This window comes from Mycobacterium sp. AMU20-3851, from assembly GCF_043974665.1.
Classification (GTDB): domain Bacteria; phylum Actinomycetota; class Actinomycetes; order Mycobacteriales; family Mycobacteriaceae; genus Mycobacterium.
The window spans coordinates 2,275,264-2,332,934 of sequence record NZ_CP146371.1 but is presented as its reverse complement, the minus strand read 5'-3'; the positions used below and the strand labels follow the sequence as shown (position 1 = coordinate 2,332,934).

Genomic DNA, 57,671 nt, shown 5'->3' with positions numbered 1-57,671 from the left:
CAGGAACTCCTGGCGCAGACCGACCAGGAACCCCAGCGACGCCGACAGGGCCACCAGGAACTCCGACGCACTGACCGAACCGATGACGGTCCGCGGGGCCGTCTTGCCCTGGGACAGCAGCGTGCTGGTGGTGACCGGCCCCCAGCCGCCGCCACCGGAAGCGTCGATGAACCCGCCGAACAGCCCCAGCGGCGCCAGGAACTTCACGCTGTGGCTGGTGCCCTTGGCCCCGAAGGTCAACGGAGCGCCCAGCGAGAACCGAAGCAGCACATAGGCTCCGATGCCCACCAGGATCGCCGCCATCAGCGGCGCGGCATGCTCGGTGGACAGCGAGGACAACAGGGTGGCGCCCACGAACGCGCCGACCGCCCCCGGCGCGCCGAGCTTGAGTACCAGGACCCAGTCGATGTTCTTGAACTTCCAGTGCGACAGACCCGATGCGAAGGTGGTGCCGACCTCGGCGAGGTGCACCGCCGCGCTGGCCTGGGCGGCACCCACACCGGACAGCACCAGCAAGGTGGTCGCCGTGACCCCGAACGCCATACCCAGGGCGCCGTCGACCAGTTGGGCTCCGATGCCGACGAAGATGAAGATCAGAAGCGAACGCATGGCTGCTCTCAGGGAGGGTGGCCGCCGTCAGGTGGCCGCATTGGACAGGGTGAAGGCGCGTCAGGGACGCGGACAACAACACCACTCGTCGAATGCCATCAGTCGGCGTGACGGCCAGAACTGCTCCAGGGCGTACGCGTCTGACGGTGCCGGGGCAACCCGCACACGATCAGTCATCGAACGTCCTCGCTTCCGAGCGAACAAAACTCCGATCAGCCTACACAGTCAACAATCGGTACAGCCCGATGAGTCCCACCACCACGATCACGGCCCGCAACGCGTTCGGCGACAACCGCCGGCCGTAGTGTGCGCCGAGGAACCCGCCGATCAGCGAGCCCACCGCGATCAGCCCGGCCGCCACCCAACTGATCCGGTCGAACGCCACCGCGGTGTAGGCGACCGCGGCGACGATGTTCACCAGCAGCGACAGCAGGTTCTTGGCGGCGTTCATGCGTTGCATCGACTCGGGCAGCAGCGCACCCATCGCGCCCATCAGCAGGATGCCCTGGGCGGCTGTGAAATAGCCGCCGTAGATGCCGACCGCGAACGTCGCCACCACCAGGGCGAACATCCGGCGCGACGACACGTGTCCGGGTGCCGCGTCGCTCAACTCGGCGCGGCGCTTGGCCCAGGCCTGGATCCGTGGCCCGATCATCACCAGGATCAGCGCGCCGATCAGCAGCACCGGGACGACACGGGTGAAGACCTTCTCCGGCAGGTGCAGCAGCAGCCAGGCCCCGATCCCCGCGCCGACCAGTGACGCCGGGATCTGCCAGCGCAGCCGGTCCCATTGGCCGCGCAGTTCGCGGCGATACCCCCAGGTGCCCGACACGCCGCCGGCCACCAACCCCACAGCGTTCGACATGGTCGCGGTGACGGGCGGGAATCCGAGCGCGACGAGCGTCGGGAAGGTGATCAGGGTGCCCGAGCCGACGACCGCGTTGATGGCACCGGCGCCCACCCCGGCCATCGCGATCAGGAACATGTGGAGGGTAGACACTCCGGCCACCCTACCCAGGCTGGTGCGCCCGCCCTAACCCACCGAGATCGACGAAATGGTGGGTTTCACTCGCACAAAGACGCCCGTTCGTGCGTTTGGGCGGACACGGGTCAGCGCTTCTTCGGAGCCCCGCGCTTCTCCCGGACGCGCACATTGATCCGGATCGGGCTGCCCTCGAAGCCGAACGTCTCGCGCAGCCTGCGTTCCAGGAACCGGCGGTAGCCGGCCTCCAGGAAGCCACTGGTGAACAACACGAAGGTCGGCGGACGCGAGGCCGCCTGGGTGGCGAACAGGATGCGGGGCTGCTTGCCGCCGCGCACCGGCGGCGGGGTCGCGGCCACGATCTCCTTGAAGAACGTGTTCAGTCGGCTGGTCGGGATGCGGGTGTCCCAGGACGCCAGGGAGGTTTCCAGGGCCGGTACCAGCTTCTGCACCGCACGCCCGGTCTTGGCCGAGATGTTGACCCGCGGCGCCCACTGCAGTTGCGCCAACTCGCGGTCGATCTCCTTGTCCAATACGTAGCGCCGGTCCTCGTCGACCAGATCCCACTTGTTGAAGGCCAGCACGAGGGCGCGCCCGGCCTCGATCACCATGCTCAGCACCCGCTGGTCCTGCTCGGTGAGCGGCACCGAACCGTCGATCAGCACAACGACCACCTCGGCGGCGTCGATGGCACTGTGGGTGCGCACCGAGGCGTAGAACTCATGCCCGCTGGCCTGACCGACCTTGCGCCGCAACCCGGCGGTGTCGACGAAACGCCAAGTCTTGCCGCCCAACTCGATCAGCGAGTCCACCGGGTCCACGGTGGTGCCCGCAACGTCGTGCACCACCGAACGTTCGTCGCCGGCCAGCCTGTTGAGCAGTGAACTCTTGCCCACATTCGGTTTACCGACCAGCGCGACGCGCCGCGGCCCGCCCGTGCCGCCGCGGACCTCGGAGGCCTCGGGCAGCTTCTCCATCACCGTGTCCAGCAGGTCGGCGACACCGCGCCCGTGCATGGCGCTGATCGGGTGCGGCTGCCCCAGCCCCAGCGACCACAGCGCCGCCGCGTCGGCCTCGCCGCGCTCGGTGTCGACCTTGTTGGCCGCCAGGAAGACCGGCTTACCGGAACGCTGTAGGCGTTTGGCCGCGGCCTCGTCGGCCGAGGTCGCCCCGACCACCGCATCGACCACCATGATGATCGCGTCGGCGGTCTGCATGGCCACGGTGGCCTGCTCGGCGACCTTCTGCTGCAATCCCTTGGCGTCGGGTTCCCAGCCGCCGGTGTCCTGCACGACGAACCGGCGCCCGAGATAGTTCGCGTCGTAGGAGACCCGGTCCCGGGTGACCCCGGGAATGTCCTGCACGACGGCCTCGCGGCGCCCCAGGATCCGGTTGACCAACGTGGACTTGCCGACGTTGGGCCGCCCGACGACGGCGAGCACCGGAGGCGGAGCGAACTCTTCCTCGATGGCGTCGTCGTCGAAAGAGCCGATCTCCCAGTCACTCTCGTCGGACCAGGTGCCGTCCTCGGTCATCGGCTCACTCCGGCCCGCTGCTGCACCAACTCCTGCAGATGAGCTATCACTTCCGCCTCGTTCATATCGCTGGTGTCCACGATCACCGCATCCTCGGCCGGCCGCAGCGGCGATACTGCCCGGGTGGAGTCGAGATGGTCACGGCGCCTCACGTCGGCGAGCACCGCCTCGTAGGCATCGCCGATGCCGGTGGCGATGTTCTGCACGTTGCGCCGCTGCGCCCGCACCTCGGCCGAAGCGGTGAGGAAGATCTTCACGTCGGCGTCCGGCAGCACCACGGTGCCGATGTCGCGGCCCTCGACCACCACCCCGCCGTCCTCGGCGGACAGGTGACGCTGCAACTCCACCAACCGGGCCCGCACGGCGGGCACCGCGGAAACCGCCGAAACCGCACCGGTGACCTCGTCACCGCGGATCTCCTGCGAGACGTCTTCTCCGGCGAGGAAAGCGCGGTCCTCGTCGGGGTCATAGCCGACCGCCAGGTCGACACCGTCGGCCACCTCGGCCACCCGGTGCTCGTCGGCGAGGTCCACCCCGGCCCGCAACACGGCGAGCGTGACGATCCGGTACATGGCCCCGGTGTTCAGGTAGCGCAGCCCCAGCGCGCGCGCCAAACCGCGTGACACCGTGGACTTTCCGGTACCGGCGGGCCCGTCGAGGGCGATCGTCAACTCAGCACTCACATTCCCACCGCCTGGAACAGCTCGCCGATCTCCTTGCGGGTCAGCACCCGAATGCTGCCCGGCCGCATGTCACCGAGTTCGACCGAACCGATGCTGGTACGCACCAAATCCTGAACCGGGAAGCCCACCGAGGCCAGCAGCCGGCGCACGATGCGCTTGCGACCCTCGTGCAGCGTCACCTTCACCATCGACTTGCCGGGCAGCGTGTCGACCAGCGCGAAATCGTCGACGGCCACCGGACCGTCGTCGAGTTCCACTCCGGCGCGCAGTTTCTTGCCCAACCCGCGCGGCACGGCACCGGCGACGGTGGCCAGATAGGTCTTGGGCACCTGATACGACGGGTGCATCAGCCGGTGCGCGAGTTCACCGTCGTTGGTCAGGATCAACAGACCTTCGGTGTCGGCATCCAGTCGCCCGACGTGGAACAGGTTCTTGTTGCCACGCACCCGGTGCTCCACCAGGTCGCCGACGCACGGCCGGCCCCGGTCGTCGGACATCGTCGAGTGCATACCGCGCTCTTTGTTGATCGCCAGATAGACCAGGGTGTCGTCGAGCAGCACCTTGGCGCCGTCCACCCGGATCTCCGAGTTGTCCGGATCCACCCGGGTGCCCAGCTCGGTGACGATCATGCCGTCCACCTCGACCCGGCCGTCCAGGATCATCCGCTCTGCGACGCGACGGGAGGCAATTCCCGCCTGCGACAGCACTTTCTGTAACCGAACTCCATCCGGCTCGACCATGTCAGTCCTTGTCCACATCGAAACCCGACGGCTTGTCGGGCACAGCGGGCGTACCGGCGAGTTTGGCGAATCGCGGTTCGTCGCTGAGGTTTTCACTCAGGTCATCGATGACGTCGACATCGGGCAGCAGCGGCGCGATGTCGGGCAGGTCTGCCAACGACGACAACCCGAGCCGTTCCAGGAACAGCTCGGTGGTGGCGAAAGTGACGGCGCCACTATCGGAGTCGGTACCGGCCTCGGTGATCAGTCCGCGTGCCAGCAGGGTCCGCATGACTGCGTCGACGTTGACGCCGCGCACCGCGCTCACCCGGGCCCGGGTGACGGGCTGACGGTAGGCCACCACGGCCAGCGTCTCCAGGGCTGCGCGGGTCAGCTTCGAGCGCGCACCGTCGAGCAGCAGTCGCTCCACATACGGCGCGTTGCGCGCGCGGGTGTAGAGCCGCCATCCGCCGCCGGCCTCGCGCAGGTCCATCCCGCTGCCCTGCTCGGTCAGTTCGGCCGCCATCTCCGTCAGGGCGGCCGCCACCCGCTCGGGCGCACTGTCGGAGGCCGAGGCCAGCGCGTCCACCGTAACCGGGGTGTCCACCACCAGCAGCAGGGACTCCAGCACCGAGCGGAACTCGGCATCGTCGAGTTCGGGGTTGTCGAGTTCGTCCTCGACGGCGTCCTCAAGCGTGTCGTCGAGGGCCGCACCGTCCTCGGGAGTCGACTCGACGGCCGAATCCGGTGTCGGGTGTACTCCCGGTTCGGTATCGGTCACATCGTCGGTCATGAGTCTTCTTCCACTGCGGCTGCGAGGTGTTCGTTGGTTGGCCGATCCCCGGTCCACGAAACCTGGAGCACACCAAGCGGTTCTATCTGCTCGAATGCTACCGCCCTGGCCCGGTAGAGCTCCAATAGCGCCAGGAACCGCCCGACGATCTCCATCGACCCCGAACAGTCGGCCACCAGCTCCGAGAACGAGGCCCACTCCCCGATCCCGCGCACCTCCAGCAGGGCCATCAGCCGCTTGGCCTGCTCGGGTACCGAGACCGGCTGGATGTGCAAATGGTCCAGGCGCACCGTGGGCACCGGACGCGGAGTGAACGCCGCGGCGGCGATCTGGGCGAACCGGTCGGCGTCCACACCCAGCATGACCTCGGGTAACAGCTCCTCGAACTGCGGCTCCAGCGACACCGCCCGCGGATAGCTGCGCAGCGCGGCGGCCTCGAGTTCGGCGAACATCTCGGCCACGTGCTTGAAGGCGCGGTACTGCAGCAGCCGCGCGAACAGCAGGTCGCGCACCTCCAGCAGAGCCAGATCGTCCTCGTCGTGCACCTCCCCGGACGGCAACAGCCGGGCGGCTTTGAGGTCGAGCAGTGTGGCGGCAATCACCAGGAAGGCGGTGGTCTCGTCGAGTTCGAGGGTGCGCCCGATCTCCTTGGTGTAGGCGATGAACTCGTCGGTGACCTGATGCAGCGCGACCTCGGTGACATCCATGCGGTGCGCGAAGATCAGCTGCAGCAGCAGGTCGAATGGACCCTCGAAATTGCTCAGCCGGACCTGGAAGCCCTGAGCTGCCTCGGGCGCCTCGCTAGCTGCTTCCTGTGTCACGCGCCGAACCGGTCGATGACCTCACGGGCCAGCGACCGATATGCCAGGGCGCCAGTGGATTTCGGCGCCCAGCTGGTGATCGGCTCGCCGGCCACGCTGGTTTCCGGGAATCGCACGGTGCGGGTGATGACGGTGTCGAACACCAGCTCGCCGAACCGCTCCACCACCCGCGCCATCACCTCGCGGGCGTTGACGGTGCGCGGGTCGTAGCGGGTCACCAGGATGCCGCTGATATCGAGCTTCGGGTTCAGCCGGTCGCGGACCTTGTCGACGGTGTCGGTGAGCAGCGCCAGCCCGCGCAGCGAGAAGTACTCACACTCGGTCGGGATGATCACTCCGTCGGCGCAGGCCAACCCGTTCACGGTGAGCAACCCCAGCGAGGGCTGGCAGTCGATCAGCACGTAGTCGTAGCGGTCCAGCACCGGGTACAGCGCGCGGGCCAGCGACTGCTCGCGGCCCACCTCGTTGACCAGTTGGATTTCCGCAGCCGACAGGTCGATATTGCTGGGCACCAGGTCCAGCCCGGGCACCCGGGTCTTGATGAGCACCTGGTCGATGGACACCCGCGGTTCGATCAGCAGGTTGTGCACCGTGTGCTCGAGTTCGTAGTGCGGCACCCCCAGCCCGGCGGACAGCGCACCCTGCGGGTCCAGGTCGACCAGCAGCACCCGGCGGCCGTACTCGGCCAGGCTGGCACCCAGGTTGATGGTCGAGGTGGTCTTCCCGACACCGCCCTTCTGGTTGCACATCGCGATGACCTTCGCGGGACCGTGCACGCTGCGCGGGCGGGGTTCGGGGATATCGCGCAGGGGTCGGCCGGTGAGACCCAGTTCGACCTCGGGGGTCGCTTCGGGGGTCACCATGCCCAGCTGCAGGGCGTCGTCGCTCATGAGACGCTCACGCGCGACCGCCGCAGGTCGGGGCCCTCATCCATGGCGAACATCGCAGCGAGTCTAACTGTGCAGAGCGCTCCGCGAACGCAGACCCGCTGGCTAATGTCGCAGGTATGAGCCTGACCAGACGGCTGCCGTTCCTGCGCTGGTCGTTCCTGCGACTGGCCTGGGGCGTCCGCAAGATCACCACGACCGGCCAGATCGGTGACGGCCGCGAGGCCGCCGCCGCCGACTTCGTGGAGACCCGAGCCCGCCCCGGCGACATCGATGACGTGATCGCCACCATCGACCGCTTCGCCTACGGGCACGCGTACCTGATCAATGTCGGTGACGAGAAAGGGCTGCTGCTGGATGCGGCCGTGCGCCGTGCGGCCCCCTCGACCGCACTGGAACTGGGCACCTACTGCGGGTACGGCGCGCTGCGCATCGCGCGGGCCGCACCGCAGGCCCGGGTGTTCTCGGTGGAGTTGTCCTCGGCCAACGCCGAGGTGGCCCGCCGGATCTGGGCCCATGCCGGGGTCGCCGACCGGGTCACCTGCGTGGTCGGCACCATCGGCGACGGCGGTACCACGCTGGATACGCTCGGGTTCACCCCCGGGCAGGTGGACCTGCTGTTTCTCGACCACGACAAGAACGCCTACCTCAGCGATCTGCTCGCCATCCTGGACCGCGGGTGGCTGCGCCGCGGTGCGGTGGTCGTCGCCGACAATGTCGGCATCCCCGGGGCGCCGCGATACCGCGCGTACATGAGCGAACACCAGGGCACGCTGTGGCGGACCATCGAACACAAGACGCACGCCGAATATCAGACGTTGCTGCCCGACCTGGTCCTGGAGTCCGACTATCTGGGCGCCTGACGGTCGCCTACCGCGCTAGCGTGCCCGCGGGTGCGCGCCGGCCCATACCTCGCGCAGCGCACTGACCGTCACCAGGGTGTAGATCTGGGTGGTGGTCACCGAGGCGTGGCCCAGCAGTTCCTGCACGACGCGTACGTCCGCGCCGCCCTCGAGCAGATGCGTCGCGAACGAGTGCCGCATGGTGTGCGGGGACACCGCCGAGGCGATACCCGCGGACTCGGCGGCATCCTGCAGCACCTGCCAGGCGCTCTGCCGGGACAACCGGCCGCCGCGGGCGTTGAGGAAGATCGCCGGAGTGCCCTTACCGCGGGCGGCCAGTCCTGGCCGGCCCCGCACCAGATAGTTCTCCAGCGCGCCGACCGCGGGCCGGCCGATCGGCACCAGGCGCTGCTTGCCGCCCTTGCCGCGCAGCAACACCGACCGCGATTCGGTGTCCACGTCGTCGACGTCGAGGCCGACCGCCTCGGAGATTCGCGCGCCGGTGGAATACAGGACCTCCAGCAGCGCCCGGTTCCGCAGGGTCAGCGGCCCGTCGGATTCCCGGTCCCCGCCGGCGGCCTCCAGCAGCGACACCACCTCGTCGAGGGTGAGGCTCTTGGGTAGCCGTCGGGTCGGGGTCGGCGGTTTGACCGCCCGCGACACATCGGTCTCGACGACCCCCTCGGCGGTGAGGAACCGGTGCAGTCCCCGTACGGCGACGAGGGTGCGCGCCGCCGACACCGCCGAGAGCGCGGTCACCCCGTTGTCCGGGTCGCCCTTGCGCAGCGCCACCAGGAAGTCACTGACGTCGGTCTCGGCGACCGCACGCAGATCGGCGATGCCGCGACCGGTCAGGTGGTCGGCGTAGCGGCGCAGGTCTCGCCGGTAGGAACTCAGGGTGTTGGCCGCGACGCCGCGCTCGATGGTGAGGTGGTCCAGATAGCCCTGTATCTGTTCGTCCAGCACACGCATCGCGGTCGTCACGGTTAGCCCTGCCGCGCCGCGAACGCGTGGGGCTTATCGGTCCAGGGGCTGTCCGCAGGCCGCAGCACGGACCGGTCGGTGGCCGCATGGGCCGCCAGAATCCCGGCCACCGCAATGGAATTGACGATCTCGCCGGAGAGCACCCGCCGGACGGCTTCGGCCAAGGGCACCCAGTCCAGCTTCAGGTCGGCTTCCTCGTGTTCGGCCTCGGGGCGGTCGATCTGCGACAGGCCGGTGGCCAGGAACACCCGCACGCTCTCGTCGGCGAAGCCCGGTGAGGTCACCAGGTCGACCAGCACCGACCAGTTCTCGGCGGCCAGTCCGGCCTCCTCGTGCAGTTCCCGCGCCGCGGTCCGGGCCGGGTCCTCCCCACCGACGTCGAGCAGTCCGGCGGGCAACTCCCACAGCCGCCGGGCGACCGGGTGCCGGTACTGGTAGACCATGGCAACCCGGTCGTTCTCGTCGAGTGCCACGACGGCGACCGCCCCGAAATGCTCGACCACCTCGCGGCGCGCCACCGTGTCACCCGGCATGTGCACGTCGTCGACGCGCAACGCGAGAATCTTTCCGGCGTAGATGGTCTCGCTGGACTCGGTACCGAAGTCGTGGTCAGCCACGGTGGGCAGGCTCAGGTGCGGGCTGCCCGGCGTCCTCGGTTTGTTCGATGCCGGTGTGTTCGGCGCCGTTGGGGCGCGCAACGTCCTCCAGCGGAAGTCGCTCGCCGGCCTTGTAGTCCAGTGCGGCACCGACGAAGGCGGCGAACAGCGGATGCGGCCGGGTCGGCCGGCTCTTGAGTTCCGGGTGAGCCTGGGTGCCGACCAGGAACGGGTGCACGTCCGCGCCGTACTCGACGAACTCGACGAGGTGCCCGTCCGGTGAGGTGCCGGAGAATTTCAGTCCGCTCTCCGCGATCCGGTCCCGGTAGGCGTTGTTGACCTCGTAGCGGTGCCGGTGCCGTTCGGATACCTCGGTGGCGCCGTAGGCTTGGGCCACAATGGATCCCGGCTCCAGCGCCGCGGGGTAGGCGCCCAGGCGCATGGTGCCACCGAGGTCGGCCTCTCCGGCGACGGCGTCCAGCTGATCGGCCATGGTCGCGACCACCGGATCCGGGGTGTCCGGGTCGAATTCGGCGGAGCTGGCCTCGGTGAGGCCGACCGAGCGCGCCGCCTCGATGACGATGCACTGCAGGCCCAGGCACAGCCCCAGCAGCGGCACCTTGCGCTTGCGGGCGTACCGGATGGCGCCGAGCTTGCCTTCGATACCGCGGATGCCGAAGCCGCCGGGGATCAGCACGGCGTGCACCTCGTCGAGCGCGGCGGCCGCGCCGGCGTCGGTCTCACAGTCATCGGAGGCGATCCAGCGGAGCTCGACCTTGGAGTGGTGCGCGAAACCGCCGGCACGCAGCGCCTCGGCCACCGACAGGTACGCATCGGACAGGTCGATGTACTTGCCCACCAACGCGATTCGGACGGTTTCCCGCGGCTCGTGGACCCGCTGGAGCAGGTCGTTCCACTGGGTCCAGTCCACGTCGCGGAACGGCAGGTTCAACCGGCGCACCACATAGGCGTCGAGTTCCTCGCGGTGCAGCACCTTGGGGATGTCGTAGATCGAGGGGGCGTCCGGAGTCGAGATGACGCCGTCGATGTCCACGTCGCACATCAGCGCGATCTTGTTCTTCAGCCCTTCGGGCACGTCGCGGTCGCAGCGCAGGATCAGCGCATCGGGGCTGATGCCGATGCTGCGCAGTGCGGCCACCGAGTGCTGGGTGGGCTTGGTCTTGAGCTCACCGGACGGCGCCAAGTAGGGCACCAGCGAGACATGCAGGAAGAAGCAGTTGTCCCGGCCGACTTCGTGGCGGACCTGGCGGGCGGCCTCCAGGAACGGCAGCGATTCGATATCGCCGACGGTGCCGCCGATCTCGGTGATCACCACGTCAGGCCGGTTGCCGGCCGCGTCGGGCTCGGCCATGGCCAGGATGCGGCGCTTGATCTCGTCGGTGATGTGCGGGATGACCTGGACGGTGTCGCCGAGGTACTCGCCGCGGCGCTCCTTGGCGATCACCGTGGAGTACACCTGGCCGGTGGTCACGTTCGCCGACCCGGACAGGTCGCGGTCCAGGAAGCGTTCGTAGTGGCCGACGTCGAGGTCGGTCTCCGCGCCGTCCTCGGTGACGAACACCTCGCCGTGCTGGAACGGGTTCATGGTGCCCGGATCGACATTGAGGTACGGGTCGAGCTTCTGCATCGTCACCTGCAACCCGCGCGCGGTGAGCAGCTGCCCGAGGCTACTGGCCGTCAGGCCTTTACCGAGCGAAGAAGCAACACCACCGCTGACGAAGAGATGCTTGGTCGCGGTCTGCGGGTGCTTGCGTAGTGCGGGCAAGAACAACCTCCGTGGCGATGGGGCGAGTAGGTAATCAAACGATTTTCGACCTACTCAGGGCCTGCCGACCCACGGAAGTTCACCTTAACACCAGCGAGGTCAAGCCGCGCCTGGCGCGCCGGAGACGAGGGGTGTTCTCGGTGGTGCTACTGCGGCACGGTGACCGACGTCGCACCCTGCCCGGTACCGAACCGGCCGGGTTGCCCGCCGCGCAGCAACTCGCCCAACGCCAGCACCGTGGTGATGCGCCCGGACTCCACGTCGACGTTGTCAACGGTGCTGACCGCACCGGACAGCGCCGCGTCGGACCGGATCACCGCGACCGCCGCGGTGCCCGACGCCGAGCCGTCCCGACCGGCGAGCACCGTGCCGCCGTGCGGGGCCAGGCCCGCCGCGAAGCGTGCGACGGTGGCGCCGCGGTTTCCGGCGTCGTCTCCGAGCGTGCCGCCGGTGACGACCACCGCGGTGTCCGCAGCTCCGACCTTCTCGGTGCCGTAGGTGATGAATCCGGTATCGCGCAGGGTGGCCAGCACGGTCTCGCGTTGCTCGTCGGGAACCGCGCGTTCCTTGCCCCGCAACACCGAGATGCCGACCAGGTCGCCCGCCTGGGACCCCTGGTCCACCGAGGTGGTGCTCAACTGCCGCCCCGCCGGGATGATCGGCGAATTCACCACCGAGAGCAGCTTTTCCGCAGAATTGGCGTCGACGAACTGCGGTGTCAGCGCGATGGTGCCGCTGACCGCGGCACCGGACTGTCCGACCAGCCGGGCCACCGCGTCCACGTCGTCATCGGTGGCATCCGGGGTCCGGAACAGCACCACCGCCTTGTCCCGCAGAGTGTCGCGCAGGATGCGGGGCGCCATGGCTGCGTCGAACTCGCCCGCCGCACCCAGTTTTTCGTTGAGCTCGTTCTTGTCGTCGTTGAGCGTGTCGATCTGGCTGCGCAGGTCCGCCTTGTCGCTGCGCAGGCCGGACAGCACGGTGTCGGAGAACAGGCCGGAGCCCAGCACCACGCCGATGGCCAGTGCCAGGAAGACCGCCGCCAGCGAGATGGCGTGCGTGCGCAGTGAGATCACGGTGCTAGGACACCAGACCCTGCGCCCACAGCAGGAAGCGGTTCCAGTACTCGACCACCCATTCCAGAACCGCGGTGTCCGCGCGGGTCACCCACAGCGCGACGATCACCGCGACCAGCATCGCCAGTACCAGCATCGCGATCGCTCCCGCGGAGACCCGGCTGCGGTACAGCGTGGCGACAGCCTTCGCGTCGACCAGCTTCTCCCCGACCTTGAGCCGGGTCAGGAAGGTCGACGGATTGCTCTGCTGACGTGACCGGTCGAAGAACTCCTCGATGGTGGCGCTGTGCCCGGCGGTGACGATCAGCGACGCCCCGTGGTGGTGGCACAGCAGCAGCGCGAGGTCGGCGGCCGACCCGGCGGCCGGGAAGGTCATCGCACCCACGCCCAGATCCTGGATCCGCTCCAGGCCGGGGGCGTGCCCGTCGGCGTCGGCGGGCAGTACCACCTGGGCGCCGCAGCGCAGCGCGTCGGTGCTGATGGTGCTCGGGTCCCCCACGATCAGCGCCGGGCGGTAGCCCGACTTGCGCAGCAGGTCCGCGCCGGCGCCGACGCCGACCAGGACCGGCTGGTACTCCTTGATGAACGGCTTGAGCGCCTTGAGGTCCTCGGCGGCTCCCGGCCCTTCGGCGACCACGACCACGTGCCGGCGATCCATGTCCACATCGATGTCGGGGATGCCCATGCCGTCGATCAGTAGCGGGCTCTCGCTGCGGATGAACTCGATGGTGTTGCCGGCGAACGCCTCCAGGTGTGCGACCAACCCGCTCTTGGCCTCGACCATGAGCTCGTGGATCTCCAGATCGGTCCGCTCGGTGCCCACGGCGATACGCCGGTCGCCGGAGTAGACGCCGCCGTTGTTCAGCCGGACGCGGGCGCCGTCCTTGATCTTCTTGAAGATCTCCGGGCCGGCCTCGTCGATGAGGACGATGCCGTTGGCCACCAGCACCTCGGGCCCGAGGTTGGGGTACCGGCCGGAGATCGACGGCGAGGCGTTCACCACACCGGCGACCTCGGCTTCCACCAACGCATCCGCGGTGATCCGGTCCAGGTCCTGGGCGTCGAGGACGACGATGTCGCCGGGACCGATGCGCCGAAGCAATCGGTCGATGTCGCGGTCAACGCGGGCGGTACCGACTACGCCCGGCTTTGAGCTGGCATTACGCGATAGCAACGCTGACATCTTCATGTGGCGATTCTGGCCGCCAACCCTCAAGGTGAGGTGGAGGCGCGCCGTAACATCAGCCTCACAAGTTTCTTTCTGTCACATCTGCAACAGATGAATGGTCTCGATCCCGCGTCGTCGCCCACTCAAGTCGCGCTTGGACGCCGTCCTCAATCACGCTTGGACGCGTAGTGGCGTGCCGCCTTCGCACGGTTCCCGCAGGTGGCCATCGAATGCCAGCGTCGGGCGCCGTTCTTGGAGGTGTCGTAGAACCAGAGCACGCAGTGCTCGTGCGCGCACTGCTTGATCCGGCCGGGCGCCTCGGCGACCAACCGCAGCAGATCCTCGGCCGCCAGCCAGCCGGGCAACCATTCCGGACGCGCCACCTCGACCTCGTCGTGCGGACCGGCCGGGCCGAGTGAGCGCCGCACCCGCCCCTGCTCGAGCACCGCGTTCAGCTCTTGGGGGTCGCCATCGGCGACCACCCGCAGCACGGCCTCGCGGGCGCGCACCAACGCCAGCCGGGTCTGCTCGTCGGCTTCGCAGCGCCGGTCCAGACCGTTGGTCTTGAGCCAGCGCCGCAGCCCGTCGACATCGACGAGCAGATCCCGCGGACCCTCGGGCGACATCCACCTGGTGTTCAGCAAGTCCAACGCGAGCGGTTCGCCGACATGCGGTCGCGGATCACGCATGACTCGCATCACCCCATCCCGTAACCATCAAAACCACGATAGGCAGTTGACAGCGTCGCGTCTCGTTTCTAACCTTCAATTGTCAATACACCGGTTATATGGAGGCGCACGATGAGCACGACCACCCCGCAGATCACTCCCGGCCACGTCGGCCTGAACGTCACCGACCTGACCCGGTCGGTGGACTTCTACCGTCGGGCACTGGGTTTCGAGCAGCTGGCCATCAGCAGCGAGGGCGACCGCCGCTTCGCCTTCCTCGGTGTCGACGGCGACCTGCGCCTGACCCTCTGGCAGCAGAGCTCCGGCGAGTTCTCCACCGGGACACCCGGCCTGCACCACCTGTCCTTCCAGGTCGAGAGCATCGAACAGGTCCGCACCGTGGAAGCGGCGCTCAAGGACCTGGGCGCGACCTTCGCCCACGACGGTGTCGTGGCACACGGGGAGGGCACGCCGTCGGGCGGCATCTTCTTCACCGACCCGGACGGGATCCGCCTCGAAGTCTTCGCCCCCACCGGCGCCGAGGCCGAGCACGCGCCCGACGGGGAATCCCCCACCTGCGGATTCTTCTGAGCAGCGCCATGACGGTGTATCACCCCGGCGAACTCGCGGTACAGGGCCGGCTGGGCCAGAGCGACATCGCCGCACGCCTGAGCCGGATGGTGCGTAGTGAGATCCCCGACGCCGCAGCCGTTTTCCTGACCGAACAACCGATGGTCGTGCTGGCCGCCGCCGACGAGGCCAACCGCGTGTGGGCCGGTCTGGTCACCGGCTCGCCCGGCTTCGTGCACGTCGTGCCCGGGGGTGAAGAGATCGCCGTGGACGCGTTGCCGGTGACCGGCGATCCGCTGCGCGAAGTACTGACCGGGGCACCGCAGCGGGTCGGCATGATCGCCATCGACCCCGCGACGCGGCGCCGGATGCGGGTCAACGGCCTCGCCACACCGACCGGGTCCGGCCTGCTGATCCGGCCGGATCAGGTCTATTCGAACTGCCCGAAGTACATCTCGCGCAGGCACGTCGAGCGCGTTACGACACCAGCAGGCGAACGCGTTCAGCGGCACGCGACGTCCCTCGACGCACGGACCCAACAGATCATCGCGGCGGCCGACACGTTCTTCATCGGGTCGGCCGATGCCGACGGCAACGCCGACGCTTCACACCGCGGCGGCAATCCGGGCTTCCTGCAGGTACTTTCGCCGACCCGGCTGCACTGGCCCGACTACCGGGGCAACTCGATGTTCATGACGCTGGGCAACATCGCCGCCAACCCGCACGCCGGGCTGCTGATCCCGGATTGGCGCACCGGGGCATCGCTGCAGCTCACCGGGACCGCCGCGATCAGCTGGGAGCGCGGACCGAGCGCGCAGTGCTGGGTCGAGTTCAGCATCGAGAAGACGGTCGAGCTGACGGGCGCCAGCCCGCTGCGCTGGAGCACCGCGGAACTGTCGCCGGCCAACCCGGCCTGAACTCAGGCCTGGGCGCGGTCGCGCTGAGCGGACTCCCACAGCTCCCGGGCATGTGCCCGGCCGCTGTCGGTATCGCCGAGTCCGGCGAGCATCCGGGCCAGCTCGGCCACCCGGTCCTCATCCTGCAGCCGGACCACCCGGCTGGACTTGGGTCCACTCTCCACCACCAGGTGGGTGTCCGCGTAGGCGGCGACCTGCGGCAGGTGCGTGACCACGATGACCTGGTGGGTGCGCGCCAGCCGGGCCAACCGGCGCCCGATCTGTACCGCGGCACGCCCGCCGACCCCGGCGTCGACCTCGTCGAACACCATGGTGGTGCCCTCCGCGGAAGCGGACAGCACCACTTCCAGAGCCAGCATCACCCGGGACAACTCACCGCCGGAGGCGCTCTTGGCCAGCGGCAGCAGGTCGGTGCCGCGGTGTGCGGCAAAGCCGAACTCCACGGCGTCGACCCCGTCGTGACCGGCATGCGCCTTGGTGCCGTCGGCCAGCACGATCGGCGCCGAGTCGTCGGTGCGGGCCGGCAGCGGGGCCACCGAGATCCCGAAGTCAGCACCGGACATCGCCAGGCCGGCCAGCTCGGCGGTGACGGCCTTGGCCAGTCCCTTGGCCGACTTGGCGCGGGCCTTGGTGAGGTCGGCTGCCGCGGAGACCAACGCGGTGTGCAATTCGTCGACCTTCTGTTGCAGCCCAGCCAGCGCCTCCTCGGAGACGTCGAGCTGGGACAGCCGGCTGCGGGCGTCCTTCGCCCAGGCCAGCACCGCGTCGATATCGGCGCCGTACTTGCGGGTCAGGCCGCGCAGTTCGCTCTGGCGGGCCAGTTTGCTTTCCAATGTGCTTGCGTCACTGGGAAGTTCGGACAGGAAATCGCCGAGTTCGCCCGACACGTCGGCGATCACGGCGACCGCTTCGGCCAGCCGCTCCCCCAGCGCCTGCAGGGCACCGTCGTCGGTGCCCTCCAAAGCGGCCTTCGCCGAGGCGACATTGGCGGCGGCCGAGAAGGCGTCGGTGCCGTCATCGTCGGGCGGGCCCGCCAGCGCGGCGCGCGCCCCGGCCGCGGATTCCCGCAGCGCATCGAGTTCGGAGAGCCTGCGGATGTCGGCGACCAGTGCGTCGTCCTCGCCCGGGGCCGGGTCGACGGCGTCGATCTCGTTGAGTCCGAAGGTCAGCCGGTCCGCTTCGAGGGCAAGTTCGCGGGCCCGCTCGGTGCGGTCCACCAGGTCCCGGCGCGCGGCCAGCCAGTCCTCCCGCAGTGCGCGGTACTTGCGCAGCGGGGCCGCGACATCGGCGAACCGGTCGAGCGCAGCGCGCTGCTCGTCCGGGCGCATCAGCCGCAGCTGATCGTTCTGCCCGTGCAACGCCAACAGCTCGTTGGTGAATCCGCTCAACGATTTCGCCGGCACACTGCGGCCACCGAGGTAGGCCCGCGACGGCCCGTCGCGGCTGACCGAGCGAGCCGCGATGACGCTGTCGTCGTCGTCGCGGTCGGCACCGGAGGAATCCAGGATCTCGTCGATGCGTACGGTGACATCGCCGCCCAGCTCGGCCGTGGTGAAACGCCCCTCCACCACGGCGCGATCCGCACCGGTGCGCACCCGGCTGGCGTCGGCGCGGGCGCCGCCCAGCAGGTGCAGCCCGGTTACCACCATCGTCTTGCCGGCACCGGTCTCCCCGGTCAGCACGGTCAGCCCGCGGTCGAACTCGGCCGTCGCCGAACTGATCGCGCCCAGGGACTCGATTCGGATCTCGGAAAGCACTACTGACCACGCCATCCCGTGACGGGCAGCCGGAACTTGCGCACCAGCCGGTCGGTGAACGGCGCACTGTCGAGGCGCACCCACTTCAGCGGGGTACCGCAGCGGGTGACCTCCAGGCGGGCACCGGCCGGTACCACCATCTTGCGGCGGCCGTCGCAGAACGCGACAGCGTCGTTGCCGGATGCCTCGATCTCGATGGCGATGGCGGCGTTAGGGCTGGTCACCATGGGCCGGGCGAACAACGCGTGAGCGTTGTTGGGTACCACCAGGATCGCCTCGAGGTCCGGCCACAGGATCGGTCCGCCCGCGGAGAACGCGTACGCGGTGGACCCGGTGGGTGTCGAGACCAGCACCCCGTCGCAGCCGAACGAGGACACCGGGCGCCCGTCGACCTCCAGAACGACGCCGAGCACACCGAGGCGGGGGCCCTTCTCCAGACTCGCCTCGTTGAGCGCCCAGCCGCGGTCGCTGATCTTGCCGCCCTCGCGCACCGCGATGTCCAGCGTCATCCGTTCCTCGACGACATAGTCGCGGGCGATGACGTGCTCGAGCACATCGTCGAGGGCTTCGGCTTCGGCCTCGGCCAGGAAGCCGATGCGCCCGAGATTGATGCCCAGCACCGGGATCTCGACGTTGCGGGCCAGCTCGGCGGCACGCAGGAACGTACCGTCACCACCGAGTGCGAGCACCAGCTCACAGCCTTCGGCGGCCTGTTCGTCGGCGTCGACGACGTCGAGTTGCACGCCCAGCGCCCGGATCTCGTCCGGGGCGAGGTGCAGCGAGCCACGGTCGACGGCTTCGGCGGTCAGCACCCGCAGGGCGATGCCGTGCCCGCCGAGCACCTTTTCGACCCGCCGGGCGGTTTCGGTGGCCTCCTCACGGCCGGTGTGCACCACCAACAGGATGGAACGTTCCGCGCTGGATTCTTCGGAAGTCATTGCGGCCCTTCGTCGATGGCACGAAAAACGGCGTGTTCGAGTTCTGCGCCGGTCAGCGGCGTCTCGGTTTCGGCACGGAAGCGCAGGAAGAATTCGACGTTGCCGGACGGTCCCGGCAGCGGGCTGGCCGTGACGCCGACGGTGTGCCAGCGCAATTCGGCGGCCCGGTGCGCGACGGCGAGGACCGCCTCGGCACGCAGGGCCGGATCCGACACCACCCCACCCGGACCGACCCGGTCCTTCCCGACCTCGAATTGCGGCTTCACCATCGGCACGATATCGGCACCCGGTGACGCGCAGGCAGTCAGCGCCGGCAACACGGTGGCCAACGAGATGAACGAGAGATCGGCGACCACCAGGTCGACCGGGCCGCCGATGGCTTCCGGTGTCAAAGTGCGCACATTGGTACGTTCCAGCACGTGCACCCGCTCGTCGGAACGCAGCGACCAGGCCAGCTGCCCGTAGCCGACGTCGGCTGCGACGACCTCGGCGGCGCCCCGGTCGAGCAGGACCTCGGTGAAGCCGCCGGTCGAGGCGCCGGCGTCGAGGCAGCGCCGACCCTCGACGGGCACCCCGAACGCGTCGAGGGCACCGATGAGTTTGTGCGCGCCGCGCGACACCCAGGTGCGTTCGTCCGCGGCGACCGTCAGTTTGGCGTCCACCGATACCGCGGTAGCCGGTTTGGCGGCCGGCATGCCGTCGATGCGCACCCGCCCGGCATTGATCAGTTCGGCGGCCTGTTGGCGTGACCGGGCCAGCCCGCGTCGCACCAGCTCGGCATCCACCCGTGCCCGTCGCGCCATGCGGTCAGCGCTCCCGGGTCGCGTCGCCCCGGCCCTCCACCGATTCCAGGGCGCGGACCAGCAGGTCATGCGCCTGTTCCAGGCGGACTGCGACGGCGTCTATTTCGGCGTCCTCCAACCCACCGGAATCGATGTCCGGCAGGTCGGCCAGCAGCGCCGCGATGTCGGTGCGGATCTGCTCGGGATCGGTACTCATATCGCTGATCACGCTAGCCGATGCGGTCAGGACAGCAGCGACCAGCGTTGTAGAGCGGCGTGTGCCGTGTCGTCACCGGCCCGCACCTGCACAGCGCCCTCGCCCTGCCAGACCGCGTGCGCAACGGCACGCACCACGCTCAGCGGGTCGCCGTCCTCACCGCCGGCGGCGTGCACGGTGACCGTCGAACCGTTGGTGTCCGTCCGCCAGGCCGGGTGGGCGCCGATCCGCAGTGTCTCGGCGTCGGTGTTGAGCGACCGCAGATCTTCGGCCAGGTAGTCCGGCCGACTCCCGGCCGGGGCGTGCACCATGTCCGCGGCATTGTTCACCCCGGTCAGCACCATCAAGCTGGGCAGGCCGGCGGCGTTTGCGCCTTCGATGTCGGTGTCGAGCCGGTCCCCGATCACCAGCGGGGACCGGAAATCGCCGCGGGCCAACGCATCGTTCATCAATGTCGGGGCGGGCTTGCCGGCCACCTGCGGCTCGCTGTCGGTGGCGGTGCGCAGCGCGGCGACCATCGAGCCGTTGCCCGGCAGCAGTCCACGTTCCGACGGCAGGGTGCGGTCGACGTTGGCGGCCACCCACAGGGCTCCGGCGCGGATGGCCAGCGCGGCCTCGGACAGATCCGGCCAGCCGGTCTGCGGCGAGTGGCCCTGCACGACGGCCACCGGGTCGTCATCGAAGGTCCGGACCGGCTTCAAACCGACGGCCTCGATCTCGGCAGCCAACGAATCGGTGCCGACGATCAGGACAGCGGCGCCGGCGGGCAGCTGAGCGGCGAGCAGCCGGGCCGCGCTCTGCGCGCTGGTGACGACGTCCTCGGGTGCAGCCGCGAAGCCGAGCTCCTGGAGATGAGCGGCCACCTCGGGCGCCGAGCGGGACGCGTTGTTGGTGACGTAGAGGGCGCGGGCCTGCACCCCCGCCAGGCTCTGCACCGCACCGGTGGTGGGTTCGTGGCCGCGGAAGACGGTGCCGTCCAGATCCAGGAGCAGGCAGTCATGCTCCTGTGCCAGCGTCCCCATCTCAGGTCAGCTCGGCGACGCGCTCTTCGGCGTCGGTGACACCGTCGACGTCGACGGCGGCGGCGTTGAGGAAGGCCTGCACGGCCTCGTCGGACCGCCCGAGGGCGAGCAGGGTCTCCGCGTAGGCGTAGAACAGCCGGGCGCTGGTCTGCCCGAGCCGGGTGCTGTCCAGGGGTGGGCTGGACAGCACGGCCAGGGCCTGTTCGTGCTGGCCGAGGTCGGAGCGGGCACCGGCGACGACGATGCGCAGCTCGTCGGCATCATCTCCGGTGAGCTGCTGGGCCTCATCACTGCGGGCCAGTTCGACGGCCCGCTCGGGACGTCCGACACCGCGCTCGCAGTCCGCGATGAGCGGGAGCAGCGCGGACTTGCTGCCCATCCGGCGTGCTGCCCGCAGCTCGGCGAGCGCCTGGGCCCAGTCCCCGCAGTAGTAGGCGGCGATACCGACGGCCTCCCGGACCGCGGCGATGCGGCCGGACCGGGCACGTGCGGCGCGGGCATGCTCCAGTGCGGCGGCCGGGTCGTCTTCCAGCAGCTCGCCCGCCGCGACCAGGTGGCGTGCCACCACGTCGGCGGTGGATTTGTCCAAAGTGATCAGTTCACTGCGGATCTCGGGCGAGAGCTGCTTGGCCTCGATCTCCGGGGGAATGCGCGGACCGACGGGACGCTGGTCGTCACCATTGGACTGCGGCTGCTCCCGACGGGCACGGTTGGGCCCGGAAGACCACGGCGGGTTGGGCCTGTCGCCCCCACTACGACGCGGCCCGCCGCCGGCACCGGAACGCCCGGTCCCGCCGGGGCCCGAGCGGTAGCCGCTGTTGCCACCGGTGCGTTGGGCGTCGCCCGCCGCACGGCGCGGACGCCGTTCGCCGCTGCCGCCTTGTCTGTCCTCGGCCACAGTCGCCTTCCTGATCGATCAACCGTCTCGCCAAAAGGATAGCCGGGAGCCGGCGAATCACGACAGTTGCATTGATTGCGACCATTTATTGCCATTGAATTCGAGCACGGAAATGGTCGAAAAATACGTACAAACACAAATGCCGCGGCCCTCCAAACTGGGTTTGGAGGGCCGCGGGCTTAATGTGTGTTCGGCGGTGTCCTACTTTTCCACCCTGTTGGGTAGTATCATCGGCGCTGGTAGGCTTAGCTTCCGGGTTCGGGATGGGACCGGGCGTTTCCCTGCCGCTATGGCCGCCGTAACTTTATTCACCCTTTTCTGGGCGCCCCCACGCGTGTGGTGGGGGAAGTGTGTTTTGGTGGTGGAGTGTGTCAACCGTTGTGGGTTGATACGTGTTTCCGTTTGTGGTGTGGTTGCGGGCGTTGTTTGATTGCGTCTTTTTTTCTTACACGGTGTTTATCTGCTACCCACGGATGGTGGGTGTGTGTAAGTTTTCGGCCGGTTAGTGCCAGTTCCCTAAACCTATTGCTAGGTGTACAGGTCTGGTCTATCGATCCCATGGTCTGTGGGGGGCCTTATCCCTCTAAAAGGGTGAGAAGCCTGGTCTTGGAGAAGGTTTCCCGCTTAGATGCTTTCAGCGGTTATCCTGTCCGAACGTGGCTATCCAGCCGTGCCCCTGGTGGGACAACTGGTGGACCAGAGGTTCGTCCGTCCCGGTCCTCTCGTACTAGGGACAGGTTTCCTCAAGCTTCTGACGCGCGCGGCGGATAGAGACCGAACTGTCTCACGACGTTCTAAACCCAGCTCGCGTGCCGCTTTAATGGGCGAACAGCCCAACCCTTGGGACCTGCTCCAGCCCCAGGATGCGACGAGCCGACATCGAGGTGCCAAACCATCCCGTCGATATGGACTCTTGGGGAAGATCAGCCTGTTATCCCCGGGGTACCTTTTATCCGTTGAGCGACACCCCTTCCACTCAGAGGTGCCGGATCACTAGTCCCGACTTTCGTCCCTGCTCGACATGTACGTCTCGCAGTCAAGCTCCCTTGTGCACTTACACTCAACACCTGATTGCCGTCCAGGTTGAGGGAACCTTTGGGCGCCTCCGTTACATTTTAGGAGGCAACCGCCCCAGTTAAACTACCCACCAGGCACTGTCCCTGAACCGGATATACGGTTCGAAGTTAGAGGCCCAATACGATCAGAGTGGTATTTCAACAATGACTCCACACACACTGGCGTGCATGCTTCACAGTCTCCCACCTATCCTACACAAACCGTATCGAGCACCAATACCAAGTTGTAGTGAAGGTCCCGGGGTCTTTTCGTCCTGCCGCGCGTAACGAGCATCTTTACTCGTAGTGCAATTTCGCCGAGTCTATGGTTGAGACAGTTGAGAAGTCGTTACGCCATTCGTGCAGGTCGGAACTTACCCGACAAGGAATTTCGCTACCTTAGGATGGTTATAGTTACCACCGCCGTTTACTGGGGCTTAAATTCTCCGCTTCACCCCGAAGGATTAACGGGTCCTCTTAACCTTCCAGCACCGGGCAGGCGTCAGTCCGTATACATCGTCTTGCGACTTCGCACGGACCTGTGTTTTTAGTAAACAGTCGCTTCTCACTGGTTTGTGCCACCCCCCACCGCTGCCGGCTGCAAGAGCCATGACAGTAGGAGGTCCCCCTTCTCCCGAAGTTACGGGGGCATTTTGCCGAGTTCCTTAACCATAGTTAACTCGTACGCCTTAGTATTCTCTACCTGACCACCTGTGTTGGTTTGGGGTACGGGCCGTGTGTGAACTCGCTAGAGGCTTTTCTCGGCAGCATAGGATCACCGAATTCGCCTCAATCGGCTATGCATCACCTCTCAGGATATGTGAGATCCGGATTTGCCTAGATCTCTCCCTACAGGCTTACCCCGGTATTACCACTGACCGGTACGGCTACCTTCCTGCGTCACCCCATCGCTTGACTACTACCAGAGAAGGTCCCGCGCAGCCGGCGACTTTCCGCTCCCGAAGGATTGGATAGGCCACCATTTGGGCGGTTAGTACCTCTGATTCATCATGGGCGCGCACACACGGGTACGGGAATATCAACCCGTTGTCCATCGACTACGCCTGTCGGCCTCGCCTTAGGTCCCGACTCACCCTGGGCGGACTGGCCTGCCCCAGGAACCCTTGGTCTTTCGGCGGGCAAGGTTCTCACTTGCCTTATCGCTACTCATGCCTGCATTCTCACTCCCACACCCTCCACAACTGGATCACTCCGCTGCTTCACTGGATGCAGGACGCTCCCCTACCCATCGATTACTCGATGCCGCGGCTTCGGCGGTGTGCTTGAGCCCCGCTACATTATCGGCGCACAATCACTTGACCAGTGAGCTATTACGCACTCTTTCAAGGGTGGCTGCTTCTAAGCCAACCTCCTGGTTGTCTTCGCGACTGCACATCCTTTTCCACTTAGCACACGCTTAGGGGCCTTAGCCGGCGATCTGGGCTGTTTCCCTCTCGACGCACGGAGCTTATCCCCCGCCGTCTCACTGCCACGCTTTCACTTACCGGCATTCGGAGTTTGGCTGACGTCAGTAACCTTGTGAGGCCCATCGGCCATCCAGTAGCTCTACCTCCGGTAAGAAACACGCAACGCTGCACCTAAATGCATTTCGGGGAGAACCAGCTATCACGGAGTTTGATTGGCCTTTCACCCCTACCCACAACTCATCCCCTCAGTCTTCAACCTAAGTGGGTTCGGTCCTCCACAACATCTTACTGCTGCTTCAACCTGGCCATGGGTAGATCACTCCGCTTCGGGTCCAGAACACACCACTACACCAACCCCTCTGGATTGGATACGCCCTATTCAGACTCGCTTTCGCTGCGGCTACCCCACACGGGTTAACCTCGCGACATGTCCCTGACTCGCAGGCTCATTCTTCAAAAGGCACGCCATCACCCCACGCAAGCGAGGGCTCTGACGGATTGTAGGCACACGGTTTCAGGTACTATTTCACTCCCCTCCCGGGGTACTTTTCACCATTCCCTCACGGTACTAATCCGCTATCGGTCATTGGGAAGTATTCAGGCTTACCGGGTGGTCCCGGCAGATTCACAGCAGATTTCACGGGCCCGCTGCTACTCGGGGACAGCCTCACAACAGAGTTCATGTTTTCACGTACCGGGCTCTCACCGTCTACGGCAGGCCATCCCAAGACCACTTCCGCTAACACAAACTTTTCTCACTGTTGCCCCAGTCGGCGGACTGGAGAAGAAACGCCCCACAACCCCGCACACACAACCCCCGCCGGGTATCACATGCATACGGTTTAGCCATCCTCCGCTTTCGCTCGCCACTACTCACGGAATCACTGTTGTTTTCTCTTCCTACGGGTACTGAGATGTTTCACTTCCCCGCGTTCCCTCCCGACGGCTATATATTCACCGGCGGGTAACACGACATCACTCGTGCTGGGTTTCCCCATTCGGACATCCTCGGATCAACGCTCGGTTGGCAGCTCCCCGAGGCTTATCGCAGCCTCCTACGTCCTTCATCGGCTCCCAATGCCAAGGCATCCACCATGCGCCCTTAAACACTTACAACACAGATAAAACCAAATAGAAGAAAAAAATTGCACATCAAACACACACAACAAAAACCCAGGCTCCCGAAGAAACCCAGACTCTTCTTGCGTGCTAGATGCTCGCAACCACTATCCACAAATCAAACACCACACCCCACCACCAAAGATGGAGCAACAACAAGAACTCCCACCCAACGGTGTGAGCCGGCACAAGACCCTCACATAGAGGACCAAGACCGCGGGCCTGTTGTCTCAAAGCCCAATAGTGTGTCTGGCAGTTTCAAAAGTTTGTTGTGCACCGACCGACAGCCCACTACAGGCGCCGGCACTGATCTCCCAACCGTACTGATCCCACACTCGTGGGGACGGGGGAACTTAATTGGTGCTCCTTAGAAAGGAGGTGATCCAGCCGCACCTTCCGGTACGGCTACCTTGTTACGACTTCGTCCCAATCGCCGATCCCACCTTCGACGGCTCCCTCCCACAAGGGGTTAGGCCACCGGCTTCGGGTGTTACCGACTTTCATGACGTGACGGGCGGTGTGTACAAGGCCCGGGAACGTATTCACCGCAGCGTTGCTGATCTGCGATTACTAGCGACTCCGACTTCACGGGGTCGAGTTGCAGACCCCGATCCGAACTGAGACCGGCTTTGAAAGGATTCGCTCCACCTCACGGCATCGCAGCCCTTTGTACCGGCCATTGTAGCATGTGTGAAGCCCTGGACATAAGGGGCATGATGACTTGACGTCATCCCCACCTTCCTCCGAGTTGACCCCGGCAGTCTCCTACGAGTCCCCGGCATAACCCGCTGGCAACATAGGACAAGGGTTGCGCTCGTTGCGGGACTTAACCCAACATCTCACGACACGAGCTGACGACAGCCATGCACCACCTGCACACAGGCCACAAGGGAAACCACATCTCTGCAGTCGTCCTGTGCATGTCAAACCCAGGTAAGGTTCTTCGCGTTGCATCGAATTAATCCACATGCTCCGCCGCTTGTGCGGGCCCCCGTCAATTTCTTTGAGTTTTAGCCTTGCGGCCGTACTCCCCAGGCGGGGTACTTAATGCGTTAGCTACGGCACGGATCCCAAGGAAGGAAACCCACACCTAGTACCCACCGTTTACGGCGTGGACTACCAGGGTATCTAATCCTGTTCGCTCCCCACGCTTTCGCTCCTCAGCGTCAGTTACTGCCCAGAGACCCGCCTTCGCCACCGGTGTTCCTCCTGATATCTGCGCATTCCACCGCTACACCAGGAATTCCAGTCTCCCCTGCAGTACTCAAGTCTGCCCGTATCGCCCGCACGCCCACAGTTAAGCTGTGAGTTTTCACGAACAACGCGACAAACCACCTACGAGCTCTTTACGCCCAGTAATTCCGGACAACGCTCGGACCCTACGTATTACCGCGGCTGCTGGCACGTAGTTGGCCGGTCCTTCTTCTGCACATACCGTCACTTGCGCTTCGTCTGTGCTGAAAGAGGTTTACAACCCGAAGGCCGTCATCCCTCACGCGGCGTCGCTGCATCAGGCTTGCGCCCATTGTGCAATATTCCCCACTGCTGCCTCCCGTAGGAGTCTGGGCCGTATCTCAGTCCCAGTGTGGCCGGTCACCCTCTCAGGCCGGCTACCCGTCGTCGCCTTGGTAGGCCATTACCCCACCAACAAGCTGATAGGCCGCGGGCTCATCCCACACCGCAAAAGCTTTCCACCACACACCATGAAGCGCGTGGTCATATTCGGTATTAGACCCAGTTTCCCAGGCTTATCCCAAAGTGCAGGGCAGATCACCCACGTGTTACTCACCCGTTCGCCACTCGAGTACCCCGAAGGGCCTTTCCGTTCGACTTGCATGTGTTAAGCACGCCGCCAGCGTTCGTCCTGAGCCAGAATCAAACTCTCCAAACAAAAACTCCCGGGACAAACCCAGGCGAATTCGAATCAGAACAATTCGATCTCAACAAAAGACACCAAAAACTGGCATCAAAAAAACAACCATCCCACGTGGCAGGAAGACGGGGAGTCCCCCACCAAGATGGCCAAAAACAACAAACAAAAACCACCAAACACACTATTGAGTTCTCAAACAACACGCCCGATTTTACTGCGCACTGGTTACCCGGCGATTAAGCCGCGTAGGTCCTGCAGGCAGTGAGTTACACCCACCTTAGTGGGTTTCCCTCTCGGATTTGTCTTCGCTCTCCGGCTCTTGTCCGTGTCGCTCTGACTCGCAATAAGTTACGGCAGGGCTAACGGTGAGTCAAATCCGCAGGTCAGCGCAGCGTTACTGCAGGTCAGCACGATGACGTCGGGGCTACTGCGCCGCCCCACGCGCCACTCCGGCAATGTGCCGCTTGCCACGTCGCAACACGAGCCAATGATTGTGGAGAAAGTCCAATTCCTGTGGTACCCACTCGTCGCTTTCGATTCGCACGTTGTTCACGTACGCGCCGCCCTCCCCTACCGTGCGCCGCGCTTCCCCCTTGCTCTTGCACAGCCCGGTGGAGACCAACAGATCCGTGATCGCCGTGGCGCCGCCCGGCGCGAGCTCGGCGACCTGGCCATTACTGGCCTCCTGCAGCGCAGCGGCCAGCGTCGGCTCGTCGAGATCGGCAAGTTCACCCCGGCCGAACAGCGCCTGACTTGCCAGTTCGACGGCATCGGTGGCGGCCTGCCCGTGCACCAACGTGGTGAGTTCCCGGGCCAGGGTGCGCTGGGCGGCGCGCTCGTGCGGACGTGATTCGGTGGCCTCGGCCAGCGCGCCGATCTCCTCGCGCGTCAGGAAGGTGAACCACTTCAGGTACCCGAGGACGTCGGCGTCGGCGGTGTTGAAGAAGTACTGGTACCAGGCATACGGGCTGGTCAGCTCGGGGTCCAGCCAGATGTTGCCGCCGCCGGTGGACTTCCCGAACTTCTTGCCCTCGGAGTCGGTGACCAGCGGCGTCGTCATCGCGTGCACCACCGCACCGCGCTTCTGGCGCACCAGGCGCACGCCGGCCACGATGTTTCCCCACTGGTCGGAACCGCCGACCTGTAACCCGCAGCCGTAGCGTTCGTGTAACTCCACGTAGTCGTTGGCCTGCAGGAGCATGTAGCTGAACTCGGTGTAGGAGATGCCGTCGCCCTCGAGCCGGCGGCGCACCGTGTCACGGTCCAGCATGACGTTGACGGAGAAGTATTTGCCCACGTCACGCAGGAATTCGATGGCGGACAGCTCGCCGGTCCAGTTCAGGTTGTTCTCCACGATGGCGCCGGTCGGAGACCCGTCGAATTCGACGAACCGTTCCAGCTGACCGCGGATCCGTCCGGCCCATTCGGCCACCGTGTCGGTGGTCTGCATGGTGCGCTCACCGCTGTCGCGGGGGTCGCCGATCATCCCGGTGGCCCCGCCGGCCAGCACGATCGGACGATGCCCAGCCTGCTGGAAACGCCGCAGCGTCAACAGCGGGACCAGGTGGCCGGCGTGCAGGCTGGGCGCGGTGGGGTCGAATCCGGAATAGACCGTGAGCGGTCCGTCGGCGAGCGCGTCGGCAAGCGCGTCCCGGTCGGTTGACTGCGCGATCAGGCCGCGCCACTCCAGCTCGTCGAGAATGTCAGTGCTCACGGGTCAATCTTCGCGCACTAGTCGCTGGCACCGGGTGCCGGTGCCCGGGGGCTGCGCCGGTACGCCGATACCTCGGGCCGACCCGGCGTCCAGAACCGCCACTCCCGGTCGGCAGCGGTGCTCACTCCCACCCGCGGCCCGGCGAGTGCGGAGTTCTGCGGACGCAGCTCGAGGCGGATCGGAGAATCCGGGTCGAAGAGGTCAATACCGTTGTCGTCCATGGTGATTCCGAGTGCCGAGCACAGGTTGCCCGGACCACGGGCCAGCGCTCGGCCCATCGGGGTGACACCGCGGCGCATCCTGGCCACCGGCTCACCGTCGTCGATGACGGCCGCCCGCAGCAGCACCGCGGCGGCGACGCCGTCCGGGCCGCACGCGACATTGGCGCACACGTGGATGCCGTGGCTGCGGTAGGTGTACATCCGCCCGGCCGGCCCGAACATCACGGTATTGCGCAGTCGTGGCCCGCGAAAAGAATGCGAGGCCGGGTCCGGCCAGGGCCCGTCGGGCGGGCCTCCGTAGGCCTCGACTTCGACGATCGTGGCACTGACCTCGCGTCCGTGCAGTTGCGCCCCCAGGAGTCGACGGGCCGCGGTCACCGGTTCGATCGCCAGCTGCTCAGCACCCACGGATCCGATTGTGCCTGCTCCCTTGACACCGCCCACAACCCGGCGGATATTCATCACATGATGAGTTCATCGCATGATGAATATCGGCGAGACGCCTCCGAGCCCGCCGTCCAGATCGAGAATCTGCACGTCACCAGGGGCAAACGCACCGCGCTGGCGGACGTCTCCCTGCGCATCGCGCGCGGAGCGATCACCGGGCTGCTCGGCCCGTCCGGCTGCGGCAAGACCACCCTGATGCGCTCGATCGTCGGCACCCAGATCATCTCGTCGGGCACCGTCACCGTGCTGGGGCTGCCCGCCGGCAGCGCAGCGCTGCGCCGCCGGGTCGGCTATGTCACCCAGGAACCGACCATCTACCCGGACCTGCGAGTCATCGACAACGCCCGCTACTTCGCCGCGTTGTACGGCTCCGACAGCCAGGCCGCCGAGGACGCGGTCACCGCTGTGGGACTCGACGATCACCGAACGGCGCTGTGCGCCAACCTGTCCGGCGGGCAGCGAACCCGGGTGTCGCTGGCCTGCGCACTGGTCTCCCATCCCGATCTGCTCGTGCTCGACGAGCCCACCGTCGGGCTGGACCCGGTGCTGCGGGTCGACCTGTGGGAGCAGTTCGACCGGCTGGCCCGCGCCGGAACCACGCTGCTGGTCTCCAGCCATGTCATGGACGAGGCCGACCACTGTGGCGACCTGCTGCTCATGCGGGAAGGCCGGCTGCTCAGCCACACCACCCCGACCCGACTGCGAGAGGAGACCGGATGTCCGTCACTGGAGGAAGCGTTCCTGTCCGTCATCAGGCGCAGCACCGCGGCCTGAGCCGTCCCGGACGGCCGGGCACCTCGGGCTATCTGGCTACCACCGGCCGCATCCTGCGCCAACTGGCGTCCGATCACCGCAGCGTGGCGATGATCCTGGCCGTCCCGACCCTGATCATCACGCTGCTGTACTTCATGTTCGCGGATCTGCCCACCCGCCCCGGCGCACCGTCGCCGTTCGACAATGCCTGCCTGATCATGCTCGGTGTCTTCCCGCTGATCGTGATGTTCCTGATCACCTCCATCACCATGCAGCGGGAGCGGGTGTCCGGAACCCTGGAGCGGATCCTGACCACACCGTTGCGCCGGTTCGATCTGCTGGCCGCCTACGGGACGGCGTTCTCCATCGCCGCCGCCGCCCAGGCCACGCTGGCCTGCATTGTGGCCTTCTGGTTGCTGGGTTTCAGTACCGCCGGCAGCCCGGTGCTGGTGATCCTCATCGCCATCGTCAATGCGGTACTCGGGGTCGGGCTGGGCCTGCTGTGCAGTGCCTTCGCCCGCACGGAGTTCCAGGCCGTGCAGTTCATGCCCGTGGTGATCGCCCCCCAGCTGCTGCTGTGCGGGATCATCGTGCCGCGCGACGCGCTGCCGGACTGGCTGCAGTGGATCAGCAATGCGCTACCGGCCAGCTACGCTCTGGAGGCGTTGCAGCAGGTCGGGGCCCACGCCGAGCTGACCGGCATCGCGGTGCGCGATATCGCGGTGGTGATCGGATTCGCGGTCGTCGCGCTGGGGCTTGCTGCTGCCACCCTGCGACGACGGACACCGTAGCCCGAGAAAGACACCGTGACCCAAGCTGAACGCAAGCGCCCCGGACGCCCCCCGGGGAACTCCGATGCCCGCGACCGAATTCTGCGGAGCGCTCGGGAATTGTTCGCCCGCAATGGTTTCGACAAGACCTCGATCCGAGCCATCGCCGCGGACGCCGGCGTCGACAGCGCCCTGGTGCACCACTACTACGGCACCAAACAAGAACTGTTCGCGGCCGCGATCGAGATCCCGATCGACCCCATGCAGGTGATCAGGCCGCTGCGGGAGACGCCGGTCGATCAGATCGGCACGGTGCTGCCGTCAATCCTGTTGCCGCTGTGGGATTCCGAACTCGGAAAGGGCTTCATCGCCACTCTGCGGTCGCTGCTGGCCGGTGCCGATGTGAGTCTGGTCCGGTCGTTCCTGCAGGAGGTCATCACCGCCGAGATCGGCGCTCGGGTCGACGACCCGCCGGGCTCCGGCGCGGTTCGCGTGCAGTTCGTGGCATCCCAGCTGGTGGGTGTGGTGATGGTGCGCTACATCCTGGAACTGCAGCCGTTCGCCGGGCTTGAACCCGAACTGATCGCCAAGACGATCGCGCCGAATCTGCAGCGCTATCTCACCGGGGATCTGCCTGCGCTGAACTGATCAGTCGCTGGTGCTCGGCGTCATCGCTGACGACCACCGCTTCATCGACGAGCAGCACCGGGATGCCGTCGACGATCGGATAGGCACGCCGCAGCCGGGGGTTGTAGAGGCATTCACCGGCAATGTATTCCAGTGGGCCGCGGTCCTGCGGGCACACCAGGATGTCGAGCAGCTTGGCGTCCAGTGTCATCCGCTCAGCGACCGGGCATTCCGAAGATGGAGTCACCCTGCATCGGGTTACCCGGACCCCAGCCACCGGCCGGACCCATCTGCTGGCCCGGGCTGGTCGCCGGTCCGGTCGGGCCTTGCTGCGGCGGGGCCTGGCTCGACATCTGCGCCAGCGTGCGGCGCTGATAGGACAGGGTGGCCTGCAGCGCCTCGATCAGCGGACCCTGGTTCGGCCGGCGGTTGAGGCCGTCGAGCAGGGCCTGTGAGTTGGCCGGAGACGGGCGGACACCGCGCTGGCGCAGGGTCACCACCTGCTCGATGAGCTTGGAGATCTGACCACCGCCGCTACCGGTCTGGTATTGCTCGGCGATCATCGCCAGCACCTGATCCGGGGACACCCGCTGGGGCTGCTCCTGGGCGGCGTTCGTCGCCGGCTCCGCGATCGCGGTGGGTGCGACACCCATCCCGAGGCCCGCGGCGGCAGCGATGCCCACCAGGGCGCCCGCCGTCCATCGGCGCAGGGAAATGCCGGTTGCGGCGTTCTCCGTCGTCATCTCAACCTCTCCATTGCCGTCCCGGGGAGCCTAACAGTGCGCCCGCCGGCGGGCATCACGACTGACTGCCCAGGATCTCGGCGCGCACAGCCGCCGTCATGCGCCTGTACTGCTTGCTATCGGTGTCCAGGTACCAGGCGTTACGTGAGGACTTCGGCACGCCCGAGGCGCGCAACGGGGCGATCTCCGGGCGGTAGGACGCGCTGAGCGTCATGGTCTGAGCGACGTAGACGATCGCCGGACCGACGCCGACCGGCAGCGCGGCCAATGCCTCGTTGACCTCCGCGCTGGGCAGGCTGCCACCGGGACGCAGCGCAACCGCCGTCACCACCAGCGGTTTGCCCTGGACGTCGACGCTGTAGGTCACCGCGAGATCGACCGATCCGGCTCGGCTGATCGCATCGTTGACGGCCGCGGTGAACACCGGCCCGTCCGCTGTCCGGATCACCGCACTGCGGTTGTCGACGAGCCAGAAGTCGCCGTCCTCGTCACGTCGGAAGAGTTGTTCGGTGGACACCCAGGTGTCGGCGGGCGCGAAAACGCCCCGCTTCACCGATGCGGTCGGGTCCACCGGCCCACGCGGGCGGGCCAGCATCACGCCGACCTCCCCCACCTCGGCCCGGCGCACGAAACCGTCCTCGTCTTCCAGGACCACGTCGTCATCCACGTCGTACGCCGCGAGTTCGACGTGCGGACCGCCGGGCACCGGGCGCCCCTTGCTGCCGATCTTGGCGCCGGCCACGTTCGACAGCACGGCCTGGCCGTCGGTGGTGGCGAAGAACTCGACGACCCGGGCGGGCGCGAACGCCTCGATGACCCGGCGCCACAGCCCGGTCGGCATGCCGGACCCGATGAACAGACGCACCGAATGGGCGCCCGACACCGTGAACGACGGATCGTCGATGACCTCCCTGAGCATCGCCCAGGTGTAGGACACCACCGTCACCCCGTACTGCCGGATCTCCTTCACGAAACGCCCCGGCTCCAGGCCTCGGGACAGCGCGATGCGGGCACCACCGACCACCGCGCCGCCCAGGCTCACCAGCAGCCCGGACGGATGGTGCAGCGGGGTCAGGCAGTACACGGTGTCGCGGTTGCCGAGGTTGGCCGCCGACGCGGTGCCCAGCGCGGACAGTGCCCACCGGTAGTTGGTGATCTGGCGGGCGACGAGTTCACCGTTGATGTTCGCGAACGCGACGTAGGCGAGGTCGCGGGCGAAGCCGGGGTTCGGGCGGTACCAGCCGGGCAGGGCGACCCGGTCGGGATCGATCTTCTCCATGTCCACCACCGGCGCGGCGTCGCCGTCGGGCAGGTGCAGATCGCGGGATTCGCCGCCGCCGAGCACCAGGACCCGGCGGCCGAGGGCGCGGGCGGCGTCCAGGTTGGCCGGGTCGGCGATGATCTCGGCGACCCCGCCGAGGCGGGCGGCCTCGGCGAGGTCGGCGTCCGGCGGCATCAGCACCGCCACCGCGCCGAGGCGGGACAACGCGGCGATCGCCACCAGCGCGCTGGGCCGGGTCTGCATCAGGACGCCGACCCTGACCCCTTGTCGCACACCGACTTCGATGAGTCCGCGCACCACGTTGTTGACGCGCCGGTCCACCGCTTCGTAGGTGTGCACGCGGCCGTCGAACAGCAGGAACTCACCGTCAGGATGGCTTTCGGCCTGCTCGGTCATGACCCGTCCGAGCGAGATGCGGGTGTGGTCGTTGATCTGCCCGAGGCGCGTCAGCCGCGGCAGCGTGCGGGCCGTCTCCACGATCAGCGTGCGGGCCGACTTGTTGGTGGCCACCACCGCGTCCGCGGCCGAACGGGCCAGGTCGAAGGCCATCTCCGAGGCGGCCACCGCACCGTGCGCCACCCGGGAGGTGAGCGCCACGCCGCCGTCGGCGGACTCGGCGGCTTGCTCGCCCATCGGCACGACGTCCTCGGGCAGCATTGCCTCCCCGTTGCGCCATTTGACCCAGGACGCCACCGTCGGCCAGGTCTGGGTCGCCGCCTTCGAACCGACGACCAAACCGAAATGCCCTGCCCGGATCAGGTATTCGTAGGTGTCGGCCTGCGGTGCCGCAGCGCGGATGCCCCGCACCGAGGCCGGCTGGCCGATGTCGTCGACCTCGCCGATGACAGCGAGCACCGGGCAGGTGATGTCGGCGAGCGTGACGAGTTCCCCGCGGATGGAGAAACCGCCCGACATCATCCGGTTGTGCGCGATGAACTGCTTGAGCAGTTCCGAGATCGCCGGGCCCGACCAGGCGATCCACCCTTCGGAGTCCAGGAAGCGGCGCTGCTGTTCACGCGGCAGCAGTGCATCGCGGTCGTGCAGCTGGCGCAGGAAATCCAGCCGCGCCTGCGCGGTCTTGAGCGGGTCGAGCATCTGGAAACCGGTGCGCGCCAACCAACCCGGGATGTCGATGCGGGAGAACACGTGGTCGGCCATGAAGTTGGCGGCGACCGCGCCGACGTTGGGTGGGATACCCATCGGCAGGGCGGCCAGCGTGTCGACCGGCGATCCGAACGCCACGATGCTGGCCAGGTCCTTGGACCGCCGGTAGGCCGCGGTCTGGTAGCAGAACATGCCGCCCTGCGAGTAGCCGGCGAGATGCACGTCGCTGCCGGTGACCGTCTTGACGGTGTCGATGGCCTGGCTCAGCGCCACCACGTGGTCGGCGAGGTTGCGCTGCATGCCGCCCTCGACCTGGTCCGGCGAGCCGAAATCGATCACCCAGGGATCCAGCCCCGCGGCGTGCAGGATGCCGACAGCGCCGTCGTCGCGGGTGACGTCCCACATGTCGGCAGACATCATCATCGGGTGCACCATCAGCACCGGCGGCCCGGGCGGCACCGAACCGGGCCGGGTGTCGGGCGGGAAGTACCTGCGCAGCCGGTACATCGGCACGCTCTCGATGATCTGAAACGGCGAGGGGACCGCACCGGTCTCCAGGCCGCCGTAGCGCAGAACCTCGATTCCGTTCTGCGCGGTAGCCAGTAATCGGCTCACCGGTCCGGTGATCAACGAGAAATCCGCCAACGCCCTCCCCTGCCTACGAGACTTCAGATCCCCGATTGCCCCGACATCATGGCACAGCGTTGCTGGTCGGCCCCCGCTAATGTCCGGGCGAACGTCCGCCGCGACTCGCCTAATGGGTACGGATCGGCAAGTCGCTGACGGATCTTCTCTGGTTAGCGGGATGCTGGTCACTGAGCCGCCGGTCGGTGAGCACTATTTTCGCCTGGCGCGATGGTCGATTCCTAAGGCTAGATCGTGCCCCGGCCGGTTCGGTGAGGTCGCCTGTAGCGCTGATGGGATGTCGTGCCGGTTCGAGCACTGATCCATTAGGTCGCCGCCGGGTGTCCTTGGGCTCGGACAAGTACAGCACCGACGAGCACCCGGGAGGCGGGGAGGTGGATGGCACTGATTTTTCTAGGAGATGACTGGGCCGAAGAGCATCACGACGTGTATCTGATGGATGAGGTCGGTAAACGGCTTGCCGCCAAACGATTCCCTGAAGGGCTAAGTGGAATCCGCGGGTTGCACGCATTGGTCGCCGAACACGCCGAAGAGCCCGGCCAGGTCGTCGTCGGCATCGAAACAGATCGTGGATTGTGGGTGGACGCCCTGCTCGCCGCCGGGTATCAGGTGTTCGCGATCAATCCACTGGCCGCAGCCCGTTACCGCGACCGCCACCACGTCTCGGGGGCGAAGTCCGATCCCGCCGACGCCAAACTACTGGCTGACCTGGTGCGCACCGACCGGCACAATCACCGCCCGGTCGCCGGCGACAGCGAGGGGGCGGCAGCAGTGAAAGTGCTGGCACGAGCCCATCAGAGTTTGATCTGGGCCCGGACCCGACACACCAATATGTTGCGCAGCGCTCTGCGTGAGTACTACCCGGGTGCCTTGGAGGTCTTCGATGAACTCGACGATCGCGACGCACTGGCCGTGCTGAGTCGTGCTCCGACCCCGGCCGAGGGTGCCCGGTTGAGTCTGGCCAAGATCCGATCGGCACTCAAAGCTGGTGGGCGCCAACGGTATATAGAATCTCGGGCACTGGAAATCCAGGCCGGACTACGCACCGAGCAGTTGACTGCCGGGGACACGATGACCGCGGCGTTCGCCGCCAGCACCCGCGCTGCGGTCGGCATCATCGCCGAACTGAACCACCAGATCAGCGAGCTCGAGACCGAGTTGGGCGCACATTTTGAGACACACCCGGACGCCGGCATCTACCGTTCCCTGCCAGGACTTGGTGTCATCCTCGGCGCCCGGGTGCTCGGTGAATTCGGGGATGACCCGAATCGCTACACCACCGCCAAGTGTCGCAAAAACTACGCCGGAACATCACCGGTGACCATCGCCTCAGGGCGAAAACGCGCGGTACTGGCCCGTCATGTCCGCAACCGGCGCCTCTACGACGCGATCGACCAATGGGCCTTCTGCGCCCTCTCTAACAGCCCCGGAGCCCGCGCGTTCTACGACCAACGCCGCGCCGCCGACGACCTGCACCACCAAGCCCTACGCGCCCTGGGCAACCGCCTCGTCGGCATCCTGCATGGCTGCCTACGCCACCACAGCACCTACGACGAGCACACAGCCTGGGCACACCGCCAGCCCACAGCCGCTTGACAACTTACGCACCTGGGATGTCTAGCCTGGTGGGGACATGGCGCATCTTCTCGGGGCCGAAGGCCTCCATCTGCAATACCCGACCAAAGTGGTTTTCGACTCGGTCTCCCTCGGTGTCAACGAGGGTGACCGGATCGGCATCGTCGGCCGCAACGGCGACGGGAAGTCCAGTCTGCTGGCGATGCTGGCCGGCCGGCTCACCCCCGATTCGGGGCGGGTGACGGTGCGCGGCGGGGTCCGCGTCGGCGTGCTCGACCAGGGCGACACCCTCGACCCCGACGACACCGTCGGTCACGCCGTGGTCGGTGATATGCCCGAGCATGAGTGGGCGGGCGATCCCCGCGGGCGCGACGTCATCGCAGGATTGCTCGGCGGACTGGACTGGGACGCGGTGGTCGGCACCCTGTCCGGCGGTCAGCGCCGGCGGGTCGCGCTGGCCCGACTGCTGGCCGGCGACCACGACGTGCTGGCGCTCGACGAGCCCACCAACCACCTCGACGTCGAGGCGATCACGTGGTTGGCCGAGCATCTCAAGCGCCGCTGGTCGCCGTCGGCGGGCGGGCTGTTGGTGGTCACCCACGATCGCTGGTTCCTCGACGAGGTGTGCACCGTGACGTGGGAGGTGCACGATCGCATCGTCGAACCGTTCGACGGCGGGTACGCGGCCTACATCCTGCAGCGGGTCGAACGTGACCGGCAGGCTGCGGCCAGCGAGGCCCGCCGGCAGAATCTGGCCCGCAAGGAGCTGGCCTGGCTGCGCCGCGGCGCACCGGCACGCACCTCGAAGCCGAAGTTCCGGATCGACGCCGCCAACGCGCTGATCGCCGATGTGCCCGAGATCCGGGACAAGGTGGCACTGCAGTCGCTGGCGGTGACCCGGCTGGGCAAGCAGGTCGTCGACTTGCTCGATGTGTCGGTGAGCTACGACGACCGCGCTGTGTTGCGGGATGTCGAATGGCGCATCGCCCCGGGCGAGCGGACCGGCATCCTCGGCGTCAACGGGGCCGGTAAGTCGACCCTGCTCGGCCTGATCGACGGCTCGGTGCAGCCCACCGAGGGCCGGGTCAAGCACGGCAAGACGGTGCAGATCGCCACGCTGACGCAGGGTGTCGACGCGCTGGCCGACCACCTCGACGAACCGGTCCGGGTGGTGATGAGCAGACTGGCCACCACCTACACCTTCGGGACGGGTTCCAAGGCCCAGGAGCTCACCCCCGGACAGCTGCTGGAACGCCTCGGCTTCGCCAGCGCGCAGCTGTCCACCCCGGTCAAGGACCTGTCCGGCGGGCAGTTGCGGCGCCTGCAGCTGCTGCTCATCCTGCTCGGGCAACCCAACGTGTTAATCCTGGACGAGCCGACAAACGACCTGGACACCGACATGTTGGCCGCGATGGAGGACCTGCTGGACTCCTGGCCGGGCACGCTGATCGTGGTCAGCCACGACCGCTACTTCCTGGAGCGGGTCACCGATCAGCAGTTCGGCATTCTGGGCGGGCATCTGCGGCATCTGCCCGGCGGGGTCGACGAGTATCTGCGCCTGCGCGCCGCGCATGACGCCCAGACCGGTCCGGCCCCGGCCAAACCCACGGTGCAGGAGGGTTTGTCGGGGGCGGACCTGCGCTCCGCGCAGAAGGAGATCGCGGCGATCGAACGCCGTCTGGAGAAGCTGACCGGACTGATCGATACCGCGCACGTCGCGCTGGCCGAACACGACCAGGGCGATTACGAAGGGCTGCAGCGGCTTACCGGTGCGCTGCGCGACCTGGAGAACGAGGTGGTCCAGCTCGAGGAGAAATGGCTCGAGCTGTCCGACGCGGTCGGCTGAGCGCATACGATGGGCGCGTGCGATACGTGCTGGCGCCGCTGACGCTGTGCATTCGCTATTTCCCGCAGTTGGCGGCCTGCTATCTGGTCGGCTGGCTGCTGCGCACCGGGGTGATCGAATGGGCCGCCTGGGCGGGGCATGACAACGATCTGTGGGCCTCGCTGATCATGCCGTTGGCGGGTATCGCGCGGCTCGGGTCCTACGTGGCGATGTTCATGGTGATCCGGTCGGGTATCCCGACGTTGGCGGCACTACCGCGCCGGCAATCCCGACACATCGACATCTTCGCCACCATCATCGTGCCGTTCTTCGCGATCTACCTGGCGTGGCAGATGTTTCGCGAGGACTGGCTCACCTTCACCTACCGGACGCTGGCCTACAAGGTGGGCGCGCCGGCGTCGGCCACCGCAACCGAGATCGACCCGGCGATGCTGCCGGTCGGCACCGTCACCTTCTGGATCATCGGCGTCGCGTTGGTGGCGCGTTTCGTGCTGGGGCGCTTCCAGGACCGGATGCCGGCCTGGCTGCTGCCGGTGCAGGTGTATCTGGACGCGCTCTGGGTGTTCCTGATCCTGACCTTCTCGGCCAGCCGTGGGGTCACCCTGTTGATCAACCCCTCGGCGTGGATCGCCGAGCGTCGGGTCATCGTGTGGTTCAACGAGACCCGCGAGAGCGTGTTCTCGCATTTCCAATTGCTGGAAAGCGCGTGGAAGGGCCTCGTGTGGGCGATCGGCACCGTCTTAGGCGGCGCCGCGGTGCCGCTGATCTGGCTCGCGGTGGCGTGCATCGTCTACGGCGCCACGGAGAAGGCCGACTGGCGCGCCGAGGTTCGGCGCCTGGCCGGCGATCGCGCCGACCGCTGGATCGACCGTGTCGAACCCACCCGGACCCAGTTGAGCTCCAGCTGGCAACGGGTGCCCGACAAGCTGCGAACCGAGGTGCGCAGCCAGGTCACCGGGCAGATCGGCAAGTTCAGGCCGATCGTGGACTCGGCCCATGTCATCGCCGCCGGCGGGTTGTTCGCGGTGTCGTTGTACGTGCTGGCCTATCTGGGGCTGGCGTGGCTGGACATGTCGGGCAGCTACTTCCGCGCACAGCTCGGCCCGGGATACCTGTTCCGCGGCATGGGCTGGCTGATCGGACCACAGGACATGACGTTCTGGCTGGGCACCTGGGATCTGATGGATCTGATCTCCCACACGCTCACCGAACCGCTTCGGATATGCCTGGTGGCCGTCATGCTCGCCTGGTGCCTGGACCGCGCCAAGGCCAGGGCCGTGCACGCTACAACTGCAGCCGAACCAGTATCGAACCCTTGACGTTTCGGATGTCGACGGCCGAGGGCTCGGTATCGGCCGGAACCAGGAATCTCATCGGCATCGAGGTTGCTTCACCGCACGGCCCGGTGCCGCGCCACATCCGTTCCCCGGCAACCAGATAGGCCCAACATCCGGATCCGGCCAGCGACGGGCCGGCCCGCTCCACGAGTACGTTCACCAGCACGGTCCCTTCCGGCAGCGACGCGTTGGATCCGGGCTGGCGAGTCGATCGGCTGACGTTGCGTACCGTCCACGTCTGCCCGTCGACGGTGATCGGCTGATCCGGTGCGGCGATGTGGGTCGGCCGCACCGTCTGCCGGTACCCGTCCCAGGCCGGCTGCAGGATGAGGGTCGCACCGACGGCCAGCGCTGCCGCGGAGACGGCGGCGCCGATGACGTTGCGCTTCCACAGCCCGACCGTCACGTCCCGACCACCTCTTCCGGCTCGATGACGATCAGATCGCTGCGGCTGACCGACGGGCCGGCCAGCGGCAGGTCGACGACCAGCCGGGAGTCCATCCGCCCGTCGCGGACCCACACCCGCAGCGTCATCTGCTGCGACGCTGCCACGAGATCGGAAGGCAGGTCGAACACCCAGGAACTGCGGACCGCGATCCCGGGTGCCAGGGAACCGGTCATCGGCAGGTAGCCCAGACGGTCGGTGGGCACGTAGGTGTTCGGGCCCACGAGGAGTTCGACGTTGGGCACCTCGTCGAAGCGGGTGGACATCACCTCGCCGTCGACGGCGACCCAGATGCCGACGGCGTCGACGACCGGCGCCGTGCCCCGCATCTTGCGTATCCGGGGGGCGATGCGAATCCCGTTGACCTCGGCGGTGATCGCCCGGCCGGCGGCCGGCTCGCCGATGCCGGCGTGCACATCGAACGGACCGTACACGTCGTCGGGGGTCGGCAGGTTGTGCCACAACACGGCCGCGGCCGCGATCACCACCGCGGTGGCCGAGACGCGCAGCGCCCGTGGCCAGGTCGTCATAGTCACCGCGGGCCGCCCACCGGTACGTCGAGCCGGCCGTACTCGGTTTCGCTGCGGACCCAGCCCTGGCTGTAGGTGGCGGCGGCCTTGCGGACCTCTTTCCGAAGGCGCAGCGGTATCTCGCTGCCGACCGAGATCACACCCTCGGGTACGTCCCAGAGCAGCACCACCTCATCGTGCAGGCCCGGGCCGAGTTGCACCGCGGACGTCCCGTCGGCCAGCCGCAGCGCCGACAATCGATAGGCGTCGGGCCTGCCGACGAGATCCACCGGATTGAACACGTTGCCCGGCAGGGTGCCGGTGTTGCGCATCTCGACCACCAGACCGAGGTAGCGCCGGCCGGGCTTCGGTGCGAACAACCGCTTCTCCCCGGCGCGCACTTCCTCTACGAGGCTGGCCCGCTGCACCGTCATCTCGAACCGGCCGGTGTCGAACATCTCGCCGGGTTTGAGGTCGGTGACCCGCTTGTTCACGGTATCCAGTCCCCCGAACGCCGCGGTGCCCACCAGGACGGCGACCAGGGCCGCACGGCGCCACTCCTTGAAACCCCAGTCCGACAGCCAACTCCGGAACCGTCCGATGACGGTGGCGTTGGCGCTCCCCCCGGGCTCCATGGCTGCAGATACTAACCGCCCGCCGGGGGTCGCCGTCGCTCGCCCCGAAGCCGCGGTAGTCGAACGTCAGGGCGTGATAGCCGGCGGCCGCGAGATCGGCGGCGGTGGCGGTAAGCGCCGGGGTGTCCTGGGTGCCACCGAACCTCAGGCTAGCGCCGCAACCGGTGCCGCAGTTCCTCGGTGCTGTTGCGGACGACGTTGAGTTGTTTGGCCACCTGCACCGGCGCGGTGCCGCCGCGGGCGTCCCGGGAGTTCACCGAGCCGTCGACGGTCAGGATGTCGCGGACCTCCGGGGTGAGTTCGGTATGGATGTCGGCGAATTCGGCATCGGTGAGGTCTTCCAGCCCGACGCCGCGCGCCTCGGCGGCGCGTACGGCCGCGCCGGCGGCCTCATGTGCCACCCGGAACGGCACCCCGCGGCGCACCAACCATTCGGCGACGTCGGTGGCCAGCGTGTACCCCAGCGGAGCGAGCTCAGCCATCCGGTCGGTGTCGAAGGTCAGCGTGCCGACCAGCCCGGCCATTGCCGGCAGCAGCAGCTCCAGCTGCGCCACCGAATCGAAGACGGGTTCCTTGTCCTCCTGCAGATCCCGGTTGTAGGCCAGCGGTTGGGCTTTCAGGGTGGCCAGCAGTCCGGTCAGGTTGCCGATCAGCCGGCCCGACTTGCCGCGCGCGAGTTCGGCGATGTCCGGATTCTTCTTCTGCGGCATGATCGAACTGCCCGTCGACCACGCGTCGTGCAGGGTGGCGTAGCCGAATTCGGTTGTGCTCCAGAGGATGATGTCCTCGGACAACCTGGACAGGTCCACCCCGATCATGGCCAGTACGAAGGCCGCCTCGGCGGCGAAGTCACGCGCCGCGGTGGCGTCCACCGAGTTGTCGGCAGCCGCGGCGAACCCCAGCTCGGCGGCGATGGCGTCCGGGTCCAGGCCCAGCGAGGAACCCGCCAGCGCCCCGGAACCGTACGGGGACACCGCCGCTCGCCTGTCGAAATCCACCAGCCGGTCCACGTCACGCAGCAGCGGATGGGCGTGTGCGAGCAGATGATGGGCCAGCAGGATGGGCTGCGCGGACTGCAGATGGGTCTTACCCGGCAGGATCGCCGTCGGGTGCGCCGCGGCCTGGGTGGCCAGTGCGTCGACCACGGCCAGCGCGCCGTCGGCGACCCGGCGCACGGCGTCGCGCAGCCACATCCGGAACAGGGTGGCGACCTGGTCGTTGCGGGACCGTCCGGCGCGCAGCCGTCCGCCCAGTTCGGGCCCGACCCGGTCGATCAGTCCGCGCTCGAGCGCCCCGTGCACGTCCTCATCGGTCGGCAACGGACCGAAGCTGCCGTCGGCGACGTCTTCGCCCAGGCTGTCCAGCCCGGCGAGCAGACCGTCGCGCTGCTCGTCGGTGAGCAACCCGGCGCGGTGCAGCACCCGGGCGTGTGCCTTGGATGCGGTGACGTCGTAGGGCGCGAGCACCCAGTCGAAGTGGGTCGACTTGCTCAGTGCGGCAAGGGCGTCCGAGGGTCCGTCGGCGAACCGGCCGCCCCACAGCGAACCTTCGTTGGTGGTGCTCATCTACGTTCCTTTCCGCGAGCGTGCGCGAACTTCGGTCTGAAAGCGGCGTGTTGCCTGCAGACACGCACGCTCGCGGAGAGGGGTTAGAGGCCCAGGTCGCGCTTGGCCGAGATCTTCGAGGACAGTCCGTGCACGTGCACGAAGCCCTTCGCCGAAGACTGGTCGAAGCTGTCGCCCTCGTCGTAGGTGGCCAGGTTGAAGTCGTACAGCGATTCCGCGCTGCGGCGACCGTTGACCGCGATGTGCCCGCCGTGCAGCACCAGCCGGATCTCGCCGGAGACATGCTCCTGGGTGTGCGCCACGAACGCCTCCAGGGCGCGCTTGAGCGGCGAGTACCAGAGGCCGTCGTAGACCAACTCGCCCCACTTGCGGTCGGTGCCGCGCTTGTAGCGGCCGAGTTCGCGCTCCAGGGTGACGTGCTCGAGTTCGGTGTGCGCGGTGATCAGCACCATCGCGCCGGGGGCCTCGTAGATCTCGCGGCTCTTGATGCCGACGAGGCGGTCCTCGACCACGTCGAGGCGGCCCACGCCCTGCGCACCGGCGCGGCGGTTGAGCTCCTCGATGGCCTGCAGCACGGTGACCGGCCGGCCGTCGATGGAGACCGGGACACCCTTCTCGAAGCCGATGATGACCTCATCGGGAGTGCTCCAGTTGAGCGTCGGGTCCTCGGTGTAGTCGTACACATCCTTGGTCGGCGCGTTCCAAAGATGCTCCAGGAAGCCGGTTTCCACCGCGCGGCCCCACACGTTCTGGTCGATCGAGAACGGCGAGCGCTTGGTGACGTTGATCGGGATGTCGTTCTCCTCGGCGAAGGCGATGGCCTTCTCCCGGGTCCAGGCGTAGTCACGCACCGGGGCCAGCACCTGCAGATCGGGGGCCAGGGAGGCGAAGCCGACCTCGAACCGCACCTGGTCGTTGCCCTTGCCGGTGCAGCCGTGCGCGACGGTGCCGCCCTTGTGTTCCCGTGCCGCGGCCACCAGATGCTTGACGATCAGCGGACGGCTGATCGCCGACACCAACGGGTACCGGTCCATGTAGAGCGCATTGGACTGGATGGTGGGCAGGCAGTACTCCTCGGCGAACTCGTCGCGGGCGTCCACCACGACGGCCTCGACGGCGCCGCAGTCCAGGGCACGTTGGCGCACGACCTCCATGTCCTCACCGCCCTGGCCCAGGTCGATGGCCACGGCGACGACCTCACGGCCGGTCTCCTTGCCGATCCAGCTGATGGCCACCGAGGTGTCCAGACCGCCGGAATACGCCAGGATGACGCGCTCGGACATGAAAGATCTCCCTTTTCTAGAACTGCTTATCTCAAGTTTTCGAACATCGCGGCGAGCTCGGCGCCGGTCATCGGCTCGCGCGCTATGACAAAGATGGTGTCATCACCGGCGATGGTGCCGACAACCTGGGGTAACACCGCCCGGTCGATGCCGCTGGCCAGGTAGTGCGCCGCCCCCGGCGGCGTGCGCAGCACCGCCATGTTTGCGCTGGCGTCGGTGGACACCAGCAGTTCGCCGAGCAGCCTGGTCAGCCGCTCGGTGCCCCCGGACACCCCGCGCACCGGGCTGCCGTCCTCGGGGACGATGTAGACCCCGACACCGCCGTCGGCGCCGCGCAGTTTCACCGCACCGAGCTCCTCCAGGTCCCGCGACAGGGTGGCCTGGGTGACCTCGATGCCCTCGGCGGCCAGCAGGGCGGCCAGCTCCGTCTGACTGCTCACCGCATGAGCGGAGAGCAGGCTGACGATGCGGGCCTGGCGGCCGACCCGGGTCGGGGAGCTCACGTCAGGATCGCTCCAACAGCCACACCAGCATCGCCTTCTGGGCGTGCAGCCGGTTCTCGGCCTCGTCGAACACCGCGCTCTGCGGCCCGTCGATCACCTCGTCGGTGATCTCGTGGCCGCGGTGCGCCGGAAGGCAGTGCAGCACAACGGCTTCCGGGTCGGCCAGCCCGAGCAGTTCGCTGTTGACCTGGAACGGTCGGAACGGGCGTACCCGGTCCAGTCCGTCGTTCTCCTGGCCCATCGAGGTCCAGGTGTCGGTGACCAGCACGTCGACCCCGTCCACCGAGGCCTTGGCGTCGGAGCTGACGGTCACCGTCGCCCCGGTCTCGGCGGCGCGGCGCTTGGCGGCGTCGACGAACTGCGGGTCCGGCTCGAACCCGGCCGGCGCGGCGATGGTCACGTGGATGCCGGCGGTGACGCCGCCCAGCATCAGCGAGTGCGCCATGTTGTTCGCCCCGTCGCCCAGGTAGGTCATCTTCAGACCGTTGAGGCCCGCCACACCGCCCTTGCGTTCGGCCAGCGTCTGCAGATCGGCCAGCACCTGGCAGGGGTGGAACTCGTCGGAGAGCGCATTGACGATCGGGACGGTGGCACCACTGGCCATGGCCGTCAGCCGTTCCTGGGCGAAGGTGCGCCATACGATGGCGTCGACATAGCGGGACAGCACCGCCCCGGTGTCCTCCAAGGTCTCCTCGCGGCCCAGCTGGGTGCTGCGCCCGTCGACCACGACGGCGTGCCCGCCGAGTTGGGCGATGCCCATCTCGAAGGAGAACCGGGTCCGGGTGGAGTTCTTCTCGAAGATGACCGCGACGCCGCGCGGCCCCTCCAGGGGGCGGCGGCTGAACGGCGCCTGCTTCAGTTCGGCGGCCAGCGCCAGTACCTCGGCCTGTTCGTCGGGTGTCAGGTCGTCGTCGCGCAGGAAGTGCCTCATGCTTGGGATCCTTTGTCCAGTACCGCGGGCAGTGCGGTGAGGAAGTCGTCGATCTGGGCCTCGGTGATGATCAGCGGCGGCGCCAGCCGGATGACGTCGGCGGCGGCGGCGTTGATCAGGAACCCGGCGTCGCGGGCCGCGGCCTCGACCGCCTTCGCCTTCTCGGCGGTCAGCACCACGCCCAGCAGCAGGCCCTTGCCGCGGACCCGCTCGACCAGCGGGTGCTGTAGTTCCTCGATGCCGTGGCTGAGGGTCTTGCCCAGCACGCCGGTGCGGGCGACCAGATCATCGGCGGCCAGCGTCTTGAGCACCGCCACCGCCGCGGCGGTGCACACCGGGTTGCCGCCGAAGGTGCTGCCGTGCAACCCGGGGGTGAGCAGATCGCCGGTGGCGCCCACGGCCAGGCAGGCCCCGATCGGCAGGCCGCCACCCAGTCCCTTGGCCAGCGTGACGATGTCCGGGGTGATGCCGTCGTGCTGATGGGCGTAGAACGCCCCGGTGCGCCCGATACCGGTCTGCACCTCATCGAGCACCAGCAGCGCACCATGCTTGGAGGTGATCTCGCTGGCCTTGACCAGGTATCCCGGCGGCGGGACGACGACGCCGCCCTCCCCCATGATCGGCTCCAGGAACACCGCGGCGGTCCGGTCGTCGACGGCGGCCTCGAGCGCCTCGACATCCCCGTAGGGCACGTGGGTGACGTTGCCGGGCAACGGCTCGAACGGCGCCTGCTTGGCGGGCTGGCCGGTCAGTGCCAGCGAGCCCATCGTGCGGCCGTGGAAAGCTCCTTCGGCGGCAACGATGTTGGTGCGCCCGGTGAGCCGGGTGATCTTGAAGGCGACCTCGTTGGCCTCGGTCCCGGAGTTGCAGAAGAACGCCCGCGCCGGGGTTCCCAGCTGCCCGACGAGCGCTTCGGCCAACTCGATACCGGGTTCGGTGGCATACAGATTCGAGGTGTGCCCGAGGGTGCCCAGCTGGGTGGTGACGGCGTCGATGACGGCCGGGTGCCGGTGCCCGAGCAGGTTCACCGCGATCCCGCCGAGCAGGTCGAGGTAGCTCCTGCCGTCCGCGTCGGTGACCACCGCGCCCTCCCCGCTGACCAGGGCCAGCGGCGGGGTGCCGTAGTTGTTCATCATCACCGCTTCCCAGCGGCTTTGGAGTGTCATGGGTTGGGCACCACCTTGGTTCCGGTCCCTTCATTGGTGAAAAGCTCTACGAGCACACAGTGTTCGACGCGACCGTCGATGACGTGTGCGCTGGGCACCCCGCCGTTCACCGCCCGCAGGCAGGCCTCGATCTTGGGCACCATGCCCGATTCCAGCTTGGGCAGCAGTTGGGTCAGTGCGCCGCTGTCGATCTCGCTGACCAGCGAGGTGCGGTCCGGCCAGTCGGTGTAGAGGCCTTCGACGTCGGTGAGCATCAGCAGCTTCTCGGCGCCCAGCGCCTCGGCCAGCGCAGCGGCGGCGGTGTCGGCGTTGATGTTGTGCACGACGCCGTCGGAATCGGGGGCGATGGTGGACACCACCGGGATACGGCCTGCGGCAATGAGATCCAGCAGGGATCCGGCGTTGACCTGCTCGACGTCGCCGACCAGCCCGATATCGGTGGCCACTCCGTCGACGGTCACACTGCGCCGCACCGCGGTGAACAGCTGGGCGTCCTCACCGGTGACGCCGACCGCGTACGGGCCGTGCGCGTTGATCAACCCGACCAGTTCGCGGCCGACCTGGCCGAACAGCACCATCCGGGCCACGTCGAGAACTTCCGGCGTGGTGACCCGGAAGCCGCCCTTGAAGTCGCCCTCGATGCCGAGTTTCTTGAGCATCGCGCTGATCTGCGGGCCGCCGCCGTGCACCACGACGGGACGGATACCGCAGTTGCGCAGGAACACCATGTCGGCGGCGAAGGCCGCCTTGAGGGTGTCGTCGGTCATGGCGTTGCCGCCGTATTTGACCACCACGATCTTGCCGTGCAGTTGCTTGAGCCACGGCAGGGCCTCGGCGAGGATGGCCGCTTTCTGGGGCGTGCTCACGGTCATGAACTGTAGGCCGAGTTCTCTTCGACGTAGGCGTGCGACAGATCGGTGGTCCGCACACCGGCGGTGCCGCTGCCCGAGGCCAGGTCGATCAGGACGTCGATGACATCGCCGGACAGGTCGACCTCCCGCGCGCCGGGTGCACCGGCACCGTCGACGCACACCGGGGAGCCGTTGAACGACACGCTGATCCGCTGCGGGTCCAGTGTCACCGGGGCGATGCCGACCGCGGCGAGCACCCGGCCCCAGTTCGGGTCGGAGCCGAACAGCGCGGTCTTGACCAGGCTGTCGCGGGCCACCGCCCGCGCGGCGACCAGCGCCTCGTCGTCGTTGAGCGCACCGGCGACGGTGATGGTGACCTTCTTGGTGACGCCCTCGGCGTCGGCCTGCAGCTGAGCGCACAGGTCATCGCAGACCCGGTAGACCGCGTCGTCGAGCTCGTCCTGGCTGGGGGCGACCTCGCTGGCGCCCGAGGCCAGCAGCAGGACGGTGTCGTTGGTGGAGCAGCTGCCGTCGATGTCGAGCCGGTCGAAGGTCCTGGCGGCGGCCCGGCGCAGTGCGGTGTCCAGCGCGCCCGCGTCGGCGACGGCGTCGGTGGTGATGACCACCAGCATGGTGGCCAGGGACGGCGCCATCATGCCCGCGCCCTTGGCCATCCCGCCGACGGTCCAGTTGTCGGCGTGCAGCGCAACCTGTTTGGGCACGGTGTCGGTGGTCATGATGGCGCGGGCGGCTTCCTCGCCGCCGGTCAGTCCGCCGGCCATCTCGTGCACGATCTCGGTGACCCCGGCCAGCACCTTGTCCATCGGCAACCGGTCACCGATCAGGCCGGTGGAGCAGACCGCGACCTCGATGGCCCCGGTCTCGGTGCCCCAGTCGCTGAGCGCGGCGGCCAGTGCCTCGGCCGTGGCGTGGGTGTCCTGGAAGCCGAGCGGTCCGGTGCAGGCGTTCGCGCCGCCGGAGTTCAGGATGACCGCCCGCAGCTTGCCGGTGGTGAGCACCTGCTGGGACCACTGCACGGGGGCGGCCTTGATCTGGTTGCGGGTGAACACACCGGCCGCGTGGTGGTCGGGGCCCTCGTTGAAGACCAGCGCGAGGTCCAGATTGCCGGAGGCCTTGATGCCGGCAGAGATCCCGGTGGCCCGGAAGCCTGCCGGCGCGGTGACGCCTTGGGTACGGACCAGCTTCGGGGCCGACTGGTTCGCTTCGCTCACGGTGCCACTCCCACGGTCGAAAGTCCTTCCGTCTCCGGCCAACCCAGGGCCAGGTTCATCGATTGCACTGCGGCACCGCCGGTGCCCTTGGTCAGATTGTCGATGGCGCAGATCGCCACCAGGGTCTTGGCCTCGGCGTCCACGGCCACCTGGATCTGGGCGGCGTTGGAGCCGATCACCGAGCCGGTCTTCGGCAATAGCCCTTCGGGCAGCAGGTGGATGAACGGTTCTGCACCGTAGGCCTTTTCGTAGGCGGCACGGATCTCGGCCTCGGATGCCGTGGTGGATGCGGTGCAGGTGGCCAGGATGCCCCGCGAGGTCGGGATGAGCACCGGCGTGAACGACACGGTGACATCCTTGTCGGTGACCTTGCGCAGACCCTGCGCGATCTCGGGGGTGTGCCGGTGCTTGCCGCCGATGTTGTAGGCGCGCGCCGAGCCGATCACCTCGGCCCCGAGCAGGTCCACCTTGGCCGACTTGCCCGCACCGGAGGTGCCGCTGACGGCGACCACGGTGACGTTGGGTTCGGCGAGGCCGGCGGCCACGGCCGGCAGCAGGGCCAGCAGTGCCGAGGTCGGGTAGCAGCCCGGCACCGCGATCCGGGTGGCGCCCTTGAGCGCGTCGCGGCCGCCGGGCAGTTCCGGCAGCCCGTAGGGCCAGGTGCCGGCGTGCGCGCTGCCGTAGAACTTCTCCCAGTCCGCGGCCTCGGTCAGCCGGAAATCCGCGCCGCAGTCGATGATCACGGTGTCGCCGAGCTTTTCGGCCAGTGCGGCGGAATGTCCGTGCGGCAGGCCGAGGAAGACGACGTCATGCTGGGCCAGCAGTTCGGCCTCGGTCGGTTCGAGCACCCGGTCGGCCAGCGGCAGCAGATGCGGATGGTGCTCACCGAGTGTGCTGCCCGCACTGGCGGCAGCGGTGAGCGCGCCGATGGTCAGGCGTCCGTCCGCGTAAGCGGGGTGGCCGAGCAGCAGGCGCAGGATTTCGCCGCCCGCGTACCCACTGGCACCGGCGACGGCTACGGAAGTCATTGATCAATTCTGCATTTTTATGCACTCATATGCAAACCCATTAATGACTGCCGCGCCGGACCTGACGAAATGGTGCAATCCACTCGCACTTTCGCGCCCGTTTGTTCGGTTGGGCGGGAAGGGGTCAGGCGCGCTGGACGGCACCGACCCGCTGCTCGGCGGCCTGCACCGCGGCGACCCGCGCCTCGCTGGCCTCGTCCTCGGTCAACGTCCGGTCGGCGGCCCGGAACCGCAGCGCCAGGGTGAGCGACTTGCGGCCCTCCCCGATCTGCGGCCCGGTGTAGACGTCGAACAACCGGATGTCCTCCAGCAGTTCCCCGGCGCCCGCGCGGACGGCGTCGACCACCGCGGCGGCGGCGACGTCCTCGGCGACGATCAGGCTGACGTCCTGGAACACCGCCGGGAACGGCGACACCCTCGGCGCCGGCAGCGTCTCCACGATGGGGATGTCGTCGAGGTTCAACTCCACCGCGCAGGTGCCGGCCGGCAGACCGGCCCGCTCGACGACCGCGGGGTGCAGCTGACCGGCGTAGCCGACGGTCGATTCCCCGACGAGCACCTCGGCGCACCGGCCCGGATGCCACGGCAGCTCCTGGGCCGCACGCAGGGTGAACTCGATCCCGGCGGCGCGCCCGATGACCTGCACCGCCTCGAAGGCGTCCGCGGCCTGCACCGGCCGGCCCGGTCCCCACGGACCGGCGGGTTCGCGCAGACCGGCGAGCACCACCGCCACGTGTTCGGGCTGGCGCGGCAGTGAACGGTCCAGCCCGGCGATCTCCTCCCTGGTGGGACGGCGATCGGTCGGGATGCGTTCCACCGCACGGGTATCGGCGGTGCGCACCGCCACATGCGAGATCGCGAACAGCGACGTGTCGACCGCTCCGCGGGACACGTTGCGCGACAGCGCCTCCAGCAGGCCCGGCAGCAGCGTGCTGGCCAGCTGCGGCCGGTCGGCCTCCAGCGGGTTGAGCAGGGTCACCGTCGAGCGGCGCGGGTCATCGGCCGGAAGGCCCCACTGGTCGAACACCCCGGCCGGCAGGAACGGGGTCGGCAGCACCTCGACATAGCCGTTGAGCGCCAACGATTTCCCGAGGGCACGGCGGCGCTTCTGCACCGCGGTGAGCCCGCGCCCGGGGGGCGCCAGCGGCAGCACCGACGGGATGGCGTCCAGGCCTTCCAACCGCAACACCTCCTCGACCAGGTCCGCGGGTTGGCGCAGATCGGTCCGCCAGCTCGGCGGCGTAGCAATGATCAAGTGGTGATCACCGTCGGTTACCTCGGTGACCACGGCGCCGATCTGGGTCAGTCGCCGCGCCGCCACCCCGGCCGGGTAACTCACGCCGGCGACCCGGTCGGGCAGATCGGCCGGCATGCGGACCGCGGCCGGCGACCAGTCCGTGCGCGGCGGGTCGCCACGCCAATCGGTCAGGGTGGGTTCCACGGTGCCACCGGCGATCTCGGCGAGCAGGGTTGCGCAGCGGTCCAGGGCGGCCACCGAGATGGCCGGGTCGACGGTGCGTTCGTAACGCCGCCCGGCCTCGCTGGCCAGCCGCAGCCGGCGCTGGGTCCGCGACACCGCCGCCGGATCCCACACCGCGGCCTCCAGCAGCACGTCGGTGGTGGACTCGCGCACCTCGGTGGTGCCCGCGCCCATCACACCGCCGATGGCAGCGGTCGCGACATCGTCGACGATCAGCACGTCCGACTCGTTGAGGGTGCGGGTGACGTCGTCGAGCGTGACGACCTGCTCGCCCTGTTCGGCGAACCGCACGGTGAACCCGCCGGTGATCAGCGACCGGTCGTGCGCGTGCATCGGATGGCCGAGTTCCAGCATCACGTAGTTGGTGACGTCGACGGCCGGGGAGATGGCGCGGATGCCGGACAGCAGCAGCCGACGCTGCAGCCACCACGGCGAGACGGCGGCCGGGTCGATCCCGCTGACCGGACGCAGCCCGAACCGCTGTACCCCGGTGCCGGGCTGCACGGTCAGCGGCCAGGCCTCGCCCTCGGCGGGTTGGGCCGGAACGTCCGCGGGATCAACGAAGTTCAGGTCCAGGGCACAGGCGATGTCACGGGCCATGCCGCGCATCGACAGGCAATAGCCGCGGTCCGGGGTGATGGCCAGATGGAAGACCACATCGTCGAGGCCGAGCACCTCGATGCCCGATGCGCCGGGTTCGGCGGTGCCCGGGGGCAGCACGATGATCCCGGACTGATCGACACCCAGGTTGAGTTCGGCGGCCGAGCAGATCATGCCGTCGGAGACACGGCCGTAGGTCTTGCGCTGAGCGATGAAGAAATCGCCGGGCAGAGTGGTGCCGGGCAGTGCCGCGACCACCAGATCCCCCACCGCGAAGTTGCGTGCACCGCAGATGATGTCGCGTGGCTCGGCCTCACCGACGTCCACCTTGCAGGCCCTTATGGGCTTCTTGAACTCGGTGAGTTCCTCGATATCGGTGACCCGGCCGACGGTCAGCGGACCGGTGACCGGGCCGACCGGGATGATCTCCTCGACCTCGTGGCCGATCCGGATGAGGGTCTGCTCGAGGTCCTCGACGGACATGTCCCAGTCGGGGTTACCCAACCGGATGGTGTCGCGCAGCCAGCCGTAGGGAACGCGCATCAGGCACCCACCCCGAACGGCAGGGAGAACCGCACGTCGCCCTCGACCATGTCGCGCATGTCGGGAATCCCGTTGCGGAACTGCAGGGTTCGCTCCAGCCCCATACCGAAGGCGAAACCCGAGTATTCGGTCGGGTCGATACCGCACGCCCGCAACACATTCGGATTGACCATGCCGCAACCACCCCATTCGACCCAGCCGGGCCCGCCTTTTTTGTTCTCGAACCACACGTCGACCTCGGCCGACGGTTCGGTGAACGGGAAGAAGTGCGGACGGAACCGCGTCCGGCCCGCCGGCCCGAACTCCGCGCGGGCCAGGGCATCCAGCGTGCCGCGCAGATTGGCCATGGTCAGCCCCTTGTCCACCGCGAGGCCCTCGACCTGATGGAACACCGGCGTGTGGGTGGCGTCGAGCTCGTCGGTGCGGAAGGTACGGCCCAGCGAGACGATGTACACCGGCAACTCACGTTCCAGCAGAGCCCGGATCTGCACCGGCGAGGTGTGCGTGCGCAGCACCTGCCGCGACCCGTCCGGGGCGATCTGGAAGGTGTCCTGCTCGCTGCGCGCCGGGTGGTCCGGCGGGAAGTTCAGCGCGTCGAAATTGAACTGTTCAGTCTCGACCTCGGGCCCCTCGGCCAGTTCCCACCCCATCGCGACGAAGGTGTCCGCGATGCGCTCGGTCAGCAGGGTGATCGGGTGCCGGGCACCGATCGGCTGCCGGGTCGAGGGCAGCGTGACGTCGATGCGCTCGGCGACCAGCACCGCGGCATCGCGTTCGGCCCGCAGCACCTCCAGCCGTTCGTCATAGGCCTGCTGCGCTTCGGTGCGCGCGACGTTGACCCGCTTACCGGCGTCGGCCCGCTCGGTCTTGGGCAACGAACCCAAAGCCTGACGAGCCAGCGCGATCGGGGATCGGTCACCGAGGTGTTCGGTCTTGGCCCGGGCCAACGCGTCCAGGTCGGCGGCGGCGTCGAAAGCCTGCCGGGCCGCGCTCACCGCGTTGATCAGGGCTTCTTCTGAGAGCTCCGCCACCCGGCGATCATAGGCGATGCCGTGATGAGAGCGACGTCACGCACCCTCGGCGTTCTCCTCGACGTTCTCCTCGACCACGTCCCGGCCGGGCGGCTCGCGCCGCGGCCGGACCCGGTACATCAACAGGTCGTCGGGAACCCCGCTGGGTTTGGGGGCGAACAGCTGCTTGCGGGTCCGCTTGACCGTCACCCCGAGGTCGTCGAGCCCGTCGTCGCCGATCCGTTCCAGCGTCGAATGCGAGATCACCAATCCGCCCTTGGCGGCACGTTCCATCACCCGCGCGGCGATGTTGACGTCCACCCCGAGCCAGTCCGAGCCGATCCGCTGCGGGTGCCCGGTGTGGATGCCCGCCCGCATCCGCGGGGTGTACCCGTCCACGTCGACGGTGTCGACGGCCTCCAGCGCGGTGCAAACCGCGCGCACCGCGGTCGTCGGATCGCCGAAGACCGCCATCGCCCCGTCGCCCATCCGTTTCACGATGCGGCCGCCCTCGGCCAGCAGCGGGGGCTCCATGACCTGCGCGACCCGGCGCAGCAGTCGCAGGGTCGCGTCGTCACCGGCGCGCAGGGACCACCCCGAGAACCCGACCAGGTCGGTGAACACCAGCGTGACCTCCGGGTTGGCCGGCCGGCCGGACACCCGCTCGGTGAGGGCCTGCCACACCTGCAGCGCGCCGAGGCTGACCTCCCGGGACACCGCGTCGCGCTCCAGGAGCCGGTCCGCGGCCCGGGCCGCGGCGCGCGGGCCACCCTCCCCGGCCGCCGACAGCGGGTCGCCGAACTCCGGGTCGCCCGGCAGGGCGCGGCGGGCGCGCCTGATCATGTCGATGGCGTTGGCGTTGTAATTGGTGGCCAGCAGCCAGCCCAGGGGTCCCGGTTGACGGCGCGGCGCCTCGGATCGTTCGTCGAACGATTCGACTTCCACACCGCAAACAGTAAGCGGGACTATCGGTACCGGCAACGAAGCCCGGCGAAACCCCAGGTCACGCCCGCGTGGAGGGTAGATCGCCGACGCGTAACGGCGTTCCGCCACGCCGCCGGAGCACGTAGACAACGCCCGTTGTCAGGCATATCGTGGCCAGACATCCGTAGTTCAAGGGTCAACGAGGACGCCATGACTGCTGCACCACAAGATTCCGCACGCCCCGGCGACGACCAGGCGGCCATCCCGCTCGGCCCGGACTCCCTGACCTGGAAGTACTTCGGTGATCTGCGCACCGGGCTGCTCGGGGTGTGGGTCGGTTCGATCCAGAACATGTATCCCGAACTCGGAGCCGGCGTCGAGGACCACTCGATCCTGCTGCGCGAGCCGCTGCAGCGGGTGGCGCGATCGGTGTACCCCATCATGGGCGTGGTCTACGACGGGGACCGCGCCGCCCAGACCGGCGAACAGATCAAGGGCTTCCACAAGGGCATCAAGGGCACCGACGGGCAGGGCCGCCGCTACCACGCGCTCAACCCGGAGACCTTCTACTGGGCGCACGCCACCTTCTTCATGCTCATCATCAAGACGGCCGAGTACTTCTGCGGCGGGTTGACCGAGGCCGAGAAGCACCAACTGTTCGACGAGCACGTGCAGTGGTACCGGATGTACGGCATGAGCATGCGGCCGGTACCGGAAAGCTGGGAGGACTTCCTGGTCTACTGGGACCGCAAGTGCCGCGAGGAGCTGGAGATCAACCAGGCCACCCTGGACATCTTCACCATGCGGATCCCCAAACCGTGGTTCGTGCTGATGCCCACCCCGGTCTGGGATCAACTGTTCAAACCGATGGTCGGCGCGCAGCGCTGGGTGGCTGCCGGGGTGTTCGATGCCCCGGTCCGGGAGAAGGCCGGGATGCGCTGGACCCCCGGTGACGAGATCCTGTTGCGGCTCTTCGGTAAGGCGGTCTCGATCGCGTTCACCGCCGTGCCCGACGAAATCCGGCTGCATCCGCGTGCGGTGGCGGCCTACCGACGCGCCTCGGGCAAGGCGCCCGCGGACGCCCCGCTGGTGGAGGCTCCCGGATTCATGGCGCCGCCGCCGGACCGGCGCGGACTGCCGATGCACTATCAGCCCCCGCAGCGCTCACTGCTCGACCGGGCGGGATCATTGGTGCACACCACCTTCTCGCTGGCCGGTCTCGGCCGTAGGCCTGCGGGATCCAATCGAAAGGTTGCTTGAACACGATGCTGGAATGGTCTGACGTCGACATCGCCGTGCGCGATGCGGTGCGGGAGTTCATCGACAAGGAGATCCGGCCGAACATCGATGCGCTGGAAAGCGGCGAGATGGAGCCCTACCCCGTCGTCCGCAAGCTGTTCGCGACCTTCGGTATCGACCAGATGGCCAAGGAATCGTTGGAGCGCAGGCTTTCTCGGCTGCGCGAAGGGGGCGACTCCGCCAAGGCCCCAAAGGCGTCGGGCAGCATGTTCGGCGGCGGCCCCGATCAGGCCGGCATGGGCTTCGTGTTGATCAGCGAGCTGTGCCGGGTCTCCATGGGCATCGTCACCGGATTGGGTGTCAGCCTGGGGCTGACGGTGCCGACCATCCAGAGCCGGGGCACCCTGGCCCAGCAGGAACGCTGGCTGCCCGGCCTGGTGACCTACGAGAAGATCGGCGCCTGGGCCATCACGGAACCGGATTCGGGTTCGGACGCCTTCGGCGGCATGAAGTCCTACGTCACCCGCGACGGGGACGACTACATCCTCAACGGGCAGAAGACGTTCATCACCAACGGTCCCGACGCCGACGTCGTGGTCGTCTACGCCAAGCTCGACGAGCCTGGCGTCGACAAGCGCGACCGCAAGGTGCTGACCTTCGTCCTGGACAAGGGCATGGAGGGCTTCGTGCAGTCGAAGCCGTTCCACAAGATGGGGATTCACTCCTCACGCACCGGCGAACTGTTCTTCAACAATGTGCGGCTGGGCAGCGACCGGCTGCTGGGCCAGACCGGTGAAGACGGAGCGAACAAGTCCGGCGACGGCCGCGACAGCGCCCGGTCCAGCTTCTCCACCGAGCGCATCGGGGTGGCGGCGATGGCGCTCGGCGTCATCGAGGAATGCCTGCGGCTCTCGGTCGATTACGCCAAGACCCGGGTGCTGTGGGGCAAGGAGATCGCCCAGTTCCAGCTGATCCAGCTGAAGCTGGCGAACATGGAAGTCGCCCGGATGAACGTGCGCAACATGCTGTTCCGCGTCATCGAATCCGCCAAGGAGGGCAAGCCGGTGTCACTGGCGGAGGCCTCGGCGATCAAGTGGTACTGCTCGCAGGCGGCCACCGATGTCGCGATGGACGCCGTGCAGCTCTTCGGCGGCAACGGCTACATGAGCGAGTACCGGGTGGAGCAGCTGGCCCGCGACGCCAAGTCGCTGATGATCTACGCCGGCAGCAACGAGGTCCAGATCACCCACGTGGCCCGGGGACTGCTCAGCTGACCCTCGCGAGCTAGGAAAGTTGCGCCTGCGCGCTCTGATAGAGGCAGATTGCTGCGGCCGCGGCCACATTGAGGCTTTCCGTGCTGCCCCGCATCGGGATGGTCACCTGTGCGTCCGCGGCGGCGGCGACCTCCGGGGACAACCCGTGGGCCTCGGATCCGAACAGCCATGCCGTCGGCCGGCCCAGATCCACCGACGGCAGTGGGGTGGCGCCGTCCAGGGTGGTGGCCAGCACCTGCAGCCCGCAGGCACGCAGGGCACCGATGAGATCGATCGGATCGGGCACCGACAGCACCCGGGTCCCGAAGATGCTGCCCGCCGAGGAGCGCAGGCATTTCGGGTTGTAGGGATCGACGCTGTCGCCGGCCAGGATCAGCGCGTCGGCGCCCATCGCGTCAGCGAGCCGGATGAGGGTGCCGGCATTGCCCGGGTCAGAGGTCTCGACGGCGACGGCGACCAGTGTCGGGCCGTCCAGCACATCGGCCAGCGCCACCGCCGGGATGTCGCACACCGCGATCAGCCCGACCGGGGTCACGGTGTCCGACAACGCCTTTGCGGCCTTGTCGGTCACCACGTGCACCGGTGCGCCGGCGATCAGTTGCTCGAACCGGACCAGGGCATCCTCGGTGGCGAACACCTCGGAAACGAGGCCACGCCGCAACGCT

Annotated in this window: 51 protein-coding genes, 3 rRNA genes and 1 pseudogene (2 of these 55 only partly in view); 11 read left to right on the top strand and 44 right to left on the bottom strand. The window is 67.6% G+C overall.

Annotated elements, in window-relative coordinates:
• The 8 genes from V4U86_RS11175 to V4U86_RS11140 all read right to left on the bottom strand — a co-directional run.
• Window positions 1-609, bottom strand: partial view of a sulfite exporter TauE/SafE family protein gene (locus tag V4U86_RS11175; protein ID WP_395311281.1) — the 5' portion only. Its footprint begins 327 nt before the window's first position; the window shows 609 of its 936 coding nt (coding positions 1-609); it begins with the start codon at window positions 607-609; its stop codon lies off the left edge, out of view.
• Window positions 610-826: 217 nt separating this feature from the next.
• Window positions 827-1,594: a sulfite exporter TauE/SafE family protein gene (locus tag V4U86_RS11170; RefSeq protein ID WP_395312008.1), complete on the bottom strand. Its 768-nt coding sequence runs from the start codon at window positions 1,592-1,594 to the stop codon at window positions 827-829.
• A gap of 125 nt (window positions 1,595-1,719) precedes the next feature.
• Window positions 1,720-3,126 carry a ribosome biogenesis GTPase Der gene (der, locus tag V4U86_RS11165; RefSeq protein ID WP_395311280.1) on the bottom strand — a complete coding sequence of 469 codons (1,407 nt, stop codon included), beginning with the start codon at window positions 3,124-3,126 and terminating at the stop codon, window positions 1,720-1,722.
• Window positions 3,123-3,809 (bottom strand): (d)CMP kinase, encoded by a 687-nt coding sequence (gene cmk / locus V4U86_RS11160; protein WP_395311279.1) that lies wholly within the window; start codon window positions 3,807-3,809, stop codon window positions 3,123-3,125. Before cmk ends, der begins: the two co-directional genes overlap by 4 nt.
• Window positions 3,806-4,549, bottom strand: coding sequence for a pseudouridine synthase (locus tag V4U86_RS11155; protein ID WP_395311278.1), 744 nt, complete (start codon window positions 4,547-4,549; stop codon window positions 3,806-3,808). The genes cmk and V4U86_RS11155 overlap by 4 nt, the downstream gene beginning before the upstream one ends.
• A 1-nt stretch (window position 4,550) precedes the next feature.
• Window positions 4,551-5,321, bottom strand: a complete 771-nt coding sequence (gene scpB / locus V4U86_RS11150) for an SMC-Scp complex subunit ScpB (RefSeq protein ID WP_395311277.1) — start codon at window positions 5,319-5,321, stop codon at window positions 4,551-4,553.
• Window positions 5,318-6,142, bottom strand: coding sequence for a segregation/condensation protein A (locus tag V4U86_RS11145; protein ID WP_395311276.1), 825 nt, complete (start codon window positions 6,140-6,142; stop codon window positions 5,318-5,320). Before V4U86_RS11145 ends, scpB begins: the two co-directional genes overlap by 4 nt.
• Window positions 6,139-7,032, bottom strand: coding sequence for a ParA family protein (locus V4U86_RS11140; RefSeq protein WP_395311275.1), 894 nt, complete (start codon window positions 7,030-7,032; stop codon window positions 6,139-6,141). The genes V4U86_RS11145 and V4U86_RS11140 overlap by 4 nt, the downstream gene beginning before the upstream one ends.
• A 116-nt stretch (window positions 7,033-7,148) precedes the next feature.
• Between V4U86_RS11140 and V4U86_RS11135 the strand changes: the two genes are divergently transcribed.
• Window positions 7,149-7,892, top strand: a complete 744-nt coding sequence (locus V4U86_RS11135) for an O-methyltransferase (protein WP_395311274.1) — start codon at window positions 7,149-7,151, stop codon at window positions 7,890-7,892.
• A gap of 15 nt (window positions 7,893-7,907) precedes the next feature.
• On the opposite strand, the gene xerD is transcribed toward V4U86_RS11135, so the two are convergent.
• The 6 genes from xerD to V4U86_RS11105 all read right to left on the bottom strand — a co-directional run bounded on the left by xerD (window position 7,908) and on the right by V4U86_RS11105 (window position 14,170).
• Window positions 7,908-8,843, bottom strand: a complete 936-nt coding sequence (gene xerD / locus V4U86_RS11130; protein WP_395312007.1) for a site-specific tyrosine recombinase XerD — start codon at window positions 8,841-8,843, stop codon at window positions 7,908-7,910.
• A 14-nt stretch (window positions 8,844-8,857) separates the two neighbouring features.
• Window positions 8,858-9,472: an NUDIX domain-containing protein gene (locus V4U86_RS11125; RefSeq protein ID WP_395311273.1), complete on the bottom strand. Its 615-nt coding sequence runs from the start codon at window positions 9,470-9,472 to the stop codon at window positions 8,858-8,860.
• Window positions 9,465-11,237, bottom strand: a complete 1,773-nt coding sequence (locus V4U86_RS11120) for a CTP synthase (RefSeq protein ID WP_395311272.1) — start codon at window positions 11,235-11,237, stop codon at window positions 9,465-9,467. Before V4U86_RS11120 ends, V4U86_RS11125 begins: the two co-directional genes overlap by 8 nt.
• 146 nt (window positions 11,238-11,383) lie before the next feature.
• Complete coding sequence (locus tag V4U86_RS11115; RefSeq protein ID WP_395311271.1) at window positions 11,384-12,313, bottom strand: copper transporter; 930 nt, start codon at window positions 12,311-12,313, stop codon at window positions 11,384-11,386.
• Between the two features lie 4 nt (window positions 12,314-12,317).
• The gene (steA, locus tag V4U86_RS11110; RefSeq protein ID WP_395311270.1) at window positions 12,318-13,502 is read right to left on the bottom strand and encodes a putative cytokinetic ring protein SteA; all 1,185 of its coding nucleotides are present in this window, start codon (window positions 13,500-13,502) and stop codon (window positions 12,318-12,320) included.
• Between the two features lie 146 nt (window positions 13,503-13,648).
• Window positions 13,649-14,170: a CGNR zinc finger domain-containing protein gene (locus V4U86_RS11105; RefSeq protein ID WP_395311269.1), complete on the bottom strand. Its 522-nt coding sequence runs from the start codon at window positions 14,168-14,170 to the stop codon at window positions 13,649-13,651.
• A 111-nt stretch (window positions 14,171-14,281) separates the two neighbouring features.
• Between V4U86_RS11105 and V4U86_RS11100 the strand changes: the two genes are divergently transcribed.
• Together V4U86_RS11100 and V4U86_RS11095 are read left to right on the top strand one after the other, a co-directional pair.
• Window positions 14,282-14,740, top strand: coding sequence for a VOC family protein (locus tag V4U86_RS11100; protein WP_395311268.1), 459 nt, complete (start codon window positions 14,282-14,284; stop codon window positions 14,738-14,740).
• Window positions 14,741-14,748: 8 nt separating this feature from the next.
• The gene (locus V4U86_RS11095) at window positions 14,749-15,636 is read left to right on the top strand and encodes a pyridoxamine 5'-phosphate oxidase family protein (RefSeq protein ID WP_395311267.1); all 888 of its coding nucleotides are present in this window, start codon (window positions 14,749-14,751) and stop codon (window positions 15,634-15,636) included.
• A gap of 2 nt (window positions 15,637-15,638) precedes the next feature.
• On the opposite strand, the gene recN is transcribed toward V4U86_RS11095, so the two are convergent.
• From recN to V4U86_RS11040, 11 genes are all read right to left on the bottom strand, one after another.
• The gene (gene recN / locus V4U86_RS11090; protein ID WP_395312006.1) at window positions 15,639-17,393 is read right to left on the bottom strand and encodes a DNA repair protein RecN; all 1,755 of its coding nucleotides are present in this window, start codon (window positions 17,391-17,393) and stop codon (window positions 15,639-15,641) included.
• Window positions 17,393-18,331, bottom strand: a complete 939-nt coding sequence (locus tag V4U86_RS11085; RefSeq protein WP_395311266.1) for an NAD kinase — start codon at window positions 18,329-18,331, stop codon at window positions 17,393-17,395. The genes recN and V4U86_RS11085 overlap by 1 nt, the downstream gene beginning before the upstream one ends.
• Complete coding sequence (locus tag V4U86_RS11080) at window positions 18,328-19,134, bottom strand: TlyA family RNA methyltransferase (protein ID WP_395311265.1); 807 nt, start codon at window positions 19,132-19,134, stop codon at window positions 18,328-18,330. Before V4U86_RS11080 ends, V4U86_RS11085 begins: the two co-directional genes overlap by 4 nt.
• A 4-nt stretch (window positions 19,135-19,138) precedes the next feature.
• Window positions 19,139-19,330 (bottom strand): hypothetical protein, encoded by a 192-nt coding sequence (locus tag V4U86_RS11075; protein ID WP_395311264.1) that lies wholly within the window; start codon window positions 19,328-19,330, stop codon window positions 19,139-19,141.
• 26 nt (window positions 19,331-19,356) lie between these two features.
• A complete protein-coding gene (locus tag V4U86_RS11070) occupies window positions 19,357-20,352 on the bottom strand; it encodes an HAD-IIA family hydrolase (protein WP_395311263.1) in 996 nt (331 codons plus the stop codon).
• A gap of 1 nt (window position 20,353) precedes the next feature.
• On the bottom strand, window positions 20,354-21,250 hold the full coding sequence (locus V4U86_RS11065) for a tetratricopeptide repeat protein (protein ID WP_395311262.1): 897 nt from the start codon (window positions 21,248-21,250) through the stop codon (window positions 20,354-20,356).
• A 188-nt stretch (window positions 21,251-21,438) separates the two neighbouring features.
• A 5S ribosomal RNA gene (gene rrf / locus V4U86_RS11060) occupies window positions 21,439-21,551 on the bottom strand.
• A gap of 181 nt (window positions 21,552-21,732) precedes the next feature.
• Window positions 21,733-24,848: ribosomal RNA gene (locus V4U86_RS11055) — 23S ribosomal RNA — on the bottom strand.
• Between the two features lie 374 nt (window positions 24,849-25,222).
• Window positions 25,223-26,742, bottom strand: a 16S ribosomal RNA gene (locus V4U86_RS11050).
• The 16S, 23S and 5S rRNA genes sit together here, the layout of an rRNA operon.
• Window positions 26,743-27,148: 406 nt before the next feature.
• Window positions 27,149-28,438, bottom strand: coding sequence for a tyrosine--tRNA ligase (tyrS, locus tag V4U86_RS11045; RefSeq protein ID WP_395311261.1), 1,290 nt, complete (start codon window positions 28,436-28,438; stop codon window positions 27,149-27,151).
• 17 nt (window positions 28,439-28,455) lie between these two features.
• Entirely contained in the window at window positions 28,456-29,121 is a 666-nt protein-coding gene (locus V4U86_RS11040; protein ID WP_395312005.1) for a DNA-3-methyladenine glycosylase, read from the bottom strand.
• 3 nt (window positions 29,122-29,124) lie between these two features.
• On the opposite strand from V4U86_RS11040, the gene V4U86_RS11035 reads away from it, so the two are divergent.
• The 3 genes from V4U86_RS11035 to V4U86_RS11025 are packed head-to-tail and all read left to right on the top strand — an operon-like array spanning window position 29,125 to window position 31,277.
• Window positions 29,125-29,880 carry an ABC transporter ATP-binding protein gene (locus V4U86_RS11035; RefSeq protein WP_395311260.1) on the top strand — a complete coding sequence of 252 codons (756 nt, stop codon included), beginning with the start codon at window positions 29,125-29,127 and terminating at the stop codon, window positions 29,878-29,880.
• Window positions 29,823-30,650, top strand: coding sequence for an ABC transporter permease (locus tag V4U86_RS11030; RefSeq protein WP_395311259.1), 828 nt, complete (start codon window positions 29,823-29,825; stop codon window positions 30,648-30,650). The genes V4U86_RS11035 and V4U86_RS11030 overlap by 58 nt, the downstream gene beginning before the upstream one ends.
• Before the next feature lie 15 nt (window positions 30,651-30,665).
• Complete coding sequence (locus tag V4U86_RS11025) at window positions 30,666-31,277, top strand: TetR family transcriptional regulator (RefSeq protein ID WP_395311258.1); 612 nt, start codon at window positions 30,666-30,668, stop codon at window positions 31,275-31,277.
• Here the strand turns inward: V4U86_RS11025 and V4U86_RS11020 are convergent.
• The 3 genes from V4U86_RS11020 to V4U86_RS11010 are packed head-to-tail and all read right to left on the bottom strand — an operon-like array spanning window position 31,249 to window position 35,030.
• Window positions 31,249-31,467: a Trm112 family protein gene (locus V4U86_RS11020; protein ID WP_395311257.1), complete on the bottom strand. Its 219-nt coding sequence runs from the start codon at window positions 31,465-31,467 to the stop codon at window positions 31,249-31,251. The two genes, V4U86_RS11025 and V4U86_RS11020, sit on opposite strands and share 29 nt — an antisense overlap.
• Before the next feature lie 4 nt (window positions 31,468-31,471).
• The gene (locus V4U86_RS11015) at window positions 31,472-31,999 is read right to left on the bottom strand and encodes a hypothetical protein (RefSeq protein WP_395311256.1); all 528 of its coding nucleotides are present in this window, start codon (window positions 31,997-31,999) and stop codon (window positions 31,472-31,474) included.
• Window positions 32,000-32,054: 55 nt separating this feature from the next.
• Window positions 32,055-35,030, bottom strand: coding sequence for an acyl-CoA synthetase (locus V4U86_RS11010; RefSeq protein ID WP_395311255.1), 2,976 nt, complete (start codon window positions 35,028-35,030; stop codon window positions 32,055-32,057).
• Window positions 35,031-35,414: 384 nt separating this feature from the next.
• Between V4U86_RS11010 and V4U86_RS11005 the strand changes: the two genes are divergently transcribed.
• Genes V4U86_RS11005 through V4U86_RS10995 form a run of 3 tightly spaced genes read left to right on the top strand, consistent with a single transcriptional unit; the run spans window position 35,415 to window position 39,770 of the window.
• Window positions 35,415-36,626 (top strand): IS110 family transposase, encoded by a 1,212-nt coding sequence (locus tag V4U86_RS11005; protein ID WP_395312004.1) that lies wholly within the window; start codon window positions 35,415-35,417, stop codon window positions 36,624-36,626.
• A 37-nt stretch (window positions 36,627-36,663) separates the two neighbouring features.
• Window positions 36,664-38,451, top strand: a complete 1,788-nt coding sequence (locus tag V4U86_RS11000) for an ABC-F family ATP-binding cassette domain-containing protein (protein ID WP_395311254.1) — start codon at window positions 36,664-36,666, stop codon at window positions 38,449-38,451.
• A 17-nt stretch (window positions 38,452-38,468) separates the two neighbouring features.
• Complete coding sequence (locus V4U86_RS10995; RefSeq protein WP_395311253.1) at window positions 38,469-39,770, top strand: hypothetical protein; 1,302 nt, start codon at window positions 38,469-38,471, stop codon at window positions 39,768-39,770.
• Here the strand turns inward: V4U86_RS10995 and V4U86_RS10990 are convergent.
• The 15 genes and pseudogenes from V4U86_RS10990 to V4U86_RS10920 all read right to left on the bottom strand — a co-directional run bounded on the left by V4U86_RS10990 (window position 39,736) and on the right by V4U86_RS10920 (window position 54,514).
• Window positions 39,736-40,194 (bottom strand): hypothetical protein, encoded by a 459-nt coding sequence (locus V4U86_RS10990; RefSeq protein ID WP_395311252.1) that lies wholly within the window; start codon window positions 40,192-40,194, stop codon window positions 39,736-39,738. The two genes, V4U86_RS10995 and V4U86_RS10990, sit on opposite strands and share 35 nt — an antisense overlap.
• Entirely contained in the window at window positions 40,191-40,763 is a 573-nt protein-coding gene (locus tag V4U86_RS10985) for a hypothetical protein (protein ID WP_395311251.1), read from the bottom strand. The genes V4U86_RS10990 and V4U86_RS10985 overlap by 4 nt, the downstream gene beginning before the upstream one ends.
• Before the next feature lie 2 nt (window positions 40,764-40,765).
• A complete protein-coding gene (locus tag V4U86_RS10980) occupies window positions 40,766-41,377 on the bottom strand; it encodes a hypothetical protein (protein WP_395311250.1) in 612 nt (203 codons plus the stop codon).
• 10 nt (window positions 41,378-41,387) lie between these two features.
• Window positions 41,388-41,516, bottom strand: a pseudogene (locus V4U86_RS10975) (alpha/beta hydrolase); the annotation flags it as partial.
• 10 nt (window positions 41,517-41,526) lie between these two features.
• Complete coding sequence (argH, locus tag V4U86_RS10970) at window positions 41,527-42,942, bottom strand: argininosuccinate lyase (protein ID WP_395311249.1); 1,416 nt, start codon at window positions 42,940-42,942, stop codon at window positions 41,527-41,529.
• 83 nt (window positions 42,943-43,025) lie between these two features.
• Complete coding sequence (locus tag V4U86_RS10965; RefSeq protein WP_395311248.1) at window positions 43,026-44,225, bottom strand: argininosuccinate synthase; 1,200 nt, start codon at window positions 44,223-44,225, stop codon at window positions 43,026-43,028.
• Between the two features lie 26 nt (window positions 44,226-44,251).
• Window positions 44,252-44,728, bottom strand: coding sequence for an arginine repressor (locus V4U86_RS10960; protein WP_395311247.1), 477 nt, complete (start codon window positions 44,726-44,728; stop codon window positions 44,252-44,254).
• Window position 44,729: 1 nt separating this feature from the next.
• Window positions 44,730-45,659, bottom strand: a complete 930-nt coding sequence (gene argF, locus V4U86_RS10955) for an ornithine carbamoyltransferase (RefSeq protein WP_395311246.1) — start codon at window positions 45,657-45,659, stop codon at window positions 44,730-44,732.
• Complete coding sequence (locus V4U86_RS10950; RefSeq protein ID WP_395311245.1) at window positions 45,656-46,825, bottom strand: acetylornithine transaminase; 1,170 nt, start codon at window positions 46,823-46,825, stop codon at window positions 45,656-45,658. The genes argF and V4U86_RS10950 overlap by 4 nt, the downstream gene beginning before the upstream one ends.
• The gene (argB, locus tag V4U86_RS10945; protein WP_395311244.1) at window positions 46,822-47,697 is read right to left on the bottom strand and encodes an acetylglutamate kinase; all 876 of its coding nucleotides are present in this window, start codon (window positions 47,695-47,697) and stop codon (window positions 46,822-46,824) included. The genes V4U86_RS10950 and argB overlap by 4 nt, the downstream gene beginning before the upstream one ends.
• Window positions 47,694-48,908 (bottom strand): bifunctional glutamate N-acetyltransferase/amino-acid acetyltransferase ArgJ, encoded by a 1,215-nt coding sequence (gene argJ / locus V4U86_RS10940; RefSeq protein WP_395311243.1) that lies wholly within the window; start codon window positions 48,906-48,908, stop codon window positions 47,694-47,696. The genes argB and argJ overlap by 4 nt, the downstream gene beginning before the upstream one ends.
• Window positions 48,905-49,936, bottom strand: a complete 1,032-nt coding sequence (gene argC / locus V4U86_RS10935) for an N-acetyl-gamma-glutamyl-phosphate reductase (RefSeq protein ID WP_395311242.1) — start codon at window positions 49,934-49,936, stop codon at window positions 48,905-48,907. The genes argJ and argC overlap by 4 nt, the downstream gene beginning before the upstream one ends.
• A gap of 124 nt (window positions 49,937-50,060) precedes the next feature.
• Entirely contained in the window at window positions 50,061-52,559 is a 2,499-nt protein-coding gene (pheT, locus tag V4U86_RS10930) for a phenylalanine--tRNA ligase subunit beta (protein WP_395311241.1), read from the bottom strand.
• Window positions 52,559-53,590, bottom strand: a complete 1,032-nt coding sequence (gene pheS / locus V4U86_RS10925) for a phenylalanine--tRNA ligase subunit alpha (RefSeq protein ID WP_395311240.1) — start codon at window positions 53,588-53,590, stop codon at window positions 52,559-52,561. The genes pheT and pheS overlap by 1 nt, the downstream gene beginning before the upstream one ends.
• A gap of 36 nt (window positions 53,591-53,626) precedes the next feature.
• Complete coding sequence (locus V4U86_RS10920; protein ID WP_395311239.1) at window positions 53,627-54,514, bottom strand: adenylate/guanylate cyclase domain-containing protein; 888 nt, start codon at window positions 54,512-54,514, stop codon at window positions 53,627-53,629.
• 189 nt (window positions 54,515-54,703) lie between these two features.
• On the opposite strand from V4U86_RS10920, the gene V4U86_RS10915 reads away from it, so the two are divergent.
• On the top strand, window positions 54,704-55,753 hold the full coding sequence (locus V4U86_RS10915; protein WP_395311238.1) for an oxygenase MpaB family protein: 1,050 nt from the start codon (window positions 54,704-54,706) through the stop codon (window positions 55,751-55,753).
• A gap of 5 nt (window positions 55,754-55,758) precedes the next feature.
• A complete protein-coding gene (locus V4U86_RS10910; RefSeq protein ID WP_395311237.1) occupies window positions 55,759-57,006 on the top strand; it encodes an acyl-CoA dehydrogenase family protein in 1,248 nt (415 codons plus the stop codon).
• Between the two features lie 10 nt (window positions 57,007-57,016).
• Here V4U86_RS10910 and V4U86_RS10905 read toward each other — a convergent pair whose 3' ends face one another.
• A protein-coding gene (locus tag V4U86_RS10905) for a TrmH family RNA methyltransferase (RefSeq protein ID WP_395312003.1) crosses the window boundary here: on the bottom strand, window positions 57,017-57,671 show its 3' portion. The gene runs 116 nt beyond the window's last position; only the last 655 of its 771 coding nucleotides appear in the window; its start codon lies beyond the right edge, outside the window; it ends in the stop codon at window positions 57,017-57,019.

Excerpts from the sequence above, each read along its gene's own strand:
- V4U86_RS11170 (WP_395312008.1), bottom strand. The coding sequence starts at position 1,594 with ATGTTCCTGATCGCGATGGCCGGGGTGGGCGCCGGTGCCATCAACGCG.
- der (WP_395311280.1), bottom strand. The coding sequence starts at position 3,126 with ATGACCGAGGACGGCACCTGGTCCGACGAGAGTGACTGGGAGATCGGC.
- V4U86_RS11155 (WP_395311278.1), bottom strand. The coding sequence starts at position 4,549 with ATGGTCGAGCCGGATGGAGTTCGGTTACAGAAAGTGCTGTCGCAGGCG.
- scpB (WP_395311277.1), bottom strand. The coding sequence starts at position 5,321 with ATGACCGACGATGTGACCGATACCGAACCGGGAGTACACCCGACACCG.
- V4U86_RS11140 (WP_395311275.1), bottom strand. The coding sequence starts at position 7,032 with ATGAGCGACGACGCCCTGCAGCTGGGCATGGTGACCCCCGAAGCGACC.
- V4U86_RS11135 (WP_395311274.1), top strand. The coding sequence starts at position 7,149 with ATGAGCCTGACCAGACGGCTGCCGTTCCTGCGCTGGTCGTTCCTGCGA.
- xerD (WP_395312007.1), bottom strand. The coding sequence starts at position 8,843 with ATGCGTGTGCTGGACGAACAGATACAGGGCTATCTGGACCACCTCACC.
- steA (WP_395311270.1), bottom strand. The coding sequence starts at position 13,502 with ATGAAGATGTCAGCGTTGCTATCGCGTAATGCCAGCTCAAAGCCGGGC.
- V4U86_RS11105 (WP_395311269.1), bottom strand. The coding sequence starts at position 14,170 with ATGCGTGATCCGCGACCGCATGTCGGCGAACCGCTCGCGTTGGACTTG.
- V4U86_RS11100 (WP_395311268.1), top strand. The coding sequence starts at position 14,282 with ATGAGCACGACCACCCCGCAGATCACTCCCGGCCACGTCGGCCTGAAC.
- V4U86_RS11095 (WP_395311267.1), top strand. The coding sequence starts at position 14,749 with ATGACGGTGTATCACCCCGGCGAACTCGCGGTACAGGGCCGGCTGGGC.
- V4U86_RS11085 (WP_395311266.1), bottom strand. The coding sequence starts at position 18,331 with ATGACTTCCGAAGAATCCAGCGCGGAACGTTCCATCCTGTTGGTGGTG.
- V4U86_RS11080 (WP_395311265.1), bottom strand. The coding sequence starts at position 19,134 with ATGGCGCGACGGGCACGGGTGGATGCCGAGCTGGTGCGACGCGGGCTG.
- V4U86_RS11075 (WP_395311264.1), bottom strand. The coding sequence starts at position 19,330 with ATGAGTACCGATCCCGAGCAGATCCGCACCGACATCGCGGCGCTGCTG.
- V4U86_RS11070 (WP_395311263.1), bottom strand. The coding sequence starts at position 20,352 with ATGGGGACGCTGGCACAGGAGCATGACTGCCTGCTCCTGGATCTGGAC.
- V4U86_RS11040 (WP_395312005.1), bottom strand. The coding sequence starts at position 29,121 with ATGAATATCCGCCGGGTTGTGGGCGGTGTCAAGGGAGCAGGCACAATC.
- V4U86_RS11035 (WP_395311260.1), top strand. The coding sequence starts at position 29,125 with ATGATGAGTTCATCGCATGATGAATATCGGCGAGACGCCTCCGAGCCC.
- V4U86_RS11030 (WP_395311259.1), top strand. The coding sequence starts at position 29,823 with ATGTCCGTCACTGGAGGAAGCGTTCCTGTCCGTCATCAGGCGCAGCAC.
- V4U86_RS11020 (WP_395311257.1), bottom strand. The coding sequence starts at position 31,467 with ATGACACTGGACGCCAAGCTGCTCGACATCCTGGTGTGCCCGCAGGAC.
- V4U86_RS11015 (WP_395311256.1), bottom strand. The coding sequence starts at position 31,999 with ATGACGACGGAGAACGCCGCAACCGGCATTTCCCTGCGCCGATGGACG.
- V4U86_RS11000 (WP_395311254.1), top strand. The coding sequence starts at position 36,664 with ATGGCGCATCTTCTCGGGGCCGAAGGCCTCCATCTGCAATACCCGACC.
- V4U86_RS10985 (WP_395311251.1), bottom strand. The coding sequence starts at position 40,763 with ATGACGACCTGGCCACGGGCGCTGCGCGTCTCGGCCACCGCGGTGGTG.
- V4U86_RS10980 (WP_395311250.1), bottom strand. The coding sequence starts at position 41,377 with ATGGAGCCCGGGGGGAGCGCCAACGCCACCGTCATCGGACGGTTCCGG.
- argH (WP_395311249.1), bottom strand. The coding sequence starts at position 42,942 with ATGAGCACCACCAACGAAGGTTCGCTGTGGGGCGGCCGGTTCGCCGAC.
- V4U86_RS10965 (WP_395311248.1), bottom strand. The coding sequence starts at position 44,225 with ATGTCCGAGCGCGTCATCCTGGCGTATTCCGGCGGTCTGGACACCTCG.
- argF (WP_395311246.1), bottom strand. The coding sequence starts at position 45,659 with ATGAGGCACTTCCTGCGCGACGACGACCTGACACCCGACGAACAGGCC.
- V4U86_RS10950 (WP_395311245.1), bottom strand. The coding sequence starts at position 46,825 with ATGACACTCCAAAGCCGCTGGGAAGCGGTGATGATGAACAACTACGGC.
- argB (WP_395311244.1), bottom strand. The coding sequence starts at position 47,697 with ATGACCGTGAGCACGCCCCAGAAAGCGGCCATCCTCGCCGAGGCCCTG.
- argC (WP_395311242.1), bottom strand. The coding sequence starts at position 49,936 with ATGACTTCCGTAGCCGTCGCCGGTGCCAGTGGGTACGCGGGCGGCGAA.
- pheT (WP_395311241.1), bottom strand. The coding sequence starts at position 52,559 with ATGCGCGTTCCCTACGGCTGGCTGCGCGACACCATCCGGTTGGGTAAC.
- V4U86_RS10915 (WP_395311238.1), top strand. The coding sequence starts at position 54,704 with ATGACTGCTGCACCACAAGATTCCGCACGCCCCGGCGACGACCAGGCG.
- V4U86_RS10910 (WP_395311237.1), top strand. The coding sequence starts at position 55,759 with ATGCTGGAATGGTCTGACGTCGACATCGCCGTGCGCGATGCGGTGCGG.